Below are 57671 nucleotides of genomic sequence, written 5' to 3'. Positions count from 1 at the left end.
GCCGATTCGGAAAAAGGTGTCGTGACCGACCGCTATCTCCAATTGACTACGGCCGATGAAGCTGCGCAAATCGTAAGCTCCCTGCACGACAAAGGCATTCCCAACATGTCGCTGACGTTCAAGGGATGGCAGAAGGGCGGCTACAGCTCCTTCGGCAGCACGTTCCCGGCCGATGCCCGGATCGGCGGCGACAAAGGCATGAAGGCGTTCGTCGACAAAGCCCACAGCCTCGGCTATCCGGTCTATTTGGAAGCGCAGTACGCGCTGAACAATACGGGGGGCGGCGGCTTCGATCCGAAGTTCGACGCGATGGTCAATCTGGCCGGCCGCAATCTGACGATGAGTCCGCTGCTGAACAGGGAACGGACGCCTGTGGTCAGCTACAAATTCATCGAACAAGCGGTTGCGCGCGACTTGCCTCAATTTAAGGCGCTGGGTGTTGACGGTCTTGCCGTCGGCATGCTCGGACAGCGGCTGCTCAGCGATTACAACACGGCGTACGGTTCGCCGAGGGACGAAGCCCGCACCGTTCAAGAACGAATACTGAGCGGCATCAAGGAGGCGCTGGGCGGCGTGCAAACCGAGAAGGCCAATATGTACGTGCTGCCGCACGCCAATTTTATGAAAACGATGGTTTACGACGATTCGTACGATTTGTTTTCGGACGAAGCCGTTCCGTTTGCCCAAATCGCCTCGCACGGCCTCATTTCGTATTCGTCGGAATATGTGAACAACCGCCAGGAGGATGTCCACGACTTTTTGCGGGACATCGAATACGGCGCGGCGCCCGCTTTCATTTTCACCAAAGCCGAGACGAAAACATACGTAAATTCATACGGCCTGCGCTACTACAACACCTACTACCCGGATTGGGAAACGTTTGCCGCAGAGCAGTATAAGCGGTACAACGAGGCGCTTGGCGACGTTCAGGACCGGTTCATCGTCAATCACCGGACGCTTGAGCCGGGGGTTAAGGAAACGACGTACGCCGGCGGGAAAACAATTATCGTCAACTACAAATTGACGCCGTACCGCAGCGGGGATCTGTCCGTTCCCGGGCAAAACTTTACCGTCGTTCAAGGGGGGGCCGGCAAATGAACCGCAAAGCGAAATTAAAGTCGTCGCTGATGGAATATTTGGAAGGATCGCTGTTCATCGCCCCTTGGTTCGTCGGATTTGTCCTCTTTATGGCGTTCCCGATCGGCTACTCTTTGTTTATGAGTTTTCAGGATGTGACGATAACGGCGACCCGCACGACGACCCGATTTATCGGCTGGACGCATTACCGGTACATTTTGTTCGAAAACGGGAGCCTGCTCTACAACCAACTGCTGCCGTTTCTGCGGCAAGCGCTGTTTATGATCCCGATTATCGTCATTTTCGCGCTGCTGATCGCGATTATTTTGAACCAGAAATTTGCCGGCCGCACCTTTTTCCGGGCGATTTTTTTCCTGCCCGTCATTTTGTCCACCGGCGAGGTCGTCAAGGAGTTTTTGACGCAGGGCGAAGGCGATCTCGGCTTTATGTCCAAATACAACGTCGCCGGAATGATTCAGGCCAACTTGTCTGCGACCTGGTCCGCTCCGCTCATTTCGATTCTCGATTCGTTCGTGCTCATTTTGTGGTATTCCGGCGTGCAAATTTTGATCTTCCTGGGCGGCCGGCAGACGATCTCGAATTCGGCCTACGAAGCGGCGCGCATCGACGGCGCAGGCCCGTGGGAAATGTTTTGGAAAATTACGCTGCCGGCCATGACGCCGTTCATTTTCCTCAACTTGATCTACACTGTCGTCGACCTGTTCACGTTCCCGACCAATCCGATTTTGTCGAAGGTGCGGGAAAGCGAATACGGGCAGTACAGCGCATTGATCTGGATTTACTTCCTGATCATCAGCTTCTTTCTGGTCATTATTTTTCTGATCTTTAACCGGGTTACCAAAACGCAAAGAGCGTAACAATCCTACGATTGCTGGGGTGAGGCCATGAGTCGCCTGAAATTGAAAAACGTCCCGTCTTCCTCGCTGCCGGAGCTGCTGAATCGAGTCCGGTATGCGGTTATCGGCAGGGAAGCGGACAAAGGACTGCTGTTCAAATTGTTTATTTACCTGATTTTGCTGGATACGGCTTACATTTGCTTGAAACCGATTTTGCACATGGCGACGACGATGGTGAAAAATGCCGACGACTTGCTGGATCCGGCCGTCAATTGGTTCCCTCGAGTTATCTATCTGGGCAACCTTCAGGAAGCGTGGGAATGGATGAAATATCCGAAAGCGCTGGCTATCAGCCTCGGACTGTCTCTATCGGTATCCGTCCTGCAGACGTTCTCGTGCGCGGTGACCGGCTATGCGTTCGCCCGCCTGAAAATCCCTTTTAAAAGGCTGCTGTTTTTTTTCCTGCTGCTGACGTTTATCGTGCCGATGCAGGTGACAATTTTGCCCAACATCATTTACGCCAGACAGCTTGGCCTGTTAAATACGATTTATCCGATCATTGTGCCGGCATTTTTCGGCCTGGGGCTGAAGGGGGCGCTGTTCGTCATCATTTACCGGCAGTTTTTCTCCACGCAGCCGAAAGAGCTGGAGGAAGCGGCGCGGATTGACGGGGCCGGCGTGATCAAAATTTTTTATAGAGTCATGATGCCGCTGGCCAAGCCGGCCGTTCTCGTCGTCTTTTTATTTTCCTTCATCTGGACCTGGAACGACTTTTATTTGCCGAGCATGTATTTTCCCGACATTGAAACTGCGCCGTTGTCGCTGGGCATAGAAAAAATAGCCTCGGCTTTGCGCCAGCAGGCGGAGGCGTACGGGCCGTCGGTGACGGACGAAGCGATCCGCATGTCGACGACGTTCCTGATGATCGTCCCTCCGCTGCTGCTGTATACGTTCACGCAGCGATGGTTCGTGGAAGGCGTGGAAAGAACCGGCCTGGTCGAATAGACGCAAAACAAATGTGGAAGGAGGCATTCGGGCATGAAACAAACGCGGATGAAAAGGCTGCTGGCTGTATGCTTCGCCGCCGTCTGGATCGTTTCCGTCACGGCGGCGTGTTCCCAGTCGGCGCAGAGCTCTCCGGGCGCAGCAGCGAACGCCAAAAAAATGCTCTATGTCAAAAGAGGAGAAGGAACGAACGATCCGGTCATCATGAAACATTTTGAAAAGCTCGGCTATGTGGTCATCGATATGTCCGACAACATGTTTAAGGCGAATCAGGCGGACGGCTTCGGCGTCGTGTTTATTAGCCCGACGGTCAATTCCGCCAGAATCGACGCCGAGCTTGGGCGCTCCGCAGTGCCCGTCGTCTACGCCAAGCCGCAGGCGGCCAGCATCGCCGGCTTGACGGGAATGCTCGACTACGGGCAGGTGGACGCGGGGAAAACCGTGCAGATCGCCGGCAGCAAGCATCCGCTGGCCGCCGGATTGAAGGACCGGATCACGGTCTACAAAAATGACGGGAAGCTCAGCTACGCGATTCCGGGAAAAGAGGCCGTGACGATCGCGACAGCCCCGGACGACGACAAAAAGGCGGTTGTTTTCGCGTACGAGAAGGGCGCCGCCAACATCAAGGGCGAGAAAGTGGCTGCCCGGCAAGTATTTTTCTACTTGACGGCAGGCGAGGAAATGAATCAGACCGATGACGGCTTGAAACTGTTGGATGCGGCTGTTCAGTGGACTGCACAAAACGGCAAAAAGTAACCTATTCCATTATCATGCGGGGAGGAATCCGATTCATGAAAAGTTTATTCGGTACGGCTGTAATCGCCGTCATGGCGTTTGCGCTCGCAGCTTGCAGCGCAGCGCCCAGCCGCCCGGTTTCCGTGTCTAACGAGCCTTCGTCGACGAGCGCCGGCAAATCGCAGAGCAGCGGAAAAAAAGTGCTTTTTATTGGAAGAGAAAGCGGCGGGGACGCCATTGTGGCCAAACGTCTGCGACAGACGCACGGCATGGACGTCACGATCGTATCCGATAAGGAAGTGAAGGCGGAGCAGGCGAAGGGCTGCACGCTTATCTTTGTCAGCGAATCCGTCAACTCCGGGAAAATCAAGGATATGTTCGTGAAAACGGCGGTGCCGGTCATCTATGACGAGCCGCAGGTGTCCGGCGATACGGGGATGACGGATGTGGACGCGAACGGCAAGCTGCAGGGGCCGGAAGCGGCCAAGACGATTCAGATCGTGAACGCCAAGCATCCGCTGGCAGCGGGACTGGACAGCCAAGTGGACGTTTACAAGGAGAACGGCAAAATGAGCTACGCGACTCCCGGCAAAGAGGCGATTGTCGTGGCAACCGTGCCGAACGACGCTCAGAAAGCGACGATTTTCGCTTACGACAAAGGCGCGACGAACGTCAAAGGCGAGCCGGTGACGGCGCGGGAAGTGTTCTTCTACTTAATGGAAGGCGAAGAAATCAATCAGACCGACAACGGGTGGAAGCTCTTCGATGCCGCCGTCCGCTGGGCGACCGAGAAGAAGTAGCATCCGGGCCGGCTCCCGGGGAAAGATGCGATAAACAACCTATAATAAGCAAGCACCGACCTAATGCAAACGTCTTCCATCCATAATAAAGTAAGGGTACAAAAATATAAGCGTTTACATCGCTGTGGCCATATTTTGCTTGGACCAATCAAAAGGGAGGTTGTAAGGAAACATGAAAAAGCTTTTGAAAGCATCTTTGCTGCTGGCTGCGGCGGCAGCGATTATGGCAGGCTGCACGTCGCCGACCGCAGCGCCAACACCCGACGCGAAGAAATCTCCGGATAACGAAATATTCATCTATACGGTATACCCGTCTTTTTACGCCAAAGAGGACATTTGGGAAAAGCAGGTCGGGCAATATTTGAAGAAAAAGTTTCCCGAGCTTACGTTCAAGCACGTGCAGTGGGATAACCCGGGCAGGCAGTATAAGGATCTGATCGCGGCCGGGACGATCCCCGACATTGTTATCGATAATTCGCGCATGAATTTGCAGCGGTATATTTTGAAAAACGATCTCCAGTACGATATGACCGACCTGATCAAAAAGTACAATTTCGACACCAGCAAGCTGGAGCCCGCCTCGATGGCGCAAATGAAAAATGTGACTCCCGAGGGCAAAATTTACGGCCTGCCGTTCCAGTTAAGCGATTTCGTGCTGTTTTACAACAAGGATATTTTCGATAAATTCGGGGTCGAGTATCCGAAGGACGGCATGACCTATGACGAAATTTACGAATTGGCCAAAAAGCTGACGCGCGTTGACGGGGAAAACACGTACAAGGGCTACCAGCAGCATCCGGGGCTGTACATGACCTATAACCAGCTTTCGCAGTCTCCGCTCAGTTTGACGGAAGATAAGGCGGAGCTGACGACTCCGGGCTGGAAAAAGGAAGTTGACAATTTGCGGCGCTTCTACGAAATTCCGGCGAATCAGTTTACTTCGGTCGATGATTTCCCGAAAGGGAAAATTGCGATGTCCGTCCACGTGTCGGAAAAAATCGTCCAATGGTACGAACAGAACAAAAACCTGAATTTCGATATCGCCGCCATGCCTTCGTTTGCCGACGCTCCGGGCGTCAAGGCGCAGCCGAACATGTATGCGGCGTACATCACCAAGCAATCGACCAAAAAAGATCAGGCGTTCCAGGTGATCCAGTACCTGCTCTCCGAAGAAATGCAAATCAATTTCGCCAAGGAAGGGATTATCGGCCCGCTGCAAACGCAAAAAGTGCAGGAAGCGTTCGGCAAAAACTTGCCGCAAATGCAGGGCAAGCACGTCCAGTCGATCTTCTACGGCAAAAACGCCATGCCGCCGGCAGCGCGCGCCGCAGGCTTAACCTATATCGACGCACCGCTGCATAACGTGTTCGCTCCGCTTATTTTCGGGGAATCGAAAGATTCCATGACCGCGCTGCGGATGATCGAGGAGCAGACGACCAAAGGCATTCAAACCGAAAAAGCCGCTCAGTAAACATGTAGGCAGGAGGAGTCAGTTTCATGAAACGTTTGCTCACGTTACTCGTCATCGCATGGATGACATTTGCCATCGCCGCCTGCTCCGGGGCCAATACGGGCGCGGAGTCGACCGCCGCACCGCCGGCGAATACGCCGCAGGCAAGCACCTCGTCGTCGCCGGCGAATACGCCGCAGGCGAGCGCCTCGACAGCGTCGTCGGCTACGCCGCAAGCGAGCGCCTCGACAGCGCCGTCGGGTACGCCGCAGGCGAGCGCCTCGTCGGCGCCGTCGGACGCGCCGAAGACGTCCGCAGCACCTGCGCCTGCAGCGGACTCGGCGAAGCCTTCGGCCGCAGCGACGGTTAAACCCGCCGACGATACGCCGACGGCAGCGCCGCAGCCCGAAATTTCGCCCAAAGGGAAAAAGCTGCTGTTCGTCGGCAGGGATCAAGACCCTGTGCCCGCAGAAGATGTGGCCATTGAAAACCGTTTGAAAGGTATGGGCTTCCAGGTTACGAGACTCGGCGACCGGGATTTCACCGCCGATGAAACCAAAGGGTATGATTTCCTGTATTTCAGCCAGACGACGAATTCGAAATTTTTGAAGGACGGGGTTATGAAAAATGTGGCGATACCGACGTTGTACGTCAAAAGCCACGGCATGTTTTACCTCGGCTTGACGTCCCTTGAGGAAGGCGCAGTCGTCAAAAATATGAAGGCGGTCGACATCGTCGACAGCAAGCACAAGATTGCTGGCGGCTTATCGGGCACCGTCGATGTGTTTAAAGAAGCCGGCGAAAGGTTCGGCATCGGTTACGGGCTGCCGGGCAAGGAAGCCAAGGTGATCGCCACCGTTCCCGGGGACAGCAAGAAGGCCGCTCTTTATTATTACGACAAGGGCTCGAAGGCCGATAACGGTTATGAGGTGAAAGCGCGCATATCGTTCTACTATTGGAGCAACGGTATGCAGGATAATTCGACGGACGCCGGATGGAAGCTTTGGGACAATATCGTTTTGTGGACGCTGCAGAACGGTTAAGAAACCTTGTACGAGGAAAGGATGTTGATCGATGATCAGGCATCTGAGGAATCTGAAGCGATTTTCCGCAATGGCTTTATCGCTTGCGCTGTTGGCCGGCTGTACGGCGGAACCGGTCCCGAACGCCAAACCCGGCGGGACGGACGGCCAGCATCCGCCCGCAGCCAAGTCGCCGGACAACGAACTGTTTATTTATACGGTATGGCCGGCTTACTATGCCAAAGAAGACATTTTTCAAAAGCAGATCGGCGATTTTATCAAAAAGAAATTTCCCGATATTACGGTCAAACACGTCGCATGGGACAATCCCGGCCGACAGTACAAGGACTTGATCGCAGCCGGCACGATCCCCGACATCATCATGGACGACACGCGAATGAACGTGCACAGGTACATCATCGACAACGATCTTCAGTACGATATTTCCGGTCTGATCAAAAAGTACAATTTTGACACGGGCAAATTGAATCCCGCCTTTATGGCGCAAATGAGCAATTTGACGCCGGACGGCAACATATACGGCCTGCCGTTTTACAATAACGATTATGCTTTGTTTTACAACAAAGACATTTTCGATAAATTCGGCGTCGACTATCCGAAAGACGGCATGACTTATGACGAGATTTACGAGTTGGCCAAAAAGCTGACGAGGGTGGACGGCGAAACGACCTACAAAGGCTTTTCGCAAAATCCCGGCCAGTATATGAACTATAACCAGTATTCGCTCTCGCCTTTGAGCCGGACGGCGGATAAGGGCGACATGAGCGCGCCCGGATGGAAAAAGCTCGTAGACAACCTGAGAAGGTTCTACGAAATTCCCGCCAATCAATTCGACACCGTCGAGACGTTTGCGTCAAAACCGAATATTGCGATGGCCGTCGCCACGGTGAGCGATCATCTGGTCAAATTTAACGATCAGAACAAGAGCTTGAACTTCGATATCGCCTCCGTTCCTTCCTTCAGCGACGCGCCGAATACGAAGTATCAGCCGAATGTGTATTCGATGTACATAACGAAGCAGTCGACGAAAAAAGAGCTTGCCTTTCAGGTGATGGCTGCGCTGCTTTCCGAAGAGCATCAGATCGAGATGGCGAAAGAAGGCGTGATCGGACCATTGGAAAGCGAGGCGGTCAAAGCCGCATTCGGGCAAAATTTGCCGCAAATGAAGGGCAAGCGCGTGCAATCGATTTTTTACGGCAAAAACGCGAATCCCCCGGCGGCGCGTGCCGCAGGTCTGGTCTGGTACGATGCGGTCGTGCAAGGCGTGTTCCAGCCGCTCATTTTCAGCGAGTCCAAAGATTCCGTGACGGCGCTGCGCATGGTCGAAGAGCAGACGACCAAAGCGATCGAGACGATAAAAGCGGGCAAGAAGGAAGTGGAACAGGCTGCGGGCGGCAAATAGCCGCACATACCCGTACCCGTTCGTTCGCGAAAAGGCTGTCCCGTATTTGGAGCAATTAACCTATAAACGTGAGATAAAGCGCCTATAATCGGCCGGCAAATTCGTATTACAGTAAGGATAGCGCAATCATTTTACAAATTCATAAAGGAAGGTGCCTGGAATGAAGAGATATGTTTCCTCGCTTTTGGCGATAATGCTCTTATTCTTATCTTTGATACCGCTCACATTTGCGGCGGAAAGCGGTTCGGACACAAAAGCGGCAGTCAAATCCGTAGACAATTTTGAGGATTTGAAAGATCTTTCGCAAGAGGTCAAGGACAAATTCGATGCGCTGATCAAGGCCGGCGTATTTAGCGGACTGACGGACGATACGTTCGGTCTCGACGCCAAAATGAACCGCGCCCAGTTCGCCAAAGTCGCCGCCATCATTTTTCAGCTGGATGTCGACAATTCGCTCACAACCTCTTCGTTCTCGGACGTCAGCGCCGACGACCCGGCCAACTCTTATGCGCTGCCCTATATTGAGGCGCTGAAAAAAGCGGGGCTTACGAACGGCTCCGATTCCAGCGGCAAAATGTACAATCCGTCAGGCCCGGTGTCGCGCCAGGAGCTTGCGGCGTTCCTCATCCGCGGACTCGGTCTCGATGAAGACGCGCAGCAGGCGGAGCCGACGGGCGACAAAACCGTGGACGATTGGGCCAAAGGCTATGTCGCGCTTGCGCTCGAGAAGAAGCTGCTGACGAACCAAACGGGCAGCACGTTCGGAGGCAAGTCGTCCGCAACGCGGAAAATGCTGGCTCTGGCCGCTTATGCAGCCAAGCAAATTTTTGACGGCAACGATGACGGCGGGTCGGAGCCGGGCACATCTGGCGGCGGCACATCCGCAACGCCGACGACGAAGCCGGAGCCGACACAGCCGCCGAAAAGCGGAGACATCTCTCCGCAGGGGAAAAAGCTGCTTTTCATCACCGTGCAGTCGCTGAAAGACCTGGCTAAAGAAGTGCCCGCCGATAATTCGATCGTCAACCGGTTGAAGGATTTGGGCTTCCGGGTTACTAATATTGCCTGCGACAAGTTCAAAACGGAAAAAGCGGACGGTTACGATCTGATCATCGTCAGCAGCGCCGTCAACGAAAAATATTTGAAAAGCGGTCTTTTGAAAGAAGTCGCCATTCCGACCGTATATTTGAAGCATCAGGGCATGACGGGCCTTAGCCTTGCTTCCAACGAGTCCTACAGGGAATACAACATCAAATCGCTTACCATCGCGGACCCTAAAGAAAAGGCAGCAGCCGGATTCTCGGGCGATGTGCAAATTTTGGCCGATGCCAAATCGACAGCCTGGATTCAATACGGCAAGCCCGGCAAAGAAGCGGTGAAAGTGGCTACGGTTCCCGGCAAAAGCGATGAAGCGGCCATTTATTATTACAATAAAGGCTCGCATTCGGACAGCGGGTATGAAGTGAAAGCGCGCATCTCGTTCTTCTTCTACGACAGAACTACCGTGAGTTACGATAGTACAGGTTCGGGCGTAACGACTGCGACTGAAAATGCATGGAAACTTTTCGACGCGATCGTTCTTTGGACGCTGCAAAACGGTTAATGTTTCCGAATCCGGCCGGCGGGGCTGTCCCACAAGTAGCATGAGCTGCTGAAGGGCCAGCCCTTTCTTTTGTTGAAACAAGCGGATCGCCGAAATTGAACCGGAAGGAGCGTGGATGCATATGATTTCGCAGCAGAGCTTGCCGGGCTCCGGGCATCTTGTCAGGGCGGAGAGCGTCACGAGGGTGTTCGGACGCGGCTCCGGCGCGGTTCACGCTTTGCGGGGAGCGAGCCTGTCGATACCGGCCCAAAAGCTTGTCGCCCTGAGAGGGCGGTCGGGCTCCGGCAAAACGACGCTCATTAACATATTGGGCGCGCTGGACAGACCGACGGAGGGCCGGGTTTATTTTGACGGGGACGAAATCGGCCGATGGCCCGAGAACAAGCGCAATCAGTTGCGGCGCGCCCGAATGGGGCTCATTTTCCAATCGTTCGGACTTGTTCCGCTGATGACGGCTTACGAAAATGTGGAATTCGGCTTGCGGGTCGCCGGCGTGAAATCGTCGCTGTTCAAGTCCTACGCGGAAAGCGCGCTCGAATACGTCGGGCTGCAGGCGAGAATGAAGCACAGGCCTTTCGAAATGTCCGGCGGCGAGCAGCAGCGGGTGGCGATCGCCAGAGCTATCGCGCACAGGCCGACTTTGATTTTGGCCGATGAGCCGACCGCAGAGCTCGACAGCAAGATGGGGATGCAAGTGATGCATGTTTTTAAAAATTTGGTGCAAAGCGAAGGAATGACCATTATTCTAACTACGCATGATCCGGCGATTATGGGCGTTGCCGATCTTGTTTATGCACTGGAGGATGGCCAAATTGCCGAAGCGACTTAACAAAATATGGCTGCCTGCGCTCGGAATTTGCTGTATGGCGGCGCTGCTGTCGGGATGCTCCCTGCTTCCCGTCGAAGAGGCGGAGATGAAGCCTCCGCTGATCGAACCGACCAAGGAAACTTTAAGCCTCTATACCGTGAAGCGTGCGAATATTAGCCAGCAAATTACGGGCGTCGCGACGTTCGCCTCGGACAAAACGGATTATTTGTATTATTCGGAATCCGGAGGCCGGTTGACCAAGCTGAATGTGAAGCTGGGCGACGCCGTCAAGGCCGGGGATGTTGTCGCCACAACGGAAACGTCCGATCTTGATACGAAAATCAAGCTGCAGCAAATTTCCATGGAAAAGCTCAAAATATCGCTGCAGCAAGCTACGATGGAGAAGGGCGCCGACGATCCCGACGTCCGTCTGAAACTGCTGGATATGGAAAGCGCCCAATTGCAGCTCAAATCGCTGCAGGATCAGCTGCGGAACACGAGGCTTGCGGCCACGATCGACGGGGTCGTCACGTTTATCGACACGATTCAGCCCGGCGATCAAGTGACCGCCTACAAGCAATTGATAACGCTTTCCGACCCGGCGGCGCTGCAGTTGATTTATACCGCTGCGGGCCAGAACGATTTGGCGGGCGTCGAAGTGAACATGGATGTCAAAGTAAAAATCAAAGACAAAATTTTTGCCGGGAAAGTCGTCCAGACGCCGCTCACCGCTCCGCCTAACAGCAACAAAACGGTTCAGGATAAAAACGCCAAAGCCATTTATATCAAGGTGCAGGGACTGCCGCCTGATATTGCGATCGGAAGCCAGGCCGATATTACGATCGTGACCCAGGCGAGGGATCAGGTGCTGGTCATTCCAAGAGCCGGGCTGCGCAGCTACATGGGTCGCGATTACGTGCAAATTCTCGATGGCGAAAGCCGCAAAGAGGTCGATATCGAGAAAGGCATTGTGGCGGCAACGGAAGTGGAAGTCCGGAAAGGGATCAGCGAAGGGCAGCAGGTTATTTTGAATAACTAGGGGGCTAAGAGATTGGCGTTATTTATCATGATCTTGCGCAAAATGATCAACAATAAATGGCTCGAGCTCAGCCTGCTGTTCGGTCTGGTATTGTCCGTCGCCCTGACGAGCAGCATGCCCATTTATACGAATGCCATCTTGCAGCGGCTGTTGATTCAGGAGATGCAGCAGCTGCAGCTCGGCAGCAATCAATACCCCGGCATCTATTGGCTGTCGGCCGCACTGTCCGAGCAAGAACAGCAGAAGCGGGATCAAATAGCGGAAACGGACCGTTTTTTGCAAAAATCCGCCGGTCGATTTGGCGTGCCCGTGCAGCATTTCGTTCGCGAAAGGGCTACGCAGCGCTACGGTTTAACCCCGGCCGAGCCCGATAAAGTCGATATGTACGTCCAGCGGTCGGCGGATATTTCCGCCATTGACGGCATGGAGGACCATATTCGGCTCGTGGACGGCCGCCTTCCGGCGAAAGAGCCGATGAACGGCGTGTACGAAGCTCTTGTCCCGCCGGAAGCGCTGACGGAGCTGGACATGGTGCTCGGCACCGAGTTTGTCATCGACGATGCGAGCTTGAAGCAGCCGGTGCGGATCAAAGCCGTCGGCGTGTTCGAACGCAAAGATTTTACGGACATCTATTGGTACAATCATACGAGCAGCTACAAAAACAGCTTTTTGATCGATTTCAATTTGTTCGAAAAAGAGATTACGGAAGCCGGCAGTCTGCATCTCCAGTCCGGTTATTGGTATTTCGCGCTCGATTATACGAAGCTGACGCTCGCTTCCGCCGATGTCTTCCTGAATAACGACTATGCGATCGACACGTATATGGACGCGCATTACGATTCGCACAACAAAAACGTTCCGGCGCTGCAAACTTTGGAAAATTACTACGTGAAAGAGAGTCGGCTGCGGCTCATGCTATGGTCGCTCAACGTTCCGGTAATGCTGATGCTGGCCTTTTACTTGTACATGGTCGCCAACCTGATTGCGGAACGCCAAAAAACCGAAATCGCCGTGCTGCGCAGCCGGGGAGCGAGCCGCCGGCAAATTATTCTCAGCTATGTCGCCGAAGGCCTGGTGCTCGGCGCGATCGCTTTTGCCGCCGGCCCTTACGTAGGCCTTCTGCTTACGAAGCTGCTCGGGGCTTCCAGCGGATTTCTTGAGTTCGTGCAGCGCGCCCGGCTTGAAGCCGGTCTGAACCGGGATGCGTATCTGTACGCTTTGATCGCGATCGGCGCCTCGCTCGTCATGACGCTGATTCCCGTAATCCTCGCGACGAGGGTTACGATTGTCGGACACAAGCAGCAGTCGGCGCGGTTTCAGAAAAGCTCTTTTTGGCATAAATTTTTTATCGATATCATGCTGCTCGGAATCTCCCTGTATGGGCTGTATAACTATAAAGCCCGCGTCAAGGACATGCTGACGCTCGGCCTGAAGTCCGCGGATTTGCGCGTTGATCCGCTTTTGTTTCTCATTCCGGCCTTGTTTATTTTGGGGCTCGGCTTGCTGGTGCTGCGGTTGTATCCGTGGTGCGTGCGGTTATTGTACGGAGCGGGCCGGCGTTGGTGGCCCCCTGCCATATATGCGACGTTGATCCATGTGAGCCGTTCGATTATCCAATACCAGTTTATTATGGTGTTCCTCGTGATTACGATCGCCACAGGGCTGTTCAGCGCCAGCGCTACACGGACGATCAATCAGAATACGGCCGATAAAATCCGTTACGCCGCCGGCGCCGATATCACGATGCAAATCCATTGGGAGAACGATGCGCCGCCGGCCATCTTGTTCGGTCTTGACGGCGACGGCGGTGCGGCCGATTCCGCCGGCGATTCTTCCGGCGATGCCTCCTCCGACCGGCCCAAGAGGGTGCAGTACAGCGAGCCGTCCTTTTTGCCGTTCACGCAGTTTCCGGGCGTGGAGCATGCCGCCAAAGTGTTCGTCAAAAAAAATGCACTGCTCGCCAAAGGCAAGACGAGCACTTCCGTCGAGCTGATGGGCATCGATACGAAAGATTTCGGGGAAACCGCCTGGATGCGCGATCGTTTGCTGAACTACCATATCAACAGCTATTTGAACCTGATCGCCCGCAATCCGTCCGCTGTCCTGATCTCCAGATCGGTTGCCGAAACGTACGGCGTGAAACCTGGCGATACGATTGCCGTAGGCTGGCCGAACGTCGAGCCGGCCTCGTTCACCGTATTCGGGATCGTCGACTATTGGCCGTCCTGGAATCCGAATCCCGGGGCGAACGATACGGAGTCGGTCACGACCAAGCAGGGGACTGTGACGAAAGTGAAGAAGCCGATGCTTGTCGTCGGCCATTTGAGCTACATCCAGAACAACATCGCGCTGGAACCGTACGAGGTATGGCTGAAGCTGAAGCCGCAGGCGAGCAGCACGGCCGTGTATCAGGCGGTCGCCGGCCACGGTTACGAAATCGAAGCGTTGACCGACGCGAAGCAAGAACAGATTAAAGCGATCAAGGACCCTTTTCAGCTGGCGATTAACGGAGTCATGACGCTTGGATTTTTGATCTCGATTCTTGTCTGCTTCTTCGGGTTTTTGTTGTACTGGGTGCTGTCGCTGTCCGCCAGGACGCTGCAGTACGGCATTTTTCGCGCGATGGGCGTCTCCGTCCCGCAGTTGATCATGATGCTTGCCGGCGAGCAGGCGATGATTTCCGGTGCGGCCATTGCGATCGGGATGTTGACCGGCAATCTTGCCAGTTATTTGTTCGTGCCGCTATTCGGCTTGTCATTCGATCCGGGCACGCAGGTGCCGCCGTTTCAGGTGACGTTCGATCCGCGCGACCGCGAGCGGCTGTATGCGATCGTTGCCGTCATGATCGCGATCGGGCTTGCCGTGCTGGGGCGTATCGTTTCGCGGATCCGGATTCATCAGGCAGTCAAGCTCGGGGAGGATTAACATGATCCATTGCGAAAACTTGGTCAAAATTTATAAAATCGCCGATTTGGAAGTCGTCGCCTTGCAAGGGCTTGATTTGCACGTCGAAGCGGGCGAGCTGATGGCGATTATCGGCAACAGCGGCAGCGGCAAGTCGACGCTGCTTAACATGCTGGGCGGGCTGGACCGCCCTTCGGCCGGCCGTCTGATCGTGGACGGCAAAGATTTGCTCCATATGGCCGAAAAAGATCTCGTCAAATACAAGCGGGAATCGGTCGGTTTTGTATGGCAAAACAACGCGCGCAATTTGATTCCGTATTTGACCGCGCTCGAAAATGTCGAGCTGCCGATCCTGCTGCGGGGCAGCCGCAAACGGGAAAGGGCGCTCGAACTGCTGGAAGCCGTCGGTCTCGGACACCGCCGAAACAACAAATTGAACCAGCTTTCGGGCGGCGAGCAGCAGCGCGTAGCGATCGCGATCGCGCTGGCGAATCACCCGAAGCTGCTGCTTGCCGACGAGCCGACCGGTTCGGTCGACACGCACATGGCGAATCAAATACTCGGCTTGTTCCGCCAGTTGTCCGGCACCTTGGGGATTACGGTCGTTATCGTCACGCACGACCCGATGCTGGCCAAAAAGGTAGACCGGGTAGTCGCCATCCGAGACGGCCGGACGTCTTCGGAAATTTTGCGGCGCAAGCCGCATGAGCCGGGAGCGCCGGACGCGGAGCAGCAATCCGGGGAGCGGGAGGAGGAGGCTCAGGTCGAGTACGCGGTGCTGGACCAGGCCGGCAGGCTGCAAATCCCGGCAAGCTATTTGGAGGCGATCGGAGCGAAGCGGACGAATAAAGTCGAGGTTACGCTGGAGGAAGGCAGAGTCGTGCTGAAGCCCCCCAAACCGTAGCGAATTAGCGGGTTCGACGCCGCCGAAAAGCCCGCCGATTCTCCGGCCAGGATGAATTAAACAACCTATAAAGATGCATAAACCACCCTATGATGCGTTCGCTTTTTTGTAATAAAGTTAATCTATGAAAGGCACATTATTAGAGAGGGCGGACTGAAGCGACTAGAGAAAAAGAAATGTTCCAAAAAAAATGGAAGCGTTTTATTTTTTGGTAAACACTTATGGATCGGGAGGTGCATCGAATGAACAAAAAAATAACGCTGCTAGTATTGTTTGCGATGCTGTGCTGCTGCATAGCCCCTTTCGCCAATGCGGAAGAAGCCGCTTCGCAACCAACGCAGACGAAAGAAGAATCGTCGTCTTCCGAGGAATCATCGGTAACTTCGGTAACGTATTTGGCCGATCAATTCAGCGATTTGAAAAGCTTTAAGGCGGACGACAGAAAAAAAATCGCCGCCTTGCTGGGGCTGAACGCGCTCGATGCGGCATCGGCCGACGTATTCGGCGCGGATGACAGGATTACCCGCGCGCAAATGGCAAAAGCCGCCGCAATCGTGCTCGGCTTGAGCATTGACAGAGCGGGCACGGCGTCGTTTTTCAAAGACGTCAATTACAATGACCCGGCGCGTCCTTATATCGAAGCTTTGAGAAATGCGGGTCTCGCGCCGGACGCGGACGGCATCTTCAATCCGGCCGGGATCGTGTCGCGCCAGGAGCTCGCGGTGCTGCTCATCAAAGGGCTCGGCCTGGATGACAAGGCCAAAAGCACCGCCGCCCTCAAGGACGACACGGTAGACGATGCGTACAAGAGCTATGCCGCTTTCGCGATCAAGCAAAAGCTATTGATCAGACAAAACGGCAGGATCGGCGGCCGGGACGCCGTTACCCGGAAAACGCTGGCTCTAGCCTCTTATGCGGCGCTGCAGCTTCATGTAACGACGGCGAAGCCGGCCAAAGCTTCCATTGCCGAGCTGAAAGCGATCGGCAGAAGCAAATTGTCCGTGAAGCTGAATCGCGACGTGGATATCGACAAAGCGGTTTTGACCGTTACGAAAGACGGCTTCCTGAACTCCGACAACAAGCCGCAAGTATTTACAGGCGGCGTCAATTGGTCGGATGACAATACGACCGCAACGCTCGATATGGACGACGCCTTCACGACCGGTACCTACCATATCGCTTTGTCCGGAGTAGATGTTGCGAACGGCACGATGACATTCAAGCCGGAGAACGAACGGCTGACCAAACTGGAGCTCGTCACCGCGACCGAGAAGCTGCCCAGAGCGAAAACGATCATCGAGTACAAAGCGTACAACCAATACGGCGAAACGATGCCGCTGCTGGCAAGCAATTTGAGTGTTAAGGCGACAGCGCAAAAAAATGTTTCAGCGACCCTATATACGGGCAGCAACACCATCGGCCTCGATTTGAGCAATGAAAATCCGAACGCTTCCGTTTTTGTCTACTTGTTTGAAAAGACCGGATTCGTTTCCGCGAACAAAACGTTTACTGTCGGCGATACGCCTCAGATCAAGAAAGTCGAGCTGGGCGATCCGTCAAGCAATTTGAAAATGCCCGTCGGGCAGCTTTCGTTCACGGCCGGCGACAAAGCGTATCTCGTTTTCAAAGCCTTTGACCAGTACGGCAACCGGCTCGTCGATCCGCAGTATTTGAACATCGGCATCGGGAAATCTTTTACCGGGGCGCTCGGAAATGTGTTCAGAATGGATGGGCCCAACGATTTCATCGATTTTGACAACGACGGCTACCCGGAAATGCAGTTGGTCGCATACCAGGATCTGGACAGCGACAAGGAAGTAACGGTCAACCTGACCTACGCCAATAAGCAAATATCAACGAAAGTTATGGTGAAAACGCCAAAAGCGCCTACGTTCGTGAAAATCGGGCCTTTAACGACCGCGCTGACTGTCGGCGATACGAATCAAACGGTTAGTTTATCCGTCACGGATTCGCTGAACAACAGTTTATCGACGACCGAAATCGTCTATCTCGAGAGAACCGGCAAAATTTCGCTCTATCCGACGGGAGGACTCACGCTCGCCAGCCCTGCCATCAATTCCGACGGGCTCATCGTCGTCAGCTCGGTGACGGCCGAAGGTCCCGGCGCGATCAATGTCCGGCTGAAAGGCGTCGATCAGACGATTTCGTATCCCGTCAACGTCCTGGCTGCCCGCCGGCCGGACACGATCAAGCTGGACACGAACAACGTCGTGCAAAATCTTTTGGCGCTGAACGGATTAGGCACCGCGTTTTCGAGCACCGGGACGACGATGCCCAAGGCGCAGTTCATCATTTACGATCAAACCGGCACCGAATACACGACGAACCGCGCCAACTACAAAGTGCAGTTGAAGCTGGAAAAAATAAGCGGCACCACGGGAGCGGTCGCCAGCGTCTCCTATAAGAGCGGCTCGACATATCCTGCGCTCGTTACCGATGCGAACCCGACGGTTTTGCGGGAAATTAATACGATGACGACGAACGGGACGAATCCCGCTCTGTACTTCATCCCTTCCACGATGCTGACGGGCAGCTACAAATTGACCGCTTCGCTCGTTCAGGTTGACAGTGGTGGAGATATTTTACAAATATTGAGCTCCGATTCGGCTACGGCCGACGTCAAGAACATAGCGGACGCGAACCTGACTTATTATGCTGCGCCGAGCGGCAGCGGCCCTCTTTTGGCTACAGGCAAAACGCTCAACGATTTGGGCATTACTTCCAGCGTGTTGAATGCGACCTATGCGTTCAACTACTACGGATCGGCGTTTCAGCAGACGGTTACGGTCAACGGCAAAGACAGCACAGGTACGGACGTCATCCAAAACCTGCCGATCCGGGCGGTCATTTCCGACAACCCGCGGGCCGTCGCCACCGGCATCAACTCCAAAACCGTCGGCAAAATTATCGGCCTCGAAGCGGGAACAGCGAACTTGAAGGTCGTGTACGACACGCCGCTCGGCGGCATCGCGACGACCGATGCCATCGTGAAAAACAGCGTTGTCGACGTGTTTAACGGGGCGGCATTTTCGCAGTTCGGCACCAAGGGCGGCACCGTCGCGTTCAACACTGTCATCAACGGCAAGCCGGTATGGAACTCGCTGCTCACCGAAATACAGCTCAAGACGAGTTACGGGAACATTACCAGCAACGCCAACGCGGATCAGATTACGGTGCTCAACAACCTGATCGGCTTTCAGGCGTTCATTACCGATATCGTGTATACGACGACTATAGCCGCTCAGCAGGATGAAATCTCGATCGATCCTGCAACCTTTATCGTGACTTACAATCAGAAGAGCCCTTCGAAGAGAACGGTATCTTCGTTTACGCTGTATCTTTCGGTAGGATCGATACTGAACAAATATACGATCACGATCAAGCCGTCTTAAACATAGCGACGCCCCTGCCGGACTTCATGGCAGGGGCGTATTTTACCGATCAATGGAATTTCATTTGTTCATAGTCGATCTCATTGATATACTTTTCGACGGCTTGCAGCCGCTCCCGGCTCATCCCCTGCAGACACCGGACAAATTGCATTTGCCACTCCATCGGATACTCATGCTCCAATAACAGTATGGACGGCAAACCAAGAGACTCGCTTCGCAGCTCTTCATAGAAAACGATTTTTGCCAGAATAGCCAGCTCCATATCGCCAAACGCGTGGAAAAGGGCATCATACTCATCGCCGTACAAGCAATCCGACTCCAGCATATCGAGGTAGTCATGGAACGAGTGAAAGCTTGATAAGATCAGCTTGACTTTGTCCTCCTTCCTCTCGCATGCCATAATCTCATGCAGCAGCCTTCTTAATCGGACATCGCTCATTCTGTCCTCTTCGTTGAAGGAAATGACAATGGACTTCGCTCCCGCCTCCCTTTCCGTAATAATGAAAGTCCGCAAGCTGTTGTGCTTTGCGGCATTCGCCACTCGCTGAACGAGGTTTTCCATGCACCCGTCCATATACGCTTTCAGTTGCGAATGAATCGGCAATTGCTGCTGAAGCTTTCCCATCGCATCGGAGATGGCGGAGCGAATTTGCAGTTCAGTGAGGCTCATGAATTGCTGTTCTAACCGACCGTATTGACTCTCGGAAATACGGATATGATCGGCGCCTCCCCCTGATACAACCGAGAATATCGCATTGTTCAGCACGAGCTCAAACATATTGAACAACTCGATTCGGTAGTCAAATCTGCATTCCCTGCCGTAGCGGACCAACAAATCCGACAGCTCCTGCTGATCGAACATAGCGCAAAACCCGGTCTCCATCTTCAACCGTTCCAGGTACTGCTTGATATAGAAAACGCCCTGAAGCCGTGTGTCATCGACAGCAAGCGGATAATCGATGCTGGCCATCGTATTGTGGGCATCGAAGATAATGCCGTATTTCCTGAGAAAGATAGGCAGGGATTCGTCGATAGTCATGTTATAGGCATCGATTGGAACCTTCAGCTTATTAGCAGCGATTTCCTTATATAACAGTTTAGTCTCTTCAAAACATTGACTGACCTTTCCCACGCCTCTTTCATAGATTTGGCGAACTTCAATCGTTTTGAGATGCGTGATCGCCTTTTCCGGCTCCTCGAAGCTGAACAGATACGCGTCTGCCGCATACATGATGGAGGTCAGGATGCTTTCGGCTGTTTCTGTGGTAACCGAAGTGCTTTCGCCTAGGGTGTATTTCCCGATCAGCTCCTGCAGGACTTGCATCAATGCCTGCTGAATGCGCATTATTTCCTGACTCGTCAGCAGCCCTGCCCGCAAGCCTTCGTTCATTAAAGAGATCGTATATTGGTTTCGCTGCAGCCGAGATTTGCGAATACTGCCCTGGACTGTCAACTCGCGCCTACCGTTTAAATGTTCAGATCCCAACAGTCATCTTCTCCTTCAAGTAAAGACTCGTTCTTCTGCAATTCCCTTCGGAACTCCTCGGCATACTCTTCGAGTCTGCCTTTCAACAAGTCCAAGGAGCCCTCGCAATCCTCTTCGAACACTTCCTTCATCTTATGGATGAGCTTCATATCGCTGATTCTGTCTTCGGTTTCATTTTTCAAATAATAAAAAATCTCATGCAGCTCATTCAGGGTATCCGCATAGTTCTCCTGCCGGATGAACGAAGACGCCGAGAATACCTCGATAAGCTCCTTCGTCACTTCGATGCTCAATTCCACCCGCCCGCAGCCGTACAGGACCTGGTTTCTCGCCGCCAACATCAGTTCAACGTCCTGCGGAGTCAGAACCAGGCCAAAATCCTTGGTCTTCTCATTCAATTCCAGCAATTCGGCCATATGCTGTTCCTGCATAGACACGTTCAAGGAGTTGAAAATGCGAGACAAATACATGCGGTTATCGCTCTCCCTCTGGATTAAATTTTTTTGTTGAAAAAAATTTAAAAAATCAAAACAAAAAAATAGTTGACTTTTTGTTTGTTTTGTGATATAATATTTAATTGATTTATTAATAAATATTTTAATCGTTGTCTCCGTCCATGTCAATTGGATTGGGGGCTTTTTTTTGCCTTTTATATGGAGCTTTAGCTCCCTCCCATAGACGGTAAAACAGCAGAGATCCCCACCACGCAGTCTCCACATGGCTCGCGCGCCGAGAGCTCCCACCGTGCAGCCACCACATGGCAGATTCCTGGAATTCCAACAATCGCAGGTAGCCGTTCGTCGAGCGGCCCGGCTAGCCGCGAAAGCCTGCGAAAGTGCAGGCTTTTACAGCGCCAGCGGCCGAATAGACGGGAAAGCCTGCAAAAGTGCAGGAATTCCCGGCCAAAAGGGGCCGAACCCCGGGTTTAGGCGGCAAAGCCTGCACATTTGCAGGAATATCTCGCTGCAAGGGCATCAGCGGTCTCAAAAGATGCACTTTTGCAGGTTTTCTGCGGAACTGCCAGAGAGAGGAGCTACTCTAGCCGGGAGCCGAACGGACGATGCCGTTTTCACAGTGCTGAAAACGATGCAGCCGTTCGTCGAGCAGGCCGGCTAGCCGCGAAAGCCTGCAAAAGTGCAGGAATTTCCGGCCAAAAGGGGCCGAACCCCGGGTTTAGGCAGAAAAGCCTGCACATTTGCAGGCATATTTCCCTGTAAGGGCATCAAGTGAGCAAAAAGATGCACTTTTGCAGGTTTTCTGCGGAACTGCCAGGAGAGGAGCCAACTCCAGTGGGGAGTCGAACGGACGATGCCGTTTTCACAGTGTTGAAAACGATGTAGCCGTTCGTCGAGCGGCCCGGTTAGCCGCGAAAGCCTGCGAAAGTGCAGGCTTTTATAGCGCCAGCGGCCAAAAGAGGCCGAACCCCGGGTTCAGGCAGAAAAGCCTGCACATTTCAGGCTGTTGAGAAAGTCTAACGGGTTTCCTCTCAGATCAATTTTTATGTGGGGGCATTCATCTTGAAGAGAAAAAATTGATTTAAAACGATCTGAGAGGGGTATTTGGCTCATGCTTTTGGTGCTTTTTTTGAGCATCCAGGAAAAAAGGGGGTTTCTCAACAGCCTGACATTTGCAGGAATATTTCCCTGCAAGGGCATCAGCGGTCCAAAAAGATGCACTTTTGCAGGTTTTCTGCGGAACTGCCAGAGAGAGGAGCTAACTCCAGCGGCGAGTCGAATGGACGATGCTGCTGATCGGCCGGCTCCGTAGGCGAGTCAAAGGCCAACCGCACGATGCCGGTGTTCGGTTTGCGTAGCGCAGGCGGGTTTTTCCGGTGTGCGGACAGTCCGGTCGTCGACAGGATTGACCTATAATGACGGTCGGATTAACTACTGGCTGCGAATCCGTTTCTTTGTATACTTAACGGTAGAATCCTAGGAGGGACAACGACTTGGCGAAAAAAAGATACGCGATTTGCGGCGTCAGCACCAGAGCCAACGGCATGTTTATCAAGCCCATGCTGGAGACGTTCCATCAGCACTGCGAGATTGTCGGATTGCTCGATGCCGATCCCGGCCGTTTTGCGAACTGCTTCAAAAAGTTTCCGGCGCTGTCGGGGACTCCTGTCTATGCTCCCGATCAATTCGCCGCGATGATCAGGGAAACGAAGCCCGACGCGATCATTGTTGCGGGTGTGGACTATACGCACGCGGACTATATCGTCAAAGGGCTGGAGCATCATCTCAACGTCATTTCGGAAAAGCCGATGGTGACCACGGGGGAGGACTGCAAGCGGGTGCTGGACGCGCAGGCCGCAAGCAGGGGGAAGCTGCGGGTAGCTTTCAATTACCGGTACGCGCCGATCCATACGAGAATCAAGGAATTGATTTTGGAGGGCAAAGTCGGCAGAGTCACTTCGGTAGATTTGAACTGGTATCTGGACACCTATCACGGTGCGAGTTATTTCAAAAGGTGGAACCGGAAGCGAAGCAGCTCCGGAGGGCTGTCCGTGCACAAGAGCACCCACCACTTCGATCTGGTCAATTGGTGGATCGGGCAAAATCCGGTGGAAGCGTTTGCCTACGGGGCGCTCCATTATTTCGGCCCCTCCGGCGAGCTCAACCCCGCCAAGGAAGACGGCCGGTACTGCGGCACGTGCCGGGTCAAGGCGCATTGCGCCTATTTCATGCGCTGGTCATCGCGCAGCAAGGAGACCGTGCCGCCCGACGATCATTTGACGGGCATGGACGCCGTCCCGGGAGGTGCCTCCGGGTATCGGGCGGACGGCTGCATTTTCGACTCCGAGATCGATATTGAAGACACGTACGCCGCCGTCATCAAATACGACAAGGGCGCAATGTTGAGCTATTCCGTCAATTTTTCGCTGCCTTATGAAGGTTACAGACTGGCGATTAACGGGACGAAGGGCCGAATCGAAACGAAGGAAGTGATGTCGGGCCGGGCTTCTCACCATGAAGCCGAGCAAACGATCGAATATTTTCCGCTGTTCGGCGGCAAAGAAACGATCCGCGTCGTACCGCGGGCCGGAGGGCATGGGGGAGGGGATCCCCTCATTTTGGAAGATTTGTTTCTCGATCCGGATCCGCTCCGATCGTACGAGATTATGGCAGGGGCGGAAGCGGGGGCTCTTGCCGTGCTGACCGGAGAAGCGGTTTGGAAGTCGGCGCACGCGAACATGCCTGTCCGCCTGTCCGATCTGCTGGTCGCGCCGAACACGGCCCAACTGTCGGAAAGGGGAATATCTAACGGTGTTTGAGAACTTTGAGAACGTGCAAATCGCCCACTTTGATGTAAAAAGCCAGCTGCCGAGGTGGATTTACGAATCCGCCATGCGGGCGGCTGCGATGGGGGATAAGGCACGCGCAGCAATCAAGGACAGGGATGGCCTGAAGCGGCGCCAGCGGGAAATCCGCGAAGGGCTGGCACGCTGCCTGGGCGGCATGCCGCCTTCGGATACCCCGCTTAGGCCGGTCATCACCGGCGTGGCTGAAGGTAACGGATTCCGCGTCGAGAAAGTGATTTTCGAACCGCGGCCAAGCGTATATGCGACGGCCAATCTGTACATACCGGACGGCCTGACGGAGCCGGGCGCTGCGGTACTGCTGCTGTGCGGGCACCGCGAGCAGGCGAAGCATTGCGACGAATACCAGACCGTGTGCCACTATCTGGTGCATGCCGGCCTGATCGTCATGGCGCTCGACCCGATCGGACAGGGCGAACGGTTCGGCTACTATGATCCGGGCACGGGTCAGGCTCCGATGACGAGCGTGACGGAGCATGAAAACGTCGGGCGGCAGTGCATGCCGATCGGCGACAGCCTGGCGCGCTATATGCTGCACGATGCCGTGCGTGCGATCGATTATTTGTGCGCGCGGGCGGAGGTCGATCCGGCGCGGATCGGGGTAACCGGCCATTCCGGCGGAGGCACGCAAACCGCGCTGCTGATGATGTACGACGAGCGCATTGCCGCTGCCGCTCCCGGAGGCTTTATTATGAACAGGCCGTATTTTTTGCTGACCGGCAAAGCGCAGGACGCCGAGCAAAAATGGCTGGGTTTCTCGGCGCTCGGCTTCGACCACGAGGACATCGTGCTGGCGATGGCTCCCCGTCCGGTGCTCGTCCTGGCGACAACTTACGATTCCGTGCCGATCGAGGGTCCGCGCCATACCGTCGCAGTCAACCGGAGGTTTTGGGACATGCACGGCAAAGGCGGGCAGCTGGACATTTTCGAGGATGAAAATGTCCACCGCTTTACGGTCCCGCTTGTGCGTGCGGCGGCCGGTTTTTTTTCCGGGCATCTGCTGGGGCGCGCGGCCGTTCCCCCGGACGAAGCCATCCGGCTGCTGCCGGCCGAGCAGCTCCTGTGCACACAGAGCGGCCAGGTCGCCGGCGATTACGCGCATGCCAAAAACGTCCACGCCGAAAATTCCGGGCGGCTTGCGGAGCTGGAGCAGGCGCGCCGGGCTTTGCCGGATGACCGGCGGAAGCGGCAGGCTTTGGATTGGCTGCGCCAAACCGTCTTGTTCAACAGACAGCCCTGCGACCTGAATCTGCGTCTTTCCGGGGGCGGAGAAACAGGAGGGCTGTGGGCGCTTCGGGCGGTATGGTGGAGCCAGCGCGGGCTGCTGAACAATGCGCTGCAATTTTTCGACGCCAAGCTTGCCGGCCGCAGGCTTCCGATTACGATTGCCGTATGGGAAGGCGGAACGAAGCAGTTGGAAGCTCATGCCGAGTGGATTGAAGCGACCTGCGCTTCCGGCCGGATCGCGATGGTGCTCAACCCGACGGGAATCGGCTCGCTGCTGCCGTACCTGAATTCGCCCGAGGAGCGCCCCTTCAAACGCTTCGGCATGATGGACCGGTACAGCGACGAGCTGATGTGGCTGGGCGACAGCATGGCCGCTGTCCGGACTTACGACGTATGGAGAGCGATCGAACTGGCGTCCGGCATGAAAAACGTCGATCCGAACGACATCAGACTGTTCGGCGGCGGTCGGTACGGCATCTACGCGGAACTCGCCGCTTTGCTGGAACCGTGCGTCCGGAGCGTCGGCACGGATAATCGCATGAGCAGCATCGCCGATTGGATCAGGGAGCCGTTTTACGATGAGCACGATTCCCTAAGCTTTATAATGCCGGGAATGCTGCGGCATTTCGACCTCCCGGATGCGGATCGCTGGCTTGCGGAAGAAGGGAGGCTTGCCGATTCATACAAGACGATCGGTTAGTCTGCGTTATAGTCCGCAGGTTCCCGGCGCTAACGAACTGGTCCGTTTAAGACTTGTACGGCTCGTCACAGCTTTAGGCCTATGCTTGGATAACCGGCCCGCCGGTGGAGACCCGCCATCGGCGGGGCTTTTTCCCGCTGAACCGGGCAAATCGGCAACGAATAAAACGAAAGCGGTTTCAAGCTGTTTGCTCTGCCGGTTTTCAAATCATTTGCTCTGCCGGATTCAAACCGCTTTCAAACGATCTAATCCATGGAGGTGTCATTCATTGTGCGTAGTCTGATTTCGCGTATGTTATGCTTCCTGCTTTTGCTCCAGACGTTCCAGGCGGTCTGCGGGGGCGGGGCATGGGGCGCATCGGCCTCTGCGGCGGCAAGCGGCTCGTCCTCTGTGACGAACAGCGCCTACGAGCCGGTCACGATTTTTAACAAAGATTTTTCGCAAGCGGTTATAGGGCAGACGGCTTCCCAGCTCGGCTTCGATTATTCCTCTTACACGGCGGGCACGGCGACGGCGGTCATTGAAGCCGATCCGGTGACGCCCGAAGCGAACGCGCTGCACCTTACGGTGTCGGGTCTCGCTTCCGCGCTCAACAACGAATTTCAGATCAGCAAATCGTTCAGCGAGCCGCAGACCGGAACGATTTCGACGGAGCTGACCTTCATGCAGTACGGAACGGCCAAGCAAAAGGACCGCATCCTGCAATTCGTTCCGTCCACCGGGACGATCAATTTGATCGGCGTCGGCGCGGATAAGTCGAAGGACGGCATCGTGTATTATGCGACGACGGCGCCCTCAAGCTCTCTCGCATCTTACACGCTGAACCAATGGCATACGCTGCGGGTCGATTTTAATACGATTAACCAGAAATACGACATTTATTTGGACGGGACGCTGTACTGGGCGCGGCAAAAACTCAACAACGTAACCAAGTACGACCTTAAAAAGCTGGTCATCGCCACGCCGCAGGAAAACGGCGATCTTTACATTCGCGGCGTTAAAGTGACCCGCACCCTTTTTAACCCGAAACCCGCACCGCCGGAAATCGTCAGTGTCACCGGGCGCAACGCGAAGATTGCCTGGTGGTCCAAATCGTACGTCTATGCGACCAAATACCGGATGCGGATCAGGGAAAAAGGTCAGAGCGCGTGGCTTATGCAATCCGCGACGGTCAATTACAAAGATTTGGCGAACAAAACGAATATCGTTCCCGCTTCCGACATCAGCTCCTACTACGATCCGGCGCAAAACAAATCCGTAGCGCTCACAAACGGCAAAACGTACATTCTCGGTTTATCCGTAGCGATCCGGGATGAAGCGGGCTTGTATACTTCAGGTGTCCCGCAAGATTATGAAAGTGATTCCGCGGAGGTCGAAGTGACTCCCAATACGACGACGCCGATCGATGCGCCGGATGCGAGCGTGTTTGGCGGCGTTACCGCTTTTGCCAACTATAACGCGTACCAGTGGTCGGTCAATTCCGGTTTAAACGCGGGCGATCTGGTGTTTGCCGATAAAACGATTCTGTTTACGGACATTCCCGCCAAATACGCGGGTATGGATTGGCTGAGAACTTCGCAGGCCGATACGATGATTTATCCGCTTACCGCCGAAGGCGCCGTGCAGCCGCAAATCACCCAATTCCAGGTGCGGGACCGCGCATCCGTCTACGTGGCCGTCGACGAGCAGGAAACGCCGCCGCCTTCATGGCTGTCCGATTGGACCGCTACCGGAGATACGATCAAAATGGGCGACAAGGCAACGGCCTATTCGTTCAAAGTCTACAAAAAAGATTTCGCCTCCGGCGATAAAGTGACGCTCGGGTACAACAACTACAATGACTACAAAGCGGGCAAAAACGCCGGTTACTTTGTCATGGCGCAAAGAATTCCGACCGGCTTGACGATCGATCCCGTACAGGAATGGGTGCCCTCGCCTTTATATTCGGTGACGGGATCCGTAGCCGAGAATGTGTATGCGAGCAGCGTCATATTGAACGTGTATCAAAATCAGAATCCGGTTCCCGTATACAGCGGCCAGCTGGCGGACAACCGGTTTAAAATCGACTTGAATTTGCTGCCCGGAGCCAATCTCATTGAAATGTACGCGATGCGCAGCGATTCCGCATTCGTCGATAAAGCGGCCGTGACGATCCACTACGATAACGTTCCGCCGGAAATCCGCATCGCCGCACTGCCGGCCGCGGTCAAGGATGCCGTATATACGCTGCAAGGCTCATTAAGCAAGGCGGCGAATTTGACGGTAAAACTGAACGGGGCAACAATCGTCGGTTCCGTAGCCAAAGCGGTGTACGAACCGTTTGCTTATCCGCTGACGCTGGCGGAAGGAAGCAATTCCATCGAAGTTTCGTCCGTCGATATCGCTGGAAATACGGCGTCCGCCAATTATTTGGTCCGCTATGAATTTTGGGCCGGGCAGGCTGCGGCTTACGATTTCGGCGGAAACCGCCATGACTCGATAGCGGCTGCCGCGAACATTTTTGCCCAAAGACAGGTCACCAACACGACGGCGTCCGCCAAGCAAATTACGCTGTGGTTCGTGCTCTACGACGGGAACCGCACGATGCTTGATTATTCAAGCGCCGCCGCCGATTTCGAACCGGGAGAAACCAAAACGTTAAGCGCCGGTTTCACGCTGCCTGCCCAGGTGAGCGGCTGTTATGTAAAAGCGTTTATTTGGGACAGCCTGAACGGCATGAAGCCGCTGTCGGACGAATTTGTTTTGCAGTGATTGCGGAAAAGGAGGTTGCAAAATGAAGAAAGCGATTCAAATAACAATTTGCATGTTGTTATTGATGAATGCCTGGCTGTTTCCCGTCATGGCTGCCGCCGCAGATGCGGCTTCGGTGCTGGGAAGCCCTGCGCAATTGACGGCCGCCCCCGGCAATAATCAGGTAGTCCTGACGTGGAACACGGTAACGGGAGCTGTCTCCTACAAGCTCAAGCGCAGTACGGTAAACGGCGGGCCTTACGATACGACGGTAGCCGCGGGCGTAACGGGTACGGCTTATACCGACACTTCCGCCGTGAACGGCACGGCGTATTATTATGTGGTGACCGCTGTCAATTCGGCCGCCGAAAGCATGATCTCCAATCAGGCGAAAGCCGTTCCGTATGCGCCGATTGCCGGCGCACCGCCGGTTCCCGCCGATTTTGCGGCCACGGCCCGCGACGGCAGCGTCGATTTGACGTGGTCGGCGTCGGCAGGGGCGGCCTCCTACACGGTCAAAAGAAGCTCTGCGAGCGGGGGGCCGTATACGACGGTAGGAAGCGCGCTGGCTTCCACGTCTTTTACCGATACGACGGTCGTTAACGGGAACGCGTATTACTATGTCGTCTCCGCTGCGAACGCCGGCGGCGAAAGCCCGAACGCGGAAGCGCTTATCGCGGTGCCCGCTCCGGTCATTACGGTGGCTCAGGACGGCAGCGGCGATTTTGCCAATATCAAGGAAGCGATTGCCTCCATTCCCGCCGCGAATGCGAGCCGTAAAGTGATTTATATTAAAGCGGGCGTTTATCATGAGAAGCTTTCGATCACGGTCCCTTATGTCAGTCTCGTAGGTGCAGGCATGGATCAAACGAAAATCGTATACGACGACAACGAAACGACCGTCAATCCGGCGAATCCGGGCGTCAAATTGCAGCCGCTGGAAACGGCAACCGTCTCTGTCGGGAGCAGCGCGAGCCCGGCCAACCAATTCAGCGCGGCGAATCTAACCATTGAAAACAGTTCCGCCGCCTCCAAGGGGCGTGCTCTGGCTGCGCTGGTCGTTTCCGATCAAGTCGTCTTTGAAAATGTCCGTTTTGTCGGGTACCAGGATACGCTGTACGCAGGGGTCGCTTACAATACCAAAAAAGGCCGGCAGTACTACCGCAACTGCGAAATTATCGGCCGTACCGATTACATTTACGGGCCGGCTACCGCAGCCGTGTTCGATCATGTCGATGCGGTCAGCATCAACTCGGCTGATGCGGCCGATTCGGGCGGGTATGTGACGGCGGCGTCCACGCAAAATCCCGACGGAGACGTTCCGGGGCTCGTCTTCGTCAACTCCCGCCTGCTGAAGGACGGCACGACCAAAGGCAAGCATTACTTGGGCCGTACATGGCAGGATCAGCCTACGGTTCGTTTTATCAATACGGAGATGGGGGATCACATTCATCCCGAGGGCTGGACGACGATGAGCGAGCCGCTCAGCACGTATTATTTGTCGGAATACAACAGCACCGGCCCCGGAGCAAGTCCGTCGAAACGCCAAATGGGCATGCAGATGACGGCCGGGCAAGCGAGCGCCCTGACGATTCCGCGCATGTTCGACGGGTGGGACCCCGCGCAAACGGCAGCCATTCCCCAAAAGTCCGGCTCCGTTTCGCCGATTGTCGACCCTGCGCTGCCGGACGGGCAGGCGGGATCTTACACGAAACCGGTGACCGTCTATATGGAAGTGAACGGCGGGCTGCCGGAAGCGGGCCGGGTGCAGTACCGGATCAACGGCGGTCCATGGACGGCGTATACCGCTGAATTTGCAGTCGGTCAAGCGGGCGCGAACGTCATCGAATACCGCTATGTGGACAGCTCCGGAACCGCAGCCGCCAGCAAAACGCTAACGTTTGCAATCGATCCTCGCGAAGCGGCCAAAGTTCCCGCTTTTCCGGGCGCAGAGGGCGGGGGCATGTATGTGAAAGGGGGCCGGGGAGGCGCCGTGTACGTCGTCAGCAATCTGAACGATTATGCCGCCGACGAAGCGCCGATTCCGGGATCGCTGCGGGATGCCGTCAGCGCGGGCAATAGGACGATCGTTTTCAGCACGTCCGGTACGATTCAACTGAAGCGCGAGCTGGCGATAACGCAATCGCACATCACGATCGCCGGGCAAACCGCTCCTGGAGATGGAATCGCGATCGGCGGCTACATGGTGAAGATCGGAAATAACGATACCGGAACGGACATTATCGTCCGGTATATCCGGTTCAGGAACGGAACGAATTCGTTAAGCGACAGCGTGGACATTACGGGCGACAACGTCATCATGGATCACTGCTCGCTCAGCTGGAGCACGGACGAAGCGTTTTCCGCCAAAAACCGCAAAAACTTTACGCTCCAATGGAGCTTTATCAGCAACAGCCTGAACCACTCGATTCATACGAAAGGACCGCACGGGTACGGGGGCATCTGGGGAGGCACGAACGCCACTTATACGCACAACCTGATTATGAACCATACGAGCAGGAACGTGCGCTTTGACCGGGCCACAGATCCCGACAATTACCCTACGAAGGTCGATTACCGCAACAACGTGATTTACAACTGGGGCTTTAATTCCGCATACGGCGGGGAGCAGGCGACAGGGATCAATATGATCAACAATTATTACAAGCCGGGCCCCAATACGTTTGACGGCGTAAAAAGCCGCATCGTCAACCCTTCGGCCGGCGATGGAGGGGGCGGCGGAACTTTTTACATCGACGGCAACTACGTGGAGGGCGCGCCCGATGTGACTGCCGATAACTGGGTGCCTGCAACCGGCGGCAAATATGCGTGGAAAGCGATCAACCCGGATCAGTCGTTCACCCGCAAATACAAACCGATCGTCATTCCCGATGCAAAAGATCCCGTCGGCGGGGCGGTTACGACGGATTCGGCAGAGGCCGCCTACGAGAAGGTGCTGCAAAGCGGGGGCGCTTCTTTACCGAAGCGGGACTCCCTGGATGCCCGTCTCGTGAACGAAGTCAAGAACGGTACGGGCAGAACCGTCAACACGATCGCAAGCGACGGCGGCCTGCCGGAGCTGAATTCGCTCCCCGCGCCCGTCGATAGCGATGGCGACGGCATTCCCGACGCCTGGGAGAGCACACATGGTCTGGACCCGAACAATAGCGCAGACGGCGCTTTTACAAGCAGCAGCGGGTACACGAATCTGGAGCTTTACTTGAACTCGCTGGTCGTAACGCCTCCGCCCAATCCGAACGCCGCTATCGTGAGCCCTGTCATGCATCAGGCTTTTACCGCCGGCAGCGCGATCCCGGTTACGGCAAGCGCATCGGCGGCTGCCGGCGGCGCGGCTATCGCCAAAGTGATCTTTTATGACGGCGATCAAAAAATCGGGGAAGCTGCGGCGGCGCCTTACACGTTCACATGGGCGAATGCTTCCGAAGGCCAGCATTACTTGTACGCCAAAGCGGTGGACGCAAACGGCGTGATGACGTTGTCCTCCGCCGCCGTGATTTACGTGAACGGCCCGAATAACGTGGCGCCGTGGACGACGCAAGATATCGGCCAGGTCAGCATCCCGGGTGCGGCGAGCTTGAGCGGGACGACTTATACGGTCAAAGGATCGGGGAAAATCGGCTCGTCATCGGACGCTTTTCAATATGTATACCAGACGGTTCAGGGCAACTTTGAAATGGTCGCGAACGTCGACTTCGCTTCCGAAATCGACGAGGATGCGAAAGCGGGATTCATGATCCGCGACAGTCTGGACCCTGCATCAAAGGCGGTCGCACTGGCCCTGTCCACCGATCCGACGAGCGATTTCGGCGTAGATACGAGCGGGCGGAAAATTTCGTTCCTGAACCGCAGCGAAAACGGGGGAAGCTACAAAGAAAGCCTGATCAGGGGCGCATCGCTGAAAGCGCCGTTCTGGCTGAAAATCGTTCGCGACCAGAACACGATCTACGGATACGAGTCCAAGGACAAGGCGAACTGGCTGTTGGTCGGCTCGGCGGCGGTCAGCTTTTCCGACAAAGTGTACGTAGGCATGGCCGTTGATGCCCCAAAATCGACGAGCAACATCGATTATGTAACGGCGGCGACTTTTGCCGATGCGAAGTTCACCCGCTCAGCGCTCTTTACGTTCAGCAACCCGGCGAGCGAGACGGTGGATATTCCCGCTTACACCATAAAGGCGCATGCCATGGACCGTGCGCAGTTCTCGGTAACGAACAATGGCGCCGCCGTCACCGATGCGGTGTATGTCGAAGCCGGGGCCGATTTCTCGGCCGCCATTAAGCTGACCGAAGGCGTCAACACAATCGTCGTCTCGGCCCGCAACAGCGAGTTGTTCGGAGACGCCGTCAACGCCAAGACGATTACCGTGACTTATAACAAGTCTGCGGTCGTGTTTACGCCTTCGGCGGAGCTGCCCGATGCGGTCACTTCTTCGGCTTTCGTATTAACGGGAAGCGTCAATCGCAACGCGGCCGTCACCGTCCGGTTAAACGGAACGGCGGTTCTCGGCCATAGCGCGAAGCTTGCTGCGGTGCCGTTCGAAGTTCCGCTCGTTTTGCAGGAAGGCGTCAACGAAATTGTCGTCTCCGGCGTGGACGATTACGGCAACACCGGCTCCAAAACGTACCGGATCACCTATAACAAAAACTGGGGCGCGGGCGTCTTTACGGTTAAAAGTTTGATTTTGAGCGATCTCGGCGGCAATGCGCTTTCGGGTCTGACCCGATCCACCGATACCGTAGCGGACGTGCTGGTGTACAACAATTCTTCGGTCAGCCAGAGCGGAACGCTCGTCATTGCGCTGTTCGATCAGCAGGACCGGATGGTGAGGTATTCCTTGCTCGCCCATTCGATTTTGCCCGGGAAAACCGCTCATTTGAAGGCGCTGCTGAAATTGCCGGATATCGTCATGGGCTGCAAACTGAAAGCTTTTGTATGGGATTCTGCGCTCAGCCAAACTTTGATTTCCAATGTAGTCGCAATGCCTTAGCGCCCGATGGATACAATTGAGCGGGCAGATGGGGAGGCGGACGTGCCGCCCTTTCCCATTCCCCCATTCGGAATTCGGAGGAGGAATCTGTTTGAAAAGAACGATCATCGTCCTGCTGACGGCTTTGATGTGCTTTGGCATTTGCATTCCGGGCGCGTCGGCTTCGCAGGTCACCGTACAAGCATCGCTGGATGAAAATTCGGGAAAAGTGACGATTTCGGGCTCGCTGGGGACGGCCGCTGGAAGCATCGTGACCGTTCAGGTGCGGAATCCGCTGAATCAACTCGATTATTTGGACCAGGGAACAACTGCGGCCAACGGACAATTTCAGTTCAGCTATACGCTCAGGCAAAAAATAAACGGAACTTATACCGTGAAAGCGGGAGGGCAGGACGCCGACGCGGTGGAGAGCGCGGCTTTCAAAGTCGCGACGGCGACGGATTCCGGTTCCGGCTCCGGCTCCGGCTCCTCTTCTTCGCCATCGCCGCCGTCCGCTGCGAGCCCGCCTTCGGCACAAGGGGAAGTGAACGGCAGCGGGATTATTTTGGAGGCGCAGCTGGATAGCGCGACCGGCATGGCGTCGGCCAGACTGACTGCCGACATTTTGAACAAAGCGAGAGAAGCCGGCGGCAATGATGTTACGGTCGAAATTGCCCGAAGCGCCGGGGCCGACCGGTATGAGCTGATTGTCGACGCCGGCCTGTTCTCGCCCGCATCGAAGGGCCTGACCTTGTCGCTGATCACCGATATTGCGGCCGCGACGATACGCACGGACATGCTGAGCGGCGTCGATTTGTCCTCGGCCAAAGAGGTCGGCTTACGCATCGGCCGGGCCGACACGAGCCGGTTGCCGGGCGAACTCCGCAGCAAAATCGGCGGCAGGCCGGTTATAGAGCTGCATGCTGCCGTAGACGGCAGCGTCATCCCGTTCAGCAATCCCGATACCGCCGTGACGGTTGCGATCCCATATCAGCCTGCGGAAGGAGAGTTGAAAAATCCGGAGCATATCGTCATCTGGTATCTGGATGCGCAAAACCGGGCGCAGGCGATTCCCAGCGGCAAATATGATCCGGCTAGCGGAAAAGTCAGCTTCACGACGACCCATTTCAGCGCCTTTGCGATCGCTTATGCGGTGAAAACGTTCGACGATCTCGGTTCGTTCGGCTGGGCCAGGCGAGCGATCGAAGTCATGGCATCCAAAGGAGTCATATCCGGTACCTCCGAGACGGCCTACAATCCGGGCGCTATCATCACCCGGGCGGATTTTATGATTTTAATAACCAAAGCGCTCGGCTTGAGCGCCCGGGTTACAAGCAATTTCAGCGATGTCGCTTCCGCGGACTATTATTTTGAAGCCGTAGGCGTTGCCAAGCAGCTGGGGCTTGCGGAGGGCGAGGGGAACAATCGCTTTAATCCGCAGTCGCCCATTTCCAGACAGGATATGATGGTGCTCATGTCAAGAGCTATGAAGCTGGCCGGCAAATCGAGTCCTGGGGGCGCCGAGGCGGACCTTGCGCGGTTCGCGGACAGGGCGGAAGTCGCTTCCTACGCGGTGAACGACGTAGCCGCCATGGTCAGAGCCGGAATCGTGGAGGGGGACGGCAGCGCTTTACATCCGCTAGGCAGCGCCACGAGAGCGGAAGCGGCGGTTTTGTTATACAGAATTTATAACAAATAACCGCCAACCGTACGCGCCCCGGGTCCGGCCCGAGTCCGGCTGATCCCGCCCCGGATTTCTGCGAGTGTCTCGCCGAGTCGCGAAACGCCAAACAAGAGGCTACCCCGCAACTGAGGATAGCCTCTTGTTATGTCCGTCGGCCGGCCGCGCCTACACATCCGTTAGATGAGCCGGGCCCGTCATTCCGCAAAACTAGTCAGACTGCCGTGAAACTCGTCCGCCGAAGCCTGGCTCTGACTCCTGTCAATGCACTGCTGAAAACCTGTAAAAAATTAGACTGAAAAATCGCCCGCCAGGAGCTGGGAGTCTGTCCGACGGAGCTACTTTTGTGGTTCATCGGACAGACTCCCAGCACATCTACTTGCAACGCGCAGAAAACCTGCAAAAATACATCTTTTTGTTCCGTAATACGCTTGCCTGAGAATATTCCTGCAAATGTGCAGCTTTTTCTACTAAAACTTCGCGATGAGCCCTTCATGAGCGAAAAAGCCTGCACATTTGCAGGCTTTTCCCAAAATCGAGCCATTTCCATCGAAAAAGCCTGTACATTTGCAGGCTTTGCACGCCACCGGGGCACTTGGTGGATCCCCCGGTGCCTGAGCGACCTCCCGGCGTCCGGCCGCTGCGCGAATGGCTTGGACGTCGCTTTGGCGGCAGCCTGAGACAGTGCTGCTTCGTCCTTACGCGTGGAATGATACACGAGCCGGACATTCAGGCAGAGGGCAGAAGGCCCTCCGCCTCTGCTATTTCGCTCCGCCTTCGGCCAAAATCGTCTCCCAAATCGCGCCTTTGCCGTACAGCTCCTTATTCACCTGGTTCCAGCCGCCCAAGTAGTTGATATCGAACAGGCCTTCCGGCGTTTTGTAGTTTTTCTCATACTGCTTCGCGATCTCAGGATCGACGGAGCGGAAGCCTTTTTCGGCGAAAATCTTTTGCGCTTCAGGGCTCCACAGGAAGTTGAGGAACGCTTCGACGGCTTCGCGGTTGCCGTGTTTGTCTACATATTTGTCGATGAGCGCGACCGGATTCTCGATGGAGGTCGTATATTTCGGCACGACTTCCTCGTATTTTTGGCCGCTTTTGATGCGGGCGATCAGCTCGTTCTCGTAAGTGACGATGGCGTCGCCAACCCCTTTGTCAAAGGTTGTCAACGAATCCGCGCCGCTTTTGTCCAGCACCTTAATGTTTTTGTACACTTTGGTCAGCAAATCTTTCGCTTGCGCGGGATCTTTTTTGCCGGCTGCTTCGGAAATTTTGAGGCCAGCTCCGTATATGGCGTTGATGTCCCATTTGGCGCCGCCCGACGTGCTCGGGTTCGGAATCAGCACTTCGACGCCCGGTTTCGTCAAATCGCTCCAATCCTTGATCTGCTTGGGATTGCCTTCGCGCACGCCGATGGCGGCAATGGAGGCGGTGATCATCCCGCCGTGCGGTTTGCTTTTCCAGTCGTTCGTGATCAAGCCTTTCTCGGCGATTTTCTGGATATCTCCTTCCAGCGACAGCGGTGCGATGTCGGCTTCAAAGCCTTGAATGATTGCCGTCGCCTGGGAGCCGGATGCTTGATACGACTCTTTGAACTCGACGGTTTGCCCGGTTTTCTTTTGCCATTGCTCTTTAAAAAGCGGGATGATGGCGTCAAGCGAATCTTTCAAAATCGAGTAAGCGCCGATGGAAATCGTCACTTTGCCGCCTTCCGCCGTTTTAGGCGAACCGGCTGCAGCCGGAGCGCTGCTGCCCGCCGCAGCCGCAGGGCTTGCCGCCGCCGGCGAGCTTGCACTGTTCCCCGCAGAACCGCATCCGGCCAAGGCAACGCTTGCCGTCAATAGTGCGGCCGCCATCATGCCTAACGTTTTCTTGCTTTTCATAAAATCCAACTCCCCTTCGCTTGATCAATTTGTTTAGATAAAAACAGGCATCGGATCTTGCTTCGCCTGATTTTCCAGCAGCTTCGTTTCATTTGCCGTAAACACCGATAGGTGATGGATTAAAATGTTGACTTCATCGCCGGGCCGGTACTGCCTTTCTTTAATGGACTGGTAGGCGAAAAGCTTGAGCGAACCGGTCTCGATTTCGAGGTACCACGAGTCGCCCCGGAAATGCGCATGCGTCACGGTGCCGGGCTGCCCCGCCGACGCCAAATACGTCGTATCGTGAGGGCGCACCTCGATCGCTTCGGGCCGGATCAGCACCTTCGCGTCGGTTGGCCACCGGCCGTCCTGCTGCAGTTCGTCCAGATAAGGGAAGCCGTTCAGCGGCACATAGTGCGAAACCGTATTCGATTCCCCGATAAAAGTAGCGACGAACGAGGAGGCCGGCTTCGTATAAATTTCCCAAGGCGTGCCCTGCTGCTCGATTCGGCCCTGCTGCACGATGATGATCTCGTCGGCGACTTCGATCGCTTCGTCCTGATCGTGGGTGACAAACAGCGTCGTCACCTTGAACTCGTCGATCAGGTTGCGCAGCCACAGGCGCAGCTCCTTGCGGATTTTGGCGTCGATCGCGGCGAACGGCTCGTCGAGCAGCAGCAGCTGCGGCTCCGGAGCAAGTGCTCTGGCGAACGCGACCCGCTGCCGCTGGCCGCCAGACAGCTGATGGGGGTATTTGCGCTCGCTGCCGGCGAGCCCCATCAAGCCGAGCAAGTGCGATACGCGGTCGGCGGTGTAATCGCGGGGCTTTTTCAACACTTTGAGCCCGTAAGCGACGTTGTCGAACACCGTCATATGCTTGAACAGCGCATAATTTTGAAAGACGAAACCGATGCCCCGCTTTTGCACGGGCAAATCCGTCGCAAGCTTGCCGTCGAAAAAAATGCTGCCGGTGTCCGGGCTCTCCAGGCCTGAGAGCATGCGCAGGATGGAGGTTTTGCCGCCTCCGCTGGGACCGATAAGCCCGACCAGATGCCCTTTGGCGATGCTGAAGTTGACGTCTTTGATCGCGTGAAACTGTCCGAACGATTTGTTCAGGTTATTGACCTCAATGTGCATGGAGCTGCCTCTCCCTTCGTTTTTTCATCCATTCCAGTATGAGCAAAATCGTAATCGAAACGAGACCAAGCACGAATGCCAGGCTGTTTGCGGCAACGAGATTGAAATTTTCCGCATCTTGGTACACGAGCGTAGTCGCCGTCTGGGTTTGGCCGATGACGTTGCCGGAGACGACCAGAATCGAACCGAATTCGCCGAGTGAACGCGCAATCGTCAGCACGAGTCCGTACAGGACTCCCCAGCGGATGGAAGGCCACGTAATTTGCAGGAACGTGCGCCAGGAGCCGGCGCCGAGCGTCGTGGACGCTTCCTCCGACTGCGTGCCGATTTCCTCCAGCAGCGGAACGACTTCGCGCACCATCAGCGGGAAGGTGATGAACATCGTAGCGATGACCATCCCGGGCAGCGCGTACACGATTTTCATATTGTGCGCCTCGAAGAAAGTGCCGAGCGCTGTGTTCGGACCGAACAGCAGAATGACCATCAAGCCGACGATGATCGGCGAAACCGCAAACGGCAGGTCGACGACCGCATTGATAATCGGCTTCAGCCAGCGGGCGATCCAGGCGCCGCGGACGATTTCTATCGATAAGTAGATGCCGACGATCGCATTGAGCAAAGTAACGATGACGACGATAAGCAAAGAGATGTACATCGCGTGCAAAGCTTCCGGACGAGACAGGGAATCGAAAAATTCGCCGGCCCCGTTTTGAAACGCGCTGAAGCCGATGCCGAGGAACGGTAAGATGATGAGCAGAAAAATGACGGCAAAAGTAAATCCGATCAGCAGCCTTCTCATGCCAGTCGCCCCTTTCCGCGCGTCAGCACGTTGATCGCCCACAAAATGAGGAAAGACAATGTCAGGAGCACGATAGAAAGCGCGGCCGCGCCCTCCGGGTTAAAATTTTGCGTCTCGCCGTAAATGTAGACGGAGACGACCATCGTCTTGCCGGGCAAGTTGCCGGAGATCAGCGAGATCGCGCCAAATTCGGCGAGCGCCCGCGAGAAGGCCAGCATGCTTCCGGCGACGATGCCGGGGACGATGGCGGGCAAAACGATTTTGCGGAAAGTGTGAAATTTGCCCGCGCCGAGCGTGAAGCTGGCCTGCTCCTCCGCAGGATCGAGCTGTTCCAGCAAGGGCTGCACCGTGCGCACCACGAACGGAAAAGTGACAAAAACGAGACCGATAACGATAGCCGTCTGATTGTACAGCAGATGGATTCCGAGCTGATCCAGCCAAATACCAAGCGGGCTCTTCGGACCGAGCAAGGTCAGGAACATCAGTCCGGCTACGGAAGTCGGGAGCGAAAAGGGGAGGTCGACCATGCTGTTCAAAAGGCCCTTGCCCGGAAAAGAGTAGCGCACGAGCACGTAAGCAATCAGCGTGCCGACGACCGCTTCGATCAACGTGGAGAAGACGCTGAGCTTAATCGTCAGCAGCACGGATTTCCATGCGAGCGGGCCCGTCACTTCCGCCCAAAAAGGCTGCCATCCGAAGGAAAAGCCTTTTACATAAATGGATCCGATAGGCAGCAGCAGCAGAACGATCAGATAGCCTATCAGCACGGAACGAACCGTGGCTTTGAATACTTTATTACCCACCGTGACACCACCCAATTGCGATTAATCTCATTAGATTACTTGGAATTATACATTGAATAATAACAGGCGTTTTTCTTTCTTGTCAATCATAAAATATTTTTGAAATAAAGTGCTGCGCGGTGGGCATCGGAGGGCGTTGTCCGAAATGCAGGGATCTCCGGGGGGCTGGCCGCCGATCGGAACGCAGATCATGGGGATTGCGGCAAAAGCAGCACGCCACCCAAGAGAAAGCGGACGCGGCGGGCTGGGCCTGTACTTTGTACCAAAAGTATAAGAACTTTTTTGGCGCGCCCTGCCCGTAAGTTCGCCGTTTTCGCGCAAAATCGAACGGCGGAAATAAAAATGTAACAAAACTGGAACATTGCCGTTACGCTCCGATAACAATTGCAGGGTATGATGATTAACAAGACCCCCTTTTTAATATAAACTCTTTGGACCCGACCCCGCCGGTTGGGTCCCCTTTTTTTGTTCGGGGCGATTGGTGCACTTCCTGAGGATGGACGAGGCGATCTCGATGGACTAATTCAACTTCGATGCTTTGGTAATGATATACCGTTTGTGCTCTTTGTTGAGCATCTTGGTATAACTTTCGAAACTAAGATCGGCTGGGCAAATCGACGCCTTGTCAGCTTGTCGTTCTTCTATGACGAGAATCTCAGCATTCAAAGAAGGCTGATGAATTCATCCTTTATCCAATACACAATTTGTTTTTCTGATGATTTTATTGACTATAAAACTTAGATAGTAAGGAGTTATGCTATGGAAAATAATATTTCAATTAAGAGCGCAACTAGAGTATATTTCTCGGTCCAGCATATTATTTCAGCATCTTATATGGCAAAGAAGAGCTATGAAGTTGAGAATCAATTTCAAAACGATTTTATTCAATTTCCCTCAAGCTTAGTATCAATAAACAAAGCTTATGTAACAGGAAGCATATTTTCGGCAACATCTTTTTTAGAGGCATCAATAAATGAGCTTTTTTGTGATATACAAGAGATGCATGCTGGCATTCATCCACGAAATGAAAAGTTTGCAAGGTTAGATTTGAGGTCAGTTGCTATGATGGGTGGTATGTGGGAGTTGGATTTTGAGCGGAGACCGATTTTAGAAAAGTATCAAATTGCACTTACACTGGCCAATAGAAGTAAGTTTGATAAGGGACAACAGCCATATCAAGACATTAACTTTTTGATTAGTTTAAGGAATGATCTTATACATTATAAACCAGAATGGATTGCTGATGAAACGCTAGATGGTTCTACTCCGCGGCATAAGTTTGAGAAAAATTTAAAAAACAAATTCGAATCTTGCAGAATATTTTCACAATCAGGGAATGCTTATTTTCCAGATAAGTGTCTTGGATTTGGATGTTCAAAATGGGCAGTGGAATCTAGCATTAAGTTTACAGATGAGTTTTTTAATAGGTTGGGGATAAAACCTGCATATGATTTGATCCGTGAGAATCTGTTATTTGAGAGATGACATGTTAACGTTAAGGATTGGTGTTTCCGCGGGATTAATCGGGGTTCTACTCTCCTAACTTCCATCATTAAAGAAGCCACGATAGGCACTTCTTCAATGTATGGAAGGCTACACGAGAACCATATTTCACTTGGGGAAATGGCTTTTTGCTGTATGGTACGGTGAAGCACTACTAAGAATATTCAAGCTCATCAGTTCAGCCTAATCGTTACTAACGCAATTTATCGAGAAGATTGTAATAGTAATATGTTTTAGATCTTTGTTTGCCATCCGAAAAAATGATTCTTTGGGTTTCAAGAATTGACAAATATCTTCTGCAGGTTGCTTCTGATAACTCAGCGGTTGAAGAAATAGAGTGCACGGTGAATATTGGTTTTTGAAAAATTGCATCAATCAATTTTTTCACGTTACTACTGTTTATTAACGACTGGGCGATATTCAAATCATGCTCGTAGAGTTGGTTAACATCATTGATTAAATGGATATTTTTGTTAGCCTGGAGTATAATCGCCTCTAGAAAAAATTTGATCCACTGGTTCCAATCCCCTTTATATCTTGTATCATTTAGGAATCGATAATACTTATGTTTATCCTTTTCTAATGCTTCACTTAAAAAGAAATTAGGATAATCAATGACTTTTTTATTAAATAAGTATAAAGGTATTAGAATTCTTCCAATTCTCCCGTTGCCATCAAGAAACGGATGGATAGTTTCGAATTGAGCGTGGATGATGGCAACCCGAATTAATTCATCAAAGTCGTCTTTAGGCTCGTTAATATATTTTTCAAGATTACTCATAAAGTGATCTACTAATTGAGGCGAAGGAGGGATATAAGTGGCTGTCTCTATCGTACAACCTTCAGGACCTATAAAATTTTGTATTTTTCTATACTCTCCAGGAGAACGATTGCTCCCGCGAACATCATTCGACATTAATGTAATATGCATCGTCTTGAAAAGCCTTGTAGAAATGGGGAGGAACGCTAACTTGTCCATTCCTTCGCGAAGTGCGTGATAATAGTTTAAAACTTCTTGAATGTCTTTATTGTTTTTCCTGCTCTGGGCCTCGACCTCCAAAACCTCATCAAGAGTTACCTGGGTACCTTCGATTTTGGTTGATTGAACGGCCTCATGCAACATAACAGGATTCAATAATAATTGTGAAGGGAGTTTGGTGTTTTGCAGCAACACCTGATACTGAGCTACTTTTTTGTTTGCTTCAATCAATTCCCGGATAAAAAGCAGCGGATTAATTCGTTCATTTTTTAATGGCAGCTCTTCTGCAGCAAAGGGTGTTTTTGCCATAGTCATACCTCTTTTCTCAAAACCTTATACTTTATCTTTATTATCATCCTAACCGATTTGTGACGATAAATACAGAAAATATATAAATAATAAACAAAAATATAGAAAAATGATTTTAAAGTATCGGATATATGAGCTATCGAGGAGTTGTTAGAGAAAACAGCAGTTTACGTTTTTTTAACATTCGATTTATCATAAGTTGATAAAAGCTTTCTACAATTAGACAAGTCTAGACATCCTCGTTTTACATAATCCGGGTGACGATGAAATCGCTGAAGCGATATTTTACGATTAGGGCGGTTGAATGCGGGAATGAAGCACAATTACATCAAGATCAAAGAGGAATTGGCGAGGCAAATTCGGACGGGCGAGCTTCCTGTGGGCGCCAGGCTTCCGTCGGAGATGGAGATGGCCGACCGGTTCGGCGTCAGCCGGGAGACGTTCCGCGCCGCGGTTAAGCAGCTTGAGCGCGAGGGCCTGCTTCGGGTGAAGAGCGGCATCGGGCGCTTCGTCATTCGTCCGGTGCAGCCTATACCGAGCGCTCTCGACCGGCTGAGCTCGACGTCGGAAATGATTCGCAGCGCGGGTTTGGAGGAAGGCGAGTGCGAGGAGAGCATTCGCATTCTTGCGGCAGAGGAGGAGTGGGCGGACTTTTTGGAAATCGCTCCGGGATCGAAAGTGATTGTGAACGAGCGGGTCCGGACGGCCAACGGCGAGCCGGTTTCCTACAATGTGAACATCATGCCGTATGCAAAAGTAGGCGAAGCGTTCGCGCGCAGCAAGCTGAAAGGCTCGCTGATGCAGTTCCTCGAATCGGAATGCGGAATCCGCCTGGTTAGCGCCAATGCCGAGCTGATCGTGCCGCCCCAGGATGATGCGGGAGCAGCCAAGCTTCGCATGCATGCGGGCACGCCGGTGCTGTTGATCAAGCAGACTCATTACGATGAGGATCATTTGCCGATTTTATTTTCCAACGATTATTTTCGCAACGATGTGTTCAAATTTTGGGTGCAGCGCGCCCGCTGAAGCTCATAGAAGCGGCGAACAAGGTTATCCGGGTCGTTATCGGCCCGGGTAGCCTTGTTCTTTTTGGATCAACAACAAAAATGAACTAGTGACAACAAGCTCAATAAAAGACTGTTTTACCGTTCGCAAAACCGTATGTTCCTTTATTTTTCGGGCTTTTAAGGTGATCAAGCAGGGACTATGGACGGAAATCGGATGCCGCCGTTACTATAAATTTGGTTGCAAGCTGCTCCGCAAAGGAACTCGTCATGGAGCTCATATCCCATCAGGCTGCTGAGAGAAGAAAGGAAGGAAGGAAGCAATATGGAAACAAGTATGGAGGCGCCTGTACCCGCGGCTGCAAGCCCGTCCGTGATGCGGAAAAGGCTGGCGCGGAACCGGTGGCTGTATGCGATGGTCTTGCCCGGTCTTCTGTACTTTTTGGTTTTTAAGTACTGGCCCATGTACGGAATATTTATCGCTTTCAAAGACTATCAGCCTTTTCTCGGTTTTTGGAACAGTCCGTTTGTCGGGTTGAAGCACTTCGAGCGGCTGTTTAACGATTCGAACTTTACGATGCTTTTTCGCAACACTCTGATTTTGGCTTTTTATAATATTGTGTTTTTTTTCCCGCTTCCGATTGTGATTGCGCTCATGCTGAACGAATTAAGAAAAGAGCTTCACAAACGGATTTTCCAAACTTTGGTTTACATTCCGCACTTCATGTCCTGGGTCGTCGTCGTCGGGATCGTCTACATCTTTTTTACGACCGAAGGCGGTATCGTCAATGAGTTGCTGGTCCGGTTCGGCGGACAGAAAATTAACTTTCTGCTCAGCCCTGACTGGTTCAGGACGATGATTACGGCTGAAGTCATCTGGAAAGAAACCGGCTGGGGGACGATCATTTTCCTTGCCGCGATTGCCGGCGTCGACCCGCAGCTGTACGAGGCGGCCCGTATGGACGGAGCGAACCGCTTCCGTCAGCTGTGGCACATTACGCTGCCGGCGATCCGCGGGACGATCGTCATCTTATTGATTTTGCGCCTGGGCAATTTTCTCGATACCGGCTTCGAGCAAATATTTTTGATGCTGAATGCGATGAATCGCGAGATCGGCGAAGTTTTCGACACGTATGTGTATTCGGTCGGGATGAGTCAAGGGCAGTACAGCTTCAGCACGGCTGTCGGTCTGTTTAAATCGGTTGCCGGCTTGATTCTTGTAGCCGTTTCCAACTATTTGGCCAAAAAGTTCGGAGAAGAAGGAATTTACTAGAAAGGAGGGTCTGAACGCCATGCCGCACAAACCAACCTGGGGGAACCGGCTGTTCGACGGCCTGAATGTGACGCTGCTGTCCCTGTTCGCATTCATTACGGCAGCCCCTTTTATTTATGTCGCCGCCGGCTCGTTCGCCACGCAAAAAGAACTGCTGATGCGGGGGTTCCTCTTGTTTCCGACGGAATTTTCGCTTGACGCGTACAAGTATATTTTTTCCACGCAGACGCTTGCCAGAAGCTTGCTTGTTACCGTATTTATTACGGTTGCCGGCACCCTTATCAACATTTTCTTTACGTGCCTGACGGCCTATCCGCTCGCCCGGCGGGACATGGATTTCCGCAAACCGATCATGCTGCTCGTTCTGTTCACGATGCTGTTCAGCGGCGGGATGATTCCGACGTTCCTGGTCGTCAAGCAGCTGGGCTTGCTCGATTCGTATTGGGCGTTATTGTTCCCCGGCGCCATCAGCGCTTTTAACCTGATTATTATGCGGAATTTTTTCCAGCAGCTGCCGGACGGCCTGGAAGAATCGGCCAAAATCGACGGCTGCAGCGACTTGGGTATTCTTTTTCGAATCGTCATGCCGCTGTCCTTACCCGCTATCGCCACTTTTTCTTTATTTTACGCGGTTGGGCATTGGAACACGTTCTTTAGCGCCATTTTATACATCAATGACAATACCAAATGGCCGATTCAAGTGCTGTTAAGACAGGTCGTCATACTAGCCTCGGGCGGGATCGGGGACACGACCCAGATGGATGCGGACTATGTCGCTCCCCCGGAACAGTCGGTCAAAATGGCTGTTATCGTCATATCGACGCTGCCGATATTGGCTGTATACCCGTTTTTGCAAAAGCATTTCGCCAAGGGCGTGCTGCTGGGCTCCGTCAAAGGATAGACGCTGCTATGCCCATGAATACAAGGGAGGATTATACCAAGATGAAAAAGATGAACGGAATCCGGCAAAAGAAAATCGGGCTGAAGTCGGCCGCATTACTCGCTTCATTAGCTTTAGCCGTTTCGGCCTGCGGCGGCAAGGATGCTGCAGGTCCGCAAGGAAGCTCGAACGCTGCCGGGAAGCAGGGGCCGCTCAATCTTACGATGATGCTGCCCTCATACAACCCTGAGCAAATGCCGGCGGACAGCGCGGTCTTGAAACAGCTTATGGACAAAACGGACACCCGCCTTACGGTGACCTGGGTACCCTCGACGTCTTACTCGGATAAATTAAGCGCTACGGTCGCATCCGGCGAATTGCCCAAGACGTTTGTCGCGTTGGGAGCCGAAAGCCTCATTCATTGTGAACGCCGCCCGCGCGGGAATGTTCTGGGAAGTCGGCCCGTATCTGAAAAACTACCCGAATTTGAGCAAAATGTCGGACATCGTGCTTAAGAACATTTCCATAGACGGCAAAATTTACGGGGTTTACCGCGAGCGCGATCTGTCGCGTTACGGCTTGATGATCCGCCAGGATTGGCTGGATAATTTGGGCTTGAAGCCTCCGAAAAACATGGAAGAGCTTTACAACGTGCTGAAGGCGTTTACGACGGGCGATCCGGATAAGAACGGCAAAGCGGATACGATCGGGCTGGCCATGGGAATGGAGGGCAGCACGCTCGCCGGTTTTAAAGATATTATGGTTTTCCTGGGCGGTCCGAATGAGTGGGAGCTGAAGGACGGCAAGCTCGTCCCGGCGCATTTGACCTCCGTTTACCTGGATACGCTGAAGTTTTACAAGAAATTGTATGATGAAAAAATAATCAATCAGGACTTCGCCATCGTCAAAGACGGCCGGCAAGTGATGAACAAGGCGCAAGCCGGACTTTGGATCGGCAATATGCACGACAGCGTAACGATTGACGAGAATATCAAAAAAATCGATCCGAAAGCGAAAATTAATTTGATTAACCGCATTTCCGGTCCGAAAGGCGAACGGGTACGCGCAGGAGCAGGCTATCTGGGCGTGTACATGATTCCGAAAACGAGCGTGAAGACGGAAGCTGAATTCAAGCAAATTCTCGCTTATTTTGACAAAGTATCGGGGAAAGACGTGCAGAACCTGATGAAATACGGGATCGAGGGCAAGCAGTTCACGGTGGAGAACGGCAATTACCAGCCGAACTCCGATCCCAAAGCGAAAGCGGAAATCGTAGACGGCAACCAGTTTATGGTGATGCAAAATGAAGTCGTCAGCTACGGCAAAGAGCTGGAGAAGCTCCGCGATAAGCTTTATCAGGACAACGCGGCCATTGCCCTGGCTAACCCTGCCGCTGCGTTCATCTCCAATACCGAGATCGAGAAGGGGAAAGAGCTTTCCAAAATTATCGATGACGCGGCAGTCAAATTCATCATGGGCTCGATCGACGAGGCCGGCTGGAAGCAGGCGCTTGATAAATGGCAGCAAAGCGGAGGCGGCAAGGTTATGGAGGAAATCAACGCCGAGTACGCGAAGACCGCGAATAAATAACGTAATGGCAATTTCGAAAATTTATATGTAAACTTGAAGAGTATTTTAGGGAACCTGTAATGGAGGCTGAATGAAACTTACCCGACCCCCCTCATACTTGTTGAAACTTATGCTGTTTTCCGTCATGATCGGTACGATTCCGGTTATCGTGCTCGGTACGTTCGCTTACTGGAACTCGTCCCGGACGGTGCAGGAGAAAGTCAACGAGGGCAACAAGCAGCTGCTGCAGCAAACGCAGATGAGCGTCGAGCAAATTCTCAAAACCGTGGACACTTCCGCCACGCAGCTGCTCCAATCGCCGGCTGTCACATCCGCCTTTGACAATGAAATTTCAAACAAGGATTTTGAGCTGGTCCATGAGCTGTTCCAGGGAATCGCGCAAATTCAGACGTATGAGCTCGGCATCAAGGATGTTTACCTGTACAGCATGAGCAAACGTTGGATCGTCAGCAGCAGCGGGGTGAACGAATACAGCGTTCCTGGCTTTAAAGCCAGAATGGAAGCGTTCTCTTATTTGCCGGGAGGCTCTTTCTGGACAAGCGATTTACGCGGAAATACGGCCGGAGGCCCGCTGCAATCGATCTATTTCGTGAAAAAGTATCCGTTCAACGCTATGAATCCGAAAGGGCTCGTCTGCGTCGAGCTGTCCACGGAAGCGTTGAAGGAACTTGTTACGCTGCATAACGGCAAGAAGGGCAGCACCTTTCTCCTGGACCGGGACTTCAACGTCATCGGACACCCGGACCGCGCGTTGCTGGGCAGCAGTTGGGCCGATGAAGCCTACTTGAAACCGGTCATGGCAAGCGGGGACGCGGACGGACAATACACAGCCTCCATGGGAAGCGAAAAAGTGGCCGTCACTTACCGCAAATCGCTCTATAACGGCTGGAACTACGTCTCCGTCGCGTCGATCGTGGAGATCAACGAGCATAACAAAATTATCGGCTGGTTTACTTTGCTGGTGTGCATGGGCATCCTGCTGGTCACGTTGATTCTCGCCTGGTTAGGGTCGAAAAAAATGTATAGTCCCATCCAGTCCATTTACACCGCGCTTACGAGAGGAGCGGTCTCCGCTTCCGACGGGCACAAGAGCGGCGACCTGCAGTTCATCGGCGAACGGGTCGATTATTTAATTGAGAGCCAATCCCTGCTCATGAACGAGCTGAAAGGGCAGCAGGTGCAGTTGAAAGAATTTTTCGTGCAAAAATTGTTTCACGGCACGATCAAGCCGGCCGAATTCGAAGCCAAATTGGGGCTGTACGGCATCAAGCACCGCTGGCCTGTCATGGCCGTCCTCGCCGTGCAGATCGACACGCTGAAAAATACCCGGTATGCAGAGTCGGACCGGGACCTGCTGATGTTTGCCGTCAGCAATATCGTCGGCGAATTGATTCCTTTCGAGCACAGGCTTGTGCCCATTGTAACGGCGGATTGCCAAGTGACGATCATCGGCTCGCAGGAAGAGAAGAAGGCTGACTTCCGGGAACATATTTTTTCGCTCTCCGATACGATTCAAAAAGCGATTTATGAGTACCTGGATATCAAGGTGAGCATGGGGATCAGCCGCTCCTTTACCTTAATGGCCGAGGCGCCGCAGGCGTTTCAGGAAGCGGTAACCGCGCTGAAATACAGAGTGGGGTTGGGAGAGGAGTCGATCCTTTTTATCGACGACGTACAGCCACAAAAAAGCAGCTTGTATTCGTTTCCGCAGGAAAGCGAGCAAGCTTTGTTCGATGCTATGCGGACCGGCAATCCGGAGCAGTCCGCGCAGTTATTGAAGGAATTTATCGGGGGCCTGTACCAGCACCATATGCGGCATCAGGACTACCAGTTGTTTTTGCTGCGTCTGTTGGTCGATCTGATCCGGTTCGGACAGGAATTTTCCATTCCGACGGCGCTTATTCACCGGGACGAAGCCTCGTTCATTCAGTCCTTGTTCAAGCTGCGGTCGGTGGAAGAAATCGAGCAGTGGTTTTGGACTACGTTTGTAGCTCCGTTCGTTCTGGAGCTCGGCAGCAGGCGCGAGTCCCAATTCAAGCACATTTCCGCAGCCGTGATCGACATGATTCAGAGAGAATTCGACTCGGAGCTGACGCTGGAAGGGTGCTCTTCGCGGATCAATTCCCATCCTCATTATGTAAGCCGGGTGTTTCGCCAAGAAACCGGCGTTAACTTCGGCGAATATTTGACTCAATACCGGATTGAAATGGCGAAGAAGTGGCTGAAGTCGAGCAATATGAAAATTTCCGAAATCGCCGAACGGTTGACGTACAACAACGCCGCCAATTTCATCCGCTCTTTTCGTAAAGCGGTAGGCATGACCCCGGGACAGTACCGGGAGGAGGGACAACCTTAAATAGAGAGGGAGATGTTTATGCCATTGCTTCAAATCGACGAATCCAAGATCCGGCACGTTATGGATCTCATCGTAGAGAGAACGGGCCATATGGATTTTACTTGGGATTGGCCGGCGGGGGTCGCTTTTTACGGAATTAGCCGCGCTTACGAAGCTACCGGGAACGAAGCCTATTTAAATATGACGATAAAATGGGTGGACGAGCAGTTGGAAGAAGGAATTCCGCCGCTGACCGTCAATGCCGTATCCATCGGCCATACTCTGCTCAGTTTGTATGAAGCGACGAAGAAGGAAGTCTATCTGGAGACTGCAGTGAAGATGGCCGAGCATTTGAAACATGATGCCGTCCGGTTTGCCGGAGGCATTTTCCAGCATACGGTTTCGCAAAACTATGATTTTCCGGAGCAAGCATGGGTGGATACGATGTTTATGGCAGGGTATTTTCTCATTCGGATCGGAACGATGCTGGGCCGCAACGATTATTTGGAAGACGGTCTGCTGCAATATCACGGTCATGAGCAATTTTTGCAAAATGCGGATACGAATTTGTATTACCACGGTTGGGACAACATTGGGCTGAACAATATGTCGGCTGTATACTGGGCAAGAGGCAACAGTTGGGCTGCTTATACGATGGGCCAAGCTTTGGCTTCCGTGGAAGTTACGCATCCGTCCTATATGAAAATATACGATTCCCTCAGAGACCAGCTAAGCGCGGTGGTCCGCCTTCAAGCGGACGACGGCTTGTGGCATACGGTTCTGAACGATTCTGCCGCATATACCGAGACGTCCGGTTCCGCCGGCCTGGCGGCAGGTCTGGTGCGTTTCAACGAAGCTGTCGGTTCCCCGCTGTACAACCGGCAGATTCAGAAAGCGGCGGGCGGTGTGCTGAACCGCGTAAGCGCCAACGGGACCGTAACCGGAGTTTCCGCCGGCACGGCCGTTATGAAGGATGCGGAAGGGTACAAAGGCGTTGCGCAACAACGGATTCAAGGTTGGGGACAGGGGCTTGCGCTCGTATTTCTGTCGTCGCTGTTGACCTACAAGTGGAAGGAAACCGAACCACAAGGGATCACGCTTTAATTTGGATAAGGTTATCCGGGGCCGTACTGGCCTTGCGGATAGCCTTTTTTTGTTTTTGGCCGCCGGTCCCCTGCCGCGCTTCCCCGCACTTCGATTTACTAAAGCTTAACCTGAGGATGATATTGGAATAATACTTCATTTGCATAATAGGACATACAGGGTGTCTAGACAGCATACCTGGCAAAAAATTTGAATGCAAGGATGGGGAATATGCGTAGAGGAATCCAAATTGCGATGGCCGGTATCATGATGCTCTCCCTGCTGGCGGGCTGCGGAAAGGCCGACAATCAGGCAAGTTCGGCTCAGACGGCGGAAACGGCCGGGACGGCGAAGAAAGAAGAGAACAAAAGCGCCCGGATCGGGGCAATCAGCGTCGCCACAGCCGGGGACACGAACATGACGGAACTGCAGGAAAAATCGGTCGCTCCCGAATTCAAAAAGCTGCACAGCGGCGCCGAGGTGACTGTCGTAGGCACAGGCCCGGGGGACGCGGGCTCGCAAAAGATTTTTGAAAAGCTGAAAGCCCAGAAGGACGCCGGAAAAACGGAATGGGACATCGATGTGGCGGTCGTTCATCAAAGCATTATGAAACAACTGATCGACAACGATTTGCTTGAAAAATGGGTGCCTCAGTCGGCCAATAAATCTTACGTAGTATCCGCGGACAGCAAGAACAGTCTCGGAACGAATGTCGACGGCTACGTCATTCCGCTTTTTCACAGCCAAGTGGCGCTGGCCTACAATCCCGATAAAATCAAGCAGCCTCCAAGCAGCATGGAGGAAGTGAAGAACTGGATTCAGGCCAATCCGAAGCGCTTCGGGTACAACGGCGTGAAAAACGGCATGAGCGGGGTTGCCTTCGCGACGGCTTATACATACTGGAAAACCGGCGATTACAAGACGCTGAGCGAAGGTCCTTTCAAAGCCGACCCGGAAAGCAAATGGCCTGCCGCTCTGAAAGAGCTCAAAAGCTTGCCGGTCACGATAACGAACGGAAACAACGGCACGCTCGACATGCTCAACCGCGGCGAGATCGACATGGGCCCCGTATGGGTGGATATGTTTTACCTGTGGAAAGAAGACGGGCGTCTGAATCCGAATATGCGCCTGAAAGTCGTCGATCCGGGACTGCCCGGCCAGCCGATGTACGTCGTCGTCACCAAAAACGCCAAAAACAAAGCGGCTGCCGCTGCGTATGCGGACTATCTCACTTCCCCGGAAATTCAGGCTTCGGTCATTGTGGAAAAAAACAGCTGGTATCCCGGAATCGATGCCACGGCCGTGCTTCCGAAAGTGAGCGACAAAGGCAAGGAGAAGCTGTTCAAGGATGTAACTGCGGAAGATCTCAGCAAACGCGGCCAATCGTTCCCGCTCGCTGAGTATTTGAAAGACTTGCAAACGGCATACGAAGCGAACTGAACATACTGACGCATAGGCGGTGAAGACGAATGCAAGCAGATGCAGGCAAACTGCAGACTGTTCGGCAGGCGTCCGGCCGAAGCGCATGGCTGGGGGCCGCTTGGGCGGCTCCCGCTGTCTGCTTGGTGGGCGCGTTGTTTGTGTATCCTTTTTCCAAATCTTTTCTTGCCAGCCTTCAAGCTGCAGACGGCGGGTGGACCTGGCAGCATTACCAAACGGTATTTCGGCTGTACGCCGGGGATATCTGGTTTACGCTGGTCGTGTCGGCCGCAAGCCTCATCATCCTGCTGGCGCTGTCCGTTCTGCTCGGAGGGCTGCTTCGGCTGCAGGCGCGGCCGTTTGTCGAGTTTTTGTTCAAAATTCCGCTGTTCGTGCCGTTTGTCGTGGTCGGCCATGCGATGCGGGTGTTTTTGGCCCCCCACGGGACGCTCAATTCGGGGCTGATGACGCTTCATCTGTTCGACCCGGATCAAATGCCGTCGATCGCTTTTACGACCGCGGGCCTTATTATCGCATTGGTGTGGAAAAATATTGGCTTTGCGCTGCTGCTCATTCTCGGCTCCTACAGATCGGTCAATGAAAGCTACCTGGATGCCGCCAGAAATATGGGCGCAGGCCGGATCAGGCTGATCAAGGACATTTTGCTGCCTATGGGCAAAGGCTCGCTCGGCGTCGTGACAGTGCTGACGTTCACGTCGATGATGGGCAGCTTTTCCATACCTGCCATGATGGGAGACGGGGGCGGCCGTCAGATGCTGATGATCGATCTGTATTATCAGCTTATTTATCAGCAAAATTCGGGTGCGGCCAATGCCATCGGCGTTATTGCGTATATCGTTTCCATGGGCGCAGCCGTTTACTATATAAGGAGGGTATCGAAAGTATGAACATAGGGCGGTTGTCGCTGCGGTTGGCCGGATATGCGGCGGCGCTGTTTTTTATATTGGGCCCGATTGCCAGTCTGGCGCTGTGGTCTTTTGCGCATAAATGGTTTTGGCCGCATGCCTTGCCGACGGAATGGGGGCTGCGCTACTGGAGCAAAGTGTTCGAGGGCAAAATGGTGCATGCGCTTTCGCTCAGCTTCGGCATTGCCGTCGTTGTCACCGTCGTGTGCCTGCTGATTTCCGTGCCGGTCTCCTATTGGATCGCACGGTATCGGGTTCCGGGCCGTTCGGTGCTGCTGCTGCTGTTTTTGCTGCCGCAGGCGTTCCCGCAGCTTCCTGTTTTTACGAATACGATGGAGCTGATGTACCGCTGGGACCTCGTCGGCACGAAGACCGGACTTATTTTGATCCATCTGGTCGGCGCCGTCGTTTTCTGCGTCTGGACGATGGTGTCCGTGTTCCAATCCGTCTCGCTGTCGATGGAGGATGCGGCTGTCAATTTGGGAGCGTCGCGCAGCCGGACGTTCTTCACAATTACGCTGCCGCTCAGCGTTCCGGGGATGATCGCGGCGGCGCTGCTCGTATTCCTGTATTCTTTGGACGAATTCACCGGAAGCCTGCTGATCGGGGCGCCGTTCCAGCTGACGATGCCGGTGTTTATGTACAATGCGGCGATGGGCTATGAAATGCAGGTTGCTTCCGTTACCGCCCTGCTGCTCATGGTTCCGGGCATCGCGCTGCTGCTCTTGCTGCAGCGATTCATGCGCTCCGAATATTTGAGCGCTTTCGGGAGGGTGTAAACCGATGCAAATTCAGCTTCAAAATTTGACCAAAAATTACGGCGGCAGCCGGGGAATTGCCGGCATCAGCCTGGAGCTGCCTTCAGGGGGCCTGACGGCGATCGTAGGCCCCAGCGGCTGCGGCAAGACGACGCTGCTCCGCACGCTCGCCGGCTTTCTCGCGCCGGACGCTGGCGTTATCCGCTTCGGTGAGCGGGACGTCACCTACGCGAGCCCGCAGCAGCGCGGCGCGGCGATGGTGTTCCAAAACTATGCGCTGTGGCCGCATATGTCGGTTTTCGATAACGTCGCGTACGGACTCAAGCTGCGCAAAGTACCGGCCGCCGAGCGGGAGCGGCGGGTGCTGGACGTGCTGCGGCGGGTGGAGATCGACGTCTCCGAAGTCCGCCGCCGGCACCCGCAGCACTACTCCGGCGGCCAGCAGCAGCGCATTGCGCTGGCCCGGGCGCTCGTCGTGCAGCCGGACCTGCTGCTCATGGATGAGCCTTTGTCGAATCTCGACGCCAAAGTCAGACAGCGGCTGCGGGTGGAGATCCGCAGCATTCAGCAAGCTTTCGGCATCACGGCGCTGTACGTGACGCACGACCAGGAGGAGGCCCTCTCGATGGCCGACTACGTCGTCGTCATGAACGAGGGCCGCATCGAGCAAGCGGGCACGCCGCAGGAAGTGTACTGCCGGCCTGCGACTTATTTCACGGCTCACTTCCTCGGCGAGAGCCATACGCTGTGCCTGCTGCGCGGCAAGGAAGAGCAGCGGCTCGTCGTCCGCGCCGGCGATGCGCGCATCGGCGAGCGTCTGGAGCAGCCGCATAGCGCGCAGCCGCTGCAGGCGATCGAAACCGACGGCGAGGTCGTATTGACCGGCGCCGTGCGGGGCCATTTGTTCCTGGGCTCCGCGTACAGGCACATCGTTCACATCGGTTCGCAGTCTTTTTTTGCGGACAGCGAAGTGCCGCATCCCGAGGGGACGTACGATATCCGCATCCCCCGGGACAAAGCTTACTGGTTCGCAGCCGAGGCCAGCGAACCGCACAAGGAGGTGTCCGCATGAGCAGCGCTTGCGTACACATGTTGAACGTCGGATGGGGCGACGCCCATTTCATCCGCCTCCCTTCCGGCAGCCTCACCCTCATCGACGGAGGCGACGGCGCACCGGGCGAGCAGGAGGATACCCCGCTCGCCTGGATGAACCGGCACGGCGCAGACCGGCTCGACTGGATGATCCTCACGCATCTGCATGAGGATCACGTCAACGGTCTGCTCGAGATTGCTGCCCATAAGCAGGTGGGCTGCGCGATTTTGCCCTATGCCCGGTTTGATCTGCCCGCCCGTTCCGTCGTACAGCCGGAACGCGATCCGGGCGTTGAACGGGCGTACCGGGTGCTGGAGCATTACATCCGGTTGGTCGATCTGCTGCTTGAGCGCGGCGTTCCGATCGTTTGTCGCAGCGTGTACGATCAGGAAGCTTCCGACGTCGTCTGGAGCCGGGAAGGTTTCACGCTGCGCCATCTGTATCCGTGGTCGGACGATCCGCTGCCTGGGCTTGCGATGCTGGAGGCCGCGCTGGACGCTTACGAGCGGCGATCCGCCGATGCGGACGGGCTGCTCTGCGAGTTTTTCGAGCTGTCCAACGACGACAGTTCGGTGTACAGGCTGTGCGCCGCGGATGGAGACGCGGCGTCTGCGGTGCTGTTCGGCGCCGACCAGGTCGAACCCGGCTGGACGCGCCTCGCCCGGCGCGCCGATCTGCACAGCGCCGTGTGGAAAGCATCCCATCACGGCATGGAGGACGGGCTGAGCGGATTGACGCTTTCGCTGATCCGCCCCGGGCATGTCGTCGTGCCGATCAGCGAAAGCCTCTCGACGCCGCTGCTGGCTCGCTGGCGGGAGCTTGAGGCTGCCAGCGGCAGCAAGCTGGCGCGCACCGGCGACGTGCCCGCCGGTAACAGGCGGCACGTATTCACGGCGGGCGCCATTGAAGTTTACATCGGCTAAGGCTAGGGCCCGGCTGATGAAAAAACGCGCAGGCTGCGGGCATTGACCGCAGCCTGCAGGCCGTGGCCCCAGCCAGCTGCGAGGGTCACAGCTAGCGTCGCGAAGGCGACAGCTTGCGGCGAGAGCCACGGCTAGCGTCGCGAAGGCCAGAGCTAGCGGCGAGAGCCATAGCTTGCGTCGTGAAAGCCCCAGCCAGCGGTCAAGACCACAGCTTGTGCGTTAAATTTTTGTTCGTATCCTTCCAGAATTTATGTTAGTGTTGGAGTGGAGACAAGCGGTTATTTCTTCATTTTGTTCACTATAAAACGATGACGGGGGAATGGATTTTGCAGCACTATCGACAGGAACTTGAGCTTGTATGGGACGGTAAAGCGACGCTCGGCGAAGGGCCTGTATGGGACCATCGCACCCGGCAGTTGTTGTGGGTGGATATTATGGGCAAGCGCGTACATACGCTGAATCCCGTTACCGGTGAGGAACGCGCCATTCATGTCGGCCACTTGGTCGGGGCGGCGGTTCCGCGGGAGCAGGGAGGCTTGGTGCTGGCGCTGCAGGACGGGTTCTACTCGCTCGACCCGGCGGGGGAGCAGTTAACCCGGCTGGCCGGACCGGAGACCGGCAACCCGGGCAACCGGTTCAATGACGGCAAATGCGATCCGGCAGGGCGCTTTTGGGCCGGTACGATGGACATGACGGAGCAGCGCCCGAGCGGCTCGCTGTACTGCCTGGACATTCACGGCGAGTGCCGCAAGGTGCTGGACAACGTCACGGTATCCAACGGGCTCGGCTGGAGCCCCGATAACCGCGTGATGTATTATATCGATTCGCCGACGAAGCGGGTGGTCGCTTACGATTACGATCTTGAGAGCGGGACGCCGGGTAATCCTCGGGTTGTGGTGTCGATCCCGGAGGGAGAAGGATTCCCGGACGGCATGACCGTTGACGCTGAGGGGATGCTGTGGATCGCGCAGTGGGACGGTTGGCAGGTGTCGCGCTGGAATCCGGCAACGGGAGAGAAGCTGGGCTGCGTCCGCATCCCTGCGGCCAGGGTATCTTCCTGCTGCTTCGGCGGGGAGCGCTGCGACGAATTGTACATAACGACGGCGCGCATCGGGTTAAGCGAAGAGCAACTGAAAGAGCAGCCGCACGCCGGGGGCGTGTTCCGGGTCAAGCCGGGCGTGCAGGGTATGCCCGCCAGCTTTTACGCCGGGTAAGATGCCGGCCGGCAGCGACCGATAAACGGCTCGGGCAAGCGGCTCCGCGGGCGAAATTGCCGCACTGCCGCGCTCGGACGCGGCGGCTGCTTCTCCAAGGGGCCGTCCCCAAAGGCCCCCTCACGCCGCGACATGAAGGGAAGCCTGTCCGGCAGCGCGAAAAACGGGCACCACTGGCAGTGCGCAGAAACCTGCGCTTTTGAGACACTTGGAAAGCTGCACCCGCTAAGGCAGCGCAACTATTTGGCAGCGCGGCGTGCAGAACTGCTGCAAAAACACCCAAGACGTCACCCCACACGGTGCTGCAGCGAGCAAAAAGCCTGCAAAAGTGCAGCTTTTTGCTCGTCAATACGCCTGCAGCAAAATATTCCTGCAAAAGTGCAGGCTTTTCTGCCGATACGCAGGGCTCAGGCCATTTTGAGCCGAAATTCCTGCACAATCGCAGGCTTTTCCGCCAAACGGGCCGTTTCCACCGCAAAAGCCCACTGGCTTTGCAAACAAAACCCTAACTGTGGGATGAAATCCATATAAAGGTATTCGTGATGAGATGGCACGCATGTAGTTGAGTGTCGTTTGGTTGCAATTTACTATAATTCGATATATATATA

41 protein-coding genes (1 of these 41 running past the window's edge) are annotated in these 57671 nt (G+C 54.5%); 33 read left to right on the top strand and 8 right to left on the bottom strand.

The genetic code is table 11. The annotated features are described in order from the left end of the window. From AC3G2T_RS32335 to AC3G2T_RS32270, 14 genes are all read left to right on the top strand, one after another. A protein-coding gene (locus tag AC3G2T_RS32335) for a DUF5696 domain-containing protein (RefSeq protein ID WP_488438071.1) crosses the window boundary here: on the top strand, positions 1–1098 show its 3' portion. The gene continues 1176 nt to the left of window position 1, outside the view; 1098 of the gene's 2274 nt are visible here — the last part of the coding sequence; its start codon lies off the left edge, out of view; it ends in the stop codon at positions 1096–1098. Next, positions 1095–1955: a carbohydrate ABC transporter permease gene (locus AC3G2T_RS32330; RefSeq protein WP_474680201.1), complete on the top strand. Its 861-nt coding sequence runs from the start codon at positions 1095–1097 to the stop codon at positions 1953–1955. Before AC3G2T_RS32335 ends, AC3G2T_RS32330 begins: the two co-directional genes overlap by 4 nt. A gap of 27 nt (positions 1956–1982) precedes the next feature. Next, positions 1983–2939 carry a carbohydrate ABC transporter permease gene (locus AC3G2T_RS32325; RefSeq protein ID WP_488438070.1) on the top strand — a complete coding sequence of 319 codons (957 nt, stop codon included), beginning with the start codon at positions 1983–1985 and terminating at the stop codon, positions 2937–2939. Positions 2940–2972: 33 nt separating this feature from the next. After that, positions 2973–3695 carry a hypothetical protein gene (locus AC3G2T_RS32320; RefSeq protein WP_474680203.1) on the top strand — a complete coding sequence of 241 codons (723 nt, stop codon included), beginning with the start codon at positions 2973–2975 and terminating at the stop codon, positions 3693–3695. Between the two features lie 35 nt (positions 3696–3730). Further along, positions 3731–4474, top strand: a complete 744-nt coding sequence (locus AC3G2T_RS32315; RefSeq protein WP_474680204.1) for a hypothetical protein — start codon at positions 3731–3733, stop codon at positions 4472–4474. Positions 4475–4646: 172 nt separating this feature from the next. Then, positions 4647–5945 carry an ABC transporter substrate-binding protein gene (locus AC3G2T_RS32310; RefSeq protein WP_474680205.1) on the top strand — a complete coding sequence of 433 codons (1299 nt, stop codon included), beginning with the start codon at positions 4647–4649 and terminating at the stop codon, positions 5943–5945. A 26-nt stretch (positions 5946–5971) separates the two neighbouring features. After that, positions 5972–6967 carry a hypothetical protein gene (locus AC3G2T_RS32305; protein WP_488438069.1) on the top strand — a complete coding sequence of 332 codons (996 nt, stop codon included), beginning with the start codon at positions 5972–5974 and terminating at the stop codon, positions 6965–6967. Positions 6968–6998: 31 nt separating this feature from the next. Then, the gene (locus AC3G2T_RS32300; RefSeq protein WP_474680208.1) at positions 6999–8369 is read left to right on the top strand and encodes an ABC transporter substrate-binding protein; all 1371 of its coding nucleotides are present in this window, start codon (positions 6999–7001) and stop codon (positions 8367–8369) included. A 160-nt stretch (positions 8370–8529) separates the two neighbouring features. Then, a complete protein-coding gene (locus AC3G2T_RS32295; RefSeq protein WP_474680209.1) occupies positions 8530–9972 on the top strand; it encodes an S-layer homology domain-containing protein in 1443 nt (480 codons plus the stop codon). A 121-nt stretch (positions 9973–10093) separates the two neighbouring features. Next, positions 10094–10801 (top strand): ABC transporter ATP-binding protein, encoded by a 708-nt coding sequence (locus AC3G2T_RS32290; protein ID WP_474680210.1) that lies wholly within the window; start codon positions 10094–10096, stop codon positions 10799–10801. Next, positions 10785–11819 carry an efflux RND transporter periplasmic adaptor subunit gene (locus AC3G2T_RS32285; RefSeq protein ID WP_488438068.1) on the top strand — a complete coding sequence of 345 codons (1035 nt, stop codon included), beginning with the start codon at positions 10785–10787 and terminating at the stop codon, positions 11817–11819. The genes AC3G2T_RS32290 and AC3G2T_RS32285 overlap by 17 nt, the downstream gene beginning before the upstream one ends. A gap of 12 nt (positions 11820–11831) precedes the next feature. Continuing rightward, complete coding sequence (locus tag AC3G2T_RS32280) at positions 11832–14744, top strand: ABC transporter permease (RefSeq protein WP_474680212.1); 2913 nt, start codon at positions 11832–11834, stop codon at positions 14742–14744. A 1-nt stretch (position 14745) separates the two neighbouring features. After that, complete coding sequence (locus tag AC3G2T_RS32275; RefSeq protein WP_488438067.1) at positions 14746–15627, top strand: ATP-binding cassette domain-containing protein; 882 nt, start codon at positions 14746–14748, stop codon at positions 15625–15627. A gap of 242 nt (positions 15628–15869) precedes the next feature. Next, positions 15870–19040, top strand: a complete 3171-nt coding sequence (locus AC3G2T_RS32270) for an autotransporter outer membrane beta-barrel domain-containing protein (RefSeq protein WP_488438066.1) — start codon at positions 15870–15872, stop codon at positions 19038–19040. 49 nt (positions 19041–19089) lie between these two features. On the opposite strand, the gene AC3G2T_RS32265 is transcribed toward AC3G2T_RS32270, so the two are convergent. Then, complete coding sequence (locus AC3G2T_RS32265) at positions 19090–20526, bottom strand: DUF6179 domain-containing protein (RefSeq protein ID WP_488438065.1); 1437 nt, start codon at positions 20524–20526, stop codon at positions 19090–19092. Beyond that, positions 20508–20996, bottom strand: a complete 489-nt coding sequence (locus tag AC3G2T_RS32260) for a DUF6323 family protein (RefSeq protein WP_488438064.1) — start codon at positions 20994–20996, stop codon at positions 20508–20510. Before AC3G2T_RS32260 ends, AC3G2T_RS32265 begins: the two co-directional genes overlap by 19 nt. A 1478-nt stretch (positions 20997–22474) precedes the next feature. Here AC3G2T_RS32260 and AC3G2T_RS32255 point away from each other — a divergent pair. The 5 genes from AC3G2T_RS32255 to AC3G2T_RS32235 all read left to right on the top strand — a co-directional run bounded on the left by AC3G2T_RS32255 (position 22475) and on the right by AC3G2T_RS32235 (position 35188). After that, positions 22475–23800, top strand: a complete 1326-nt coding sequence (locus tag AC3G2T_RS32255; RefSeq protein ID WP_488438063.1) for a Gfo/Idh/MocA family protein — start codon at positions 22475–22477, stop codon at positions 23798–23800. Next, positions 23793–25772, top strand: coding sequence for an alpha/beta hydrolase family protein (locus AC3G2T_RS32250; RefSeq protein ID WP_488438062.1), 1980 nt, complete (start codon positions 23793–23795; stop codon positions 25770–25772). Before AC3G2T_RS32255 ends, AC3G2T_RS32250 begins: the two co-directional genes overlap by 8 nt. A gap of 270 nt (positions 25773–26042) precedes the next feature. Beyond that, positions 26043–28523 (top strand): hypothetical protein, encoded by a 2481-nt coding sequence (locus AC3G2T_RS32245; protein WP_488438061.1) that lies wholly within the window; start codon positions 26043–26045, stop codon positions 28521–28523. A gap of 22 nt (positions 28524–28545) precedes the next feature. Then, positions 28546–33510 (top strand): pectinesterase family protein, encoded by a 4965-nt coding sequence (locus tag AC3G2T_RS32240; RefSeq protein ID WP_488438060.1) that lies wholly within the window; start codon positions 28546–28548, stop codon positions 33508–33510. A gap of 91 nt (positions 33511–33601) precedes the next feature. After that, positions 33602–35188: an S-layer homology domain-containing protein gene (locus AC3G2T_RS32235; RefSeq protein ID WP_474680221.1), complete on the top strand. Its 1587-nt coding sequence runs from the start codon at positions 33602–33604 to the stop codon at positions 35186–35188. Positions 35189–35931: 743 nt separating this feature from the next. On the opposite strand, the gene AC3G2T_RS32230 is transcribed toward AC3G2T_RS32235, so the two are convergent. The 4 genes from AC3G2T_RS32230 to cysT are packed head-to-tail and all read right to left on the bottom strand — an operon-like array spanning position 35932 to position 39774. After that, the gene (locus tag AC3G2T_RS32230; RefSeq protein WP_474680222.1) at positions 35932–37053 is read right to left on the bottom strand and encodes a sulfate ABC transporter substrate-binding protein; all 1122 of its coding nucleotides are present in this window, start codon (positions 37051–37053) and stop codon (positions 35932–35934) included. Between the two features lie 33 nt (positions 37054–37086). Next, positions 37087–38172: a sulfate/molybdate ABC transporter ATP-binding protein gene (locus tag AC3G2T_RS32225; RefSeq protein ID WP_474680223.1), complete on the bottom strand. Its 1086-nt coding sequence runs from the start codon at positions 38170–38172 to the stop codon at positions 37087–37089. Next, positions 38162–38971 (bottom strand): sulfate ABC transporter permease subunit, encoded by an 810-nt coding sequence (locus AC3G2T_RS32220; protein ID WP_474680224.1) that lies wholly within the window; start codon positions 38969–38971, stop codon positions 38162–38164. Before AC3G2T_RS32220 ends, AC3G2T_RS32225 begins: the two co-directional genes overlap by 11 nt. Next, entirely contained in the window at positions 38968–39774 is an 807-nt protein-coding gene (gene cysT, locus AC3G2T_RS32215) for a sulfate ABC transporter permease subunit CysT (protein WP_474680225.1), read from the bottom strand. Before cysT ends, AC3G2T_RS32220 begins: the two co-directional genes overlap by 4 nt. A gap of 759 nt (positions 39775–40533) precedes the next feature. On the opposite strand from cysT, the gene AC3G2T_RS32210 reads away from it, so the two are divergent. Next, positions 40534–41259, top strand: a complete 726-nt coding sequence (locus AC3G2T_RS32210; protein ID WP_474680226.1) for a hypothetical protein — start codon at positions 40534–40536, stop codon at positions 41257–41259. Positions 41260–41470: 211 nt separating this feature from the next. Here AC3G2T_RS32210 and AC3G2T_RS32205 read toward each other — a convergent pair whose 3' ends face one another. Next, positions 41471–42565 carry a Fic family protein gene (locus AC3G2T_RS32205; RefSeq protein WP_474680227.1) on the bottom strand — a complete coding sequence of 365 codons (1095 nt, stop codon included), beginning with the start codon at positions 42563–42565 and terminating at the stop codon, positions 41471–41473. 312 nt (positions 42566–42877) lie between these two features. Here AC3G2T_RS32205 and AC3G2T_RS32200 point away from each other — a divergent pair, with 312 nt between their 5' ends. From AC3G2T_RS32200 to AC3G2T_RS32140, 13 genes are all read left to right on the top strand, one after another. Continuing rightward, complete coding sequence (locus AC3G2T_RS32200) at positions 42878–43591, top strand: GntR family transcriptional regulator (RefSeq protein ID WP_474680228.1); 714 nt, start codon at positions 42878–42880, stop codon at positions 43589–43591. A 315-nt stretch (positions 43592–43906) separates the two neighbouring features. Beyond that, the gene (locus tag AC3G2T_RS32195) at positions 43907–44842 is read left to right on the top strand and encodes an ABC transporter permease (RefSeq protein WP_474680265.1); all 936 of its coding nucleotides are present in this window, start codon (positions 43907–43909) and stop codon (positions 44840–44842) included. Between the two features lie 19 nt (positions 44843–44861). Beyond that, positions 44862–45743 (top strand): carbohydrate ABC transporter permease, encoded by an 882-nt coding sequence (locus tag AC3G2T_RS32190; protein WP_474680229.1) that lies wholly within the window; start codon positions 44862–44864, stop codon positions 45741–45743. Between the two features lie 41 nt (positions 45744–45784). Beyond that, positions 45785–46237 carry a hypothetical protein gene (locus tag AC3G2T_RS32185; RefSeq protein WP_474680230.1) on the top strand — a complete coding sequence of 151 codons (453 nt, stop codon included), beginning with the start codon at positions 45785–45787 and terminating at the stop codon, positions 46235–46237. Then, complete coding sequence (locus AC3G2T_RS32180; RefSeq protein ID WP_474680231.1) at positions 46146–47312, top strand: type 2 periplasmic-binding domain-containing protein; 1167 nt, start codon at positions 46146–46148, stop codon at positions 47310–47312. Before AC3G2T_RS32185 ends, AC3G2T_RS32180 begins: the two co-directional genes overlap by 92 nt. A gap of 70 nt (positions 47313–47382) precedes the next feature. Continuing rightward, positions 47383–49668: a helix-turn-helix domain-containing protein gene (locus AC3G2T_RS32175; RefSeq protein ID WP_474680232.1), complete on the top strand. Its 2286-nt coding sequence runs from the start codon at positions 47383–47385 to the stop codon at positions 49666–49668. Between the two features lie 18 nt (positions 49669–49686). Continuing rightward, positions 49687–50751: a glycoside hydrolase family 88/105 protein gene (locus AC3G2T_RS32170; RefSeq protein WP_474680233.1), complete on the top strand. Its 1065-nt coding sequence runs from the start codon at positions 49687–49689 to the stop codon at positions 50749–50751. Between the two features lie 210 nt (positions 50752–50961). After that, positions 50962–52170: an extracellular solute-binding protein gene (locus AC3G2T_RS32165; RefSeq protein ID WP_474680234.1), complete on the top strand. Its 1209-nt coding sequence runs from the start codon at positions 50962–50964 to the stop codon at positions 52168–52170. Between the two features lie 29 nt (positions 52171–52199). Continuing rightward, on the top strand, positions 52200–53057 hold the full coding sequence (locus tag AC3G2T_RS32160; protein ID WP_474680235.1) for an ABC transporter permease: 858 nt from the start codon (positions 52200–52202) through the stop codon (positions 53055–53057). Beyond that, positions 53054–53854 (top strand): ABC transporter permease, encoded by an 801-nt coding sequence (locus AC3G2T_RS32155; protein ID WP_474680236.1) that lies wholly within the window; start codon positions 53054–53056, stop codon positions 53852–53854. Before AC3G2T_RS32160 ends, AC3G2T_RS32155 begins: the two co-directional genes overlap by 4 nt. A gap of 4 nt (positions 53855–53858) precedes the next feature. Beyond that, the gene (locus tag AC3G2T_RS32150) at positions 53859–54905 is read left to right on the top strand and encodes an ABC transporter ATP-binding protein (RefSeq protein ID WP_474680237.1); all 1047 of its coding nucleotides are present in this window, start codon (positions 53859–53861) and stop codon (positions 54903–54905) included. Further along, positions 54902–55849 carry a ComEC/Rec2 family competence protein gene (locus tag AC3G2T_RS32145; protein WP_488438059.1) on the top strand — a complete coding sequence of 316 codons (948 nt, stop codon included), beginning with the start codon at positions 54902–54904 and terminating at the stop codon, positions 55847–55849. Before AC3G2T_RS32150 ends, AC3G2T_RS32145 begins: the two co-directional genes overlap by 4 nt. A 326-nt stretch (positions 55850–56175) precedes the next feature. Beyond that, complete coding sequence (locus AC3G2T_RS32140) at positions 56176–57063, top strand: SMP-30/gluconolactonase/LRE family protein (RefSeq protein ID WP_474680239.1); 888 nt, start codon at positions 56176–56178, stop codon at positions 57061–57063. Between the two features lie 345 nt (positions 57064–57408). Here AC3G2T_RS32140 and AC3G2T_RS32135 read toward each other — a convergent pair. Continuing rightward, a partial coding sequence (locus AC3G2T_RS32135) for a hypothetical protein (protein WP_488438058.1) occupies positions 57409–57671 on the bottom strand: 263 nt, incomplete at its 5' end.

The organism is Paenibacillus sp. sgz302191, assembly GCF_057749925.1.
The sequence above is the reverse complement of the archived record's forward strand: the minus strand, read 5'-3'. Positions and strand labels throughout refer to the sequence as shown.

What these genes read in the sequence shown, in the direction of transcription:
- AC3G2T_RS32220 (WP_474680224.1), bottom strand. Translation starts at nt 38,971, where the DNA reads ATGAGAAGGCTGCTGATCGGATTTACTTTTGCCGTCATTTTTCTGCTC.
- AC3G2T_RS32240 (WP_488438060.1), top strand. Translation starts at nt 28,546, where the DNA reads ATGAAGAAAGCGATTCAAATAACAATTTGCATGTTGTTATTGATGAAT.
- AC3G2T_RS32270 (WP_488438066.1), top strand. Translation starts at nt 15,870, where the DNA reads ATGAACAAAAAAATAACGCTGCTAGTATTGTTTGCGATGCTGTGCTGC.
- AC3G2T_RS32195 (WP_474680265.1), top strand. Translation starts at nt 43,907, where the DNA reads ATGGAGGCGCCTGTACCCGCGGCTGCAAGCCCGTCCGTGATGCGGAAA.
- AC3G2T_RS32275 (WP_488438067.1), top strand. Translation starts at nt 14,746, where the DNA reads ATGATCCATTGCGAAAACTTGGTCAAAATTTATAAAATCGCCGATTTG.
- AC3G2T_RS32165 (WP_474680234.1), top strand. Translation starts at nt 50,962, where the DNA reads ATGCGTAGAGGAATCCAAATTGCGATGGCCGGTATCATGATGCTCTCC.
- AC3G2T_RS32145 (WP_488438059.1), top strand. Translation starts at nt 54,902, where the DNA reads ATGAGCAGCGCTTGCGTACACATGTTGAACGTCGGATGGGGCGACGCC.
- AC3G2T_RS32260 (WP_488438064.1), bottom strand. Translation starts at nt 20,996, where the DNA reads ATGTATTTGTCTCGCATTTTCAACTCCTTGAACGTGTCTATGCAGGAA.
- AC3G2T_RS32160 (WP_474680235.1), top strand. Translation starts at nt 52,200, where the DNA reads ATGCAAGCAGATGCAGGCAAACTGCAGACTGTTCGGCAGGCGTCCGGC.
- AC3G2T_RS32300 (WP_474680208.1), top strand. Translation starts at nt 6,999, where the DNA reads ATGATCAGGCATCTGAGGAATCTGAAGCGATTTTCCGCAATGGCTTTA.
- AC3G2T_RS32200 (WP_474680228.1), top strand. Translation starts at nt 42,878, where the DNA reads ATGAAGCACAATTACATCAAGATCAAAGAGGAATTGGCGAGGCAAATT.
- AC3G2T_RS32225 (WP_474680223.1), bottom strand. Translation starts at nt 38,172, where the DNA reads ATGCACATTGAGGTCAATAACCTGAACAAATCGTTCGGACAGTTTCAC.
- AC3G2T_RS32175 (WP_474680232.1), top strand. Translation starts at nt 47,383, where the DNA reads ATGAAACTTACCCGACCCCCCTCATACTTGTTGAAACTTATGCTGTTT.
- AC3G2T_RS32320 (WP_474680203.1), top strand. Translation starts at nt 2,973, where the DNA reads ATGAAACAAACGCGGATGAAAAGGCTGCTGGCTGTATGCTTCGCCGCC.
- AC3G2T_RS32230 (WP_474680222.1), bottom strand. Translation starts at nt 37,053, where the DNA reads ATGAAAAGCAAGAAAACGTTAGGCATGATGGCGGCCGCACTATTGACG.
- AC3G2T_RS32295 (WP_474680209.1), top strand. Translation starts at nt 8,530, where the DNA reads ATGAAGAGATATGTTTCCTCGCTTTTGGCGATAATGCTCTTATTCTTA.
- AC3G2T_RS32315 (WP_474680204.1), top strand. Translation starts at nt 3,731, where the DNA reads ATGAAAAGTTTATTCGGTACGGCTGTAATCGCCGTCATGGCGTTTGCG.
- AC3G2T_RS32310 (WP_474680205.1), top strand. Translation starts at nt 4,647, where the DNA reads ATGAAAAAGCTTTTGAAAGCATCTTTGCTGCTGGCTGCGGCGGCAGCG.
- AC3G2T_RS32330 (WP_474680201.1), top strand. Translation starts at nt 1,095, where the DNA reads ATGAACCGCAAAGCGAAATTAAAGTCGTCGCTGATGGAATATTTGGAA.
- AC3G2T_RS32155 (WP_474680236.1), top strand. Translation starts at nt 53,054, where the DNA reads ATGAACATAGGGCGGTTGTCGCTGCGGTTGGCCGGATATGCGGCGGCG.
- AC3G2T_RS32210 (WP_474680226.1), top strand. Translation starts at nt 40,534, where the DNA reads ATGGAAAATAATATTTCAATTAAGAGCGCAACTAGAGTATATTTCTCG.
- AC3G2T_RS32185 (WP_474680230.1), top strand. Translation starts at nt 45,785, where the DNA reads ATGAAAAAGATGAACGGAATCCGGCAAAAGAAAATCGGGCTGAAGTCG.
- AC3G2T_RS32325 (WP_488438070.1), top strand. Translation starts at nt 1,983, where the DNA reads ATGAGTCGCCTGAAATTGAAAAACGTCCCGTCTTCCTCGCTGCCGGAG.
- AC3G2T_RS32305 (WP_488438069.1), top strand. Translation starts at nt 5,972, where the DNA reads ATGAAACGTTTGCTCACGTTACTCGTCATCGCATGGATGACATTTGCC.
- AC3G2T_RS32290 (WP_474680210.1), top strand. Translation starts at nt 10,094, where the DNA reads ATGATTTCGCAGCAGAGCTTGCCGGGCTCCGGGCATCTTGTCAGGGCG.
- AC3G2T_RS32190 (WP_474680229.1), top strand. Translation starts at nt 44,862, where the DNA reads ATGCCGCACAAACCAACCTGGGGGAACCGGCTGTTCGACGGCCTGAAT.
- AC3G2T_RS32170 (WP_474680233.1), top strand. Translation starts at nt 49,687, where the DNA reads ATGCCATTGCTTCAAATCGACGAATCCAAGATCCGGCACGTTATGGAT.
- AC3G2T_RS32150 (WP_474680237.1), top strand. Translation starts at nt 53,859, where the DNA reads ATGCAAATTCAGCTTCAAAATTTGACCAAAAATTACGGCGGCAGCCGG.
- AC3G2T_RS32205 (WP_474680227.1), bottom strand. Translation starts at nt 42,565, where the DNA reads ATGGCAAAAACACCCTTTGCTGCAGAAGAGCTGCCATTAAAAAATGAA.